Annotated in this window: 58 protein-coding genes and 1 pseudogene (1 of these 59 running past the window's edge); 44 read left to right on the top strand and 15 right to left on the bottom strand. The window is 41.6% G+C overall.

Annotation, left to right across the window (positions count from 1 at the left end; all coding sequences use genetic code 11):
• The 8 genes from ACTIE6_RS00005 to ACTIE6_RS00040 form a co-directional block, all read left to right on the top strand.
• Positions 1–511 (top strand): metallophosphoesterase family protein (locus ACTIE6_RS00005; RefSeq protein WP_439554685.1); only part of this gene is annotated, 511 nt, incomplete at its 5' end.
• Between the two features lie 41 nt (positions 512–552).
• On the top strand, positions 553–1,686 hold the full coding sequence (locus ACTIE6_RS00010; RefSeq protein ID WP_439554686.1) for an MFS transporter: 1,134 nt from the start codon (positions 553–555) through the stop codon (positions 1,684–1,686).
• A gap of 261 nt (positions 1,687–1,947) precedes the next feature.
• Positions 1,948–2,355, top strand: coding sequence for a hypothetical protein (locus ACTIE6_RS00015; protein WP_439554687.1), 408 nt, complete (start codon positions 1,948–1,950; stop codon positions 2,353–2,355).
• A 164-nt stretch (positions 2,356–2,519) separates the two neighbouring features.
• Complete coding sequence (locus ACTIE6_RS00020; protein WP_439554688.1) at positions 2,520–2,777, top strand: hypothetical protein; 258 nt, start codon at positions 2,520–2,522, stop codon at positions 2,775–2,777.
• Between the two features lie 16 nt (positions 2,778–2,793).
• A complete protein-coding gene (locus tag ACTIE6_RS00025; protein ID WP_439554689.1) occupies positions 2,794–4,308 on the top strand; it encodes an efflux RND transporter periplasmic adaptor subunit in 1,515 nt (504 codons plus the stop codon).
• Positions 4,309–4,320: 12 nt separating this feature from the next.
• Positions 4,321–7,422: an efflux RND transporter permease subunit gene (locus ACTIE6_RS00030; RefSeq protein ID WP_439554690.1), complete on the top strand. Its 3,102-nt coding sequence runs from the start codon at positions 4,321–4,323 to the stop codon at positions 7,420–7,422.
• Between the two features lie 5 nt (positions 7,423–7,427).
• Positions 7,428–8,618 carry a TolC family protein gene (locus ACTIE6_RS00035; RefSeq protein WP_439554691.1) on the top strand — a complete coding sequence of 397 codons (1,191 nt, stop codon included), beginning with the start codon at positions 7,428–7,430 and terminating at the stop codon, positions 8,616–8,618.
• A gap of 1 nt (position 8,619) precedes the next feature.
• Positions 8,620–9,843: an MFS transporter gene (locus ACTIE6_RS00040; protein WP_439554692.1), complete on the top strand. Its 1,224-nt coding sequence runs from the start codon at positions 8,620–8,622 to the stop codon at positions 9,841–9,843.
• A gap of 128 nt (positions 9,844–9,971) precedes the next feature.
• Here ACTIE6_RS00040 and ACTIE6_RS00045 read toward each other — a convergent pair whose 3' ends face one another.
• A complete protein-coding gene (locus ACTIE6_RS00045) occupies positions 9,972–10,163 on the bottom strand; it encodes a hypothetical protein (RefSeq protein WP_439554693.1) in 192 nt (63 codons plus the stop codon).
• Positions 10,164–10,608: 445 nt separating this feature from the next.
• On the opposite strand from ACTIE6_RS00045, the gene ACTIE6_RS00050 reads away from it, so the two are divergent.
• Together ACTIE6_RS00050 and ACTIE6_RS00055 are read left to right on the top strand one after the other, a co-directional pair.
• Positions 10,609–11,223 (top strand): recombinase family protein, encoded by a 615-nt coding sequence (locus ACTIE6_RS00050; protein ID WP_439554694.1) that lies wholly within the window; start codon positions 10,609–10,611, stop codon positions 11,221–11,223.
• Positions 11,224–11,404: 181 nt separating this feature from the next.
• Positions 11,405–12,796: a hypothetical protein gene (locus ACTIE6_RS00055; protein WP_439554695.1), complete on the top strand. Its 1,392-nt coding sequence runs from the start codon at positions 11,405–11,407 to the stop codon at positions 12,794–12,796.
• A gap of 24 nt (positions 12,797–12,820) precedes the next feature.
• On the opposite strand, the gene ACTIE6_RS00060 is transcribed toward ACTIE6_RS00055, so the two are convergent.
• On the bottom strand, positions 12,821–13,057 hold the full coding sequence (locus ACTIE6_RS00060; RefSeq protein ID WP_439554696.1) for a hypothetical protein: 237 nt from the start codon (positions 13,055–13,057) through the stop codon (positions 12,821–12,823).
• A 125-nt stretch (positions 13,058–13,182) separates the two neighbouring features.
• On the opposite strand from ACTIE6_RS00060, the gene ACTIE6_RS00065 reads away from it, so the two are divergent.
• From ACTIE6_RS00065 to ACTIE6_RS00100, 8 genes are all read left to right on the top strand, one after another.
• Positions 13,183–13,392, top strand: coding sequence for a helix-turn-helix transcriptional regulator (locus tag ACTIE6_RS00065; RefSeq protein ID WP_439554697.1), 210 nt, complete (start codon positions 13,183–13,185; stop codon positions 13,390–13,392).
• A gap of 31 nt (positions 13,393–13,423) precedes the next feature.
• A complete protein-coding gene (locus ACTIE6_RS00070) occupies positions 13,424–13,807 on the top strand; it encodes a very short patch repair endonuclease (protein ID WP_439554734.1) in 384 nt (127 codons plus the stop codon).
• A gap of 64 nt (positions 13,808–13,871) precedes the next feature.
• The gene (locus ACTIE6_RS00075; RefSeq protein WP_439554698.1) at positions 13,872–15,491 is read left to right on the top strand and encodes a DNA cytosine methyltransferase; all 1,620 of its coding nucleotides are present in this window, start codon (positions 13,872–13,874) and stop codon (positions 15,489–15,491) included.
• Positions 15,491–16,999, top strand: a complete 1,509-nt coding sequence (locus ACTIE6_RS00080; RefSeq protein ID WP_439554735.1) for an ATP-binding protein — start codon at positions 15,491–15,493, stop codon at positions 16,997–16,999. Before ACTIE6_RS00075 ends, ACTIE6_RS00080 begins: the two co-directional genes overlap by 1 nt.
• A 3-nt stretch (positions 17,000–17,002) precedes the next feature.
• Entirely contained in the window at positions 17,003–20,017 is a 3,015-nt protein-coding gene (locus ACTIE6_RS00085; RefSeq protein WP_439554699.1) for a Z1 domain-containing protein, read from the top strand.
• Between the two features lie 6 nt (positions 20,018–20,023).
• Positions 20,024–21,001, top strand: coding sequence for a PD-(D/E)XK motif protein (locus tag ACTIE6_RS00090; protein ID WP_439554700.1), 978 nt, complete (start codon positions 20,024–20,026; stop codon positions 20,999–21,001).
• A complete protein-coding gene (locus ACTIE6_RS00095) occupies positions 20,988–23,375 on the top strand; it encodes an AIPR family protein (protein ID WP_439554701.1) in 2,388 nt (795 codons plus the stop codon). The genes ACTIE6_RS00090 and ACTIE6_RS00095 overlap by 14 nt, the downstream gene beginning before the upstream one ends.
• Positions 23,376–23,488: 113 nt before the next feature.
• On the top strand, positions 23,489–24,499 hold the full coding sequence (locus ACTIE6_RS00100) for a PDDEXK nuclease domain-containing protein (protein ID WP_439554702.1): 1,011 nt from the start codon (positions 23,489–23,491) through the stop codon (positions 24,497–24,499).
• On the opposite strand, the gene ACTIE6_RS00105 is transcribed toward ACTIE6_RS00100, so the two are convergent.
• Genes ACTIE6_RS00105 through ACTIE6_RS00125 form a run of 5 tightly spaced genes read right to left on the bottom strand, consistent with a single transcriptional unit; the run spans position 24,496 to position 29,966 of the window.
• Positions 24,496–25,011, bottom strand: coding sequence for a gamma-glutamylcyclotransferase family protein (locus ACTIE6_RS00105; protein WP_439554703.1), 516 nt, complete (start codon positions 25,009–25,011; stop codon positions 24,496–24,498). The two genes, ACTIE6_RS00100 and ACTIE6_RS00105, sit on opposite strands and share 4 nt — an antisense overlap.
• A gap of 44 nt (positions 25,012–25,055) precedes the next feature.
• A complete protein-coding gene (locus ACTIE6_RS00110) occupies positions 25,056–25,499 on the bottom strand; it encodes a Mov34/MPN/PAD-1 family protein (protein WP_439554704.1) in 444 nt (147 codons plus the stop codon).
• 37 nt (positions 25,500–25,536) lie between these two features.
• Complete coding sequence (locus ACTIE6_RS00115) at positions 25,537–27,318, bottom strand: ThiF family adenylyltransferase (protein WP_439554705.1); 1,782 nt, start codon at positions 27,316–27,318, stop codon at positions 25,537–25,539.
• On the bottom strand, positions 27,319–28,437 hold the full coding sequence (locus ACTIE6_RS00120) for an SMODS domain-containing nucleotidyltransferase (RefSeq protein ID WP_439554706.1): 1,119 nt from the start codon (positions 28,435–28,437) through the stop codon (positions 27,319–27,321).
• A 5-nt stretch (positions 28,438–28,442) separates the two neighbouring features.
• Positions 28,443–29,966 (bottom strand): SAVED domain-containing protein, encoded by a 1,524-nt coding sequence (locus ACTIE6_RS00125; protein ID WP_439554707.1) that lies wholly within the window; start codon positions 29,964–29,966, stop codon positions 28,443–28,445.
• Positions 29,967–30,094: 128 nt separating this feature from the next.
• Between ACTIE6_RS00125 and ACTIE6_RS00130 the strand changes: the two genes are divergently transcribed.
• Entirely contained in the window at positions 30,095–31,429 is a 1,335-nt protein-coding gene (locus ACTIE6_RS00130) for an AAA family ATPase (RefSeq protein WP_439554708.1), read from the top strand.
• 33 nt (positions 31,430–31,462) lie between these two features.
• Here the strand turns inward: ACTIE6_RS00130 and ACTIE6_RS00135 are convergent, their stop codons facing one another.
• From ACTIE6_RS00135 to ACTIE6_RS00150, 4 genes are all read right to left on the bottom strand, one after another.
• Positions 31,463–31,906 carry a hypothetical protein gene (locus ACTIE6_RS00135; RefSeq protein WP_439554709.1) on the bottom strand — a complete coding sequence of 148 codons (444 nt, stop codon included), beginning with the start codon at positions 31,904–31,906 and terminating at the stop codon, positions 31,463–31,465.
• A gap of 523 nt (positions 31,907–32,429) precedes the next feature.
• Positions 32,430–33,239, bottom strand: coding sequence for an SOS response-associated peptidase (locus ACTIE6_RS00140; RefSeq protein ID WP_439554710.1), 810 nt, complete (start codon positions 33,237–33,239; stop codon positions 32,430–32,432).
• 26 nt (positions 33,240–33,265) lie between these two features.
• Entirely contained in the window at positions 33,266–33,517 is a 252-nt protein-coding gene (locus ACTIE6_RS00145) for a hypothetical protein (RefSeq protein ID WP_138484397.1), read from the bottom strand.
• 111 nt (positions 33,518–33,628) lie between these two features.
• Positions 33,629–33,805, bottom strand: coding sequence for a DUF3606 domain-containing protein (locus tag ACTIE6_RS00150; protein ID WP_138484399.1), 177 nt, complete (start codon positions 33,803–33,805; stop codon positions 33,629–33,631).
• A gap of 110 nt (positions 33,806–33,915) precedes the next feature.
• Between ACTIE6_RS00150 and ligD the strand changes: the two genes are divergently transcribed.
• The 4 genes from ligD (at position 33,916) to ACTIE6_RS00170 (ending at position 38,028) form a co-directional block, all read left to right on the top strand.
• Entirely contained in the window at positions 33,916–36,609 is a 2,694-nt protein-coding gene (gene ligD / locus ACTIE6_RS00155; RefSeq protein WP_439554711.1) for a DNA ligase D, read from the top strand.
• A gap of 1 nt (position 36,610) precedes the next feature.
• Positions 36,611–37,387 carry an exodeoxyribonuclease III gene (xth, locus tag ACTIE6_RS00160; RefSeq protein ID WP_439554712.1) on the top strand — a complete coding sequence of 259 codons (777 nt, stop codon included), beginning with the start codon at positions 36,611–36,613 and terminating at the stop codon, positions 37,385–37,387.
• 28 nt (positions 37,388–37,415) lie between these two features.
• On the top strand, positions 37,416–37,598 hold the full coding sequence (locus ACTIE6_RS00165; protein WP_439554713.1) for a DUF2188 domain-containing protein: 183 nt from the start codon (positions 37,416–37,418) through the stop codon (positions 37,596–37,598).
• Positions 37,599–37,737: 139 nt separating this feature from the next.
• A complete protein-coding gene (locus tag ACTIE6_RS00170) occupies positions 37,738–38,028 on the top strand; it encodes a hypothetical protein (protein WP_439554714.1) in 291 nt (96 codons plus the stop codon).
• 501 nt (positions 38,029–38,529) lie between these two features.
• Here ACTIE6_RS00170 and ACTIE6_RS00175 read toward each other — a convergent pair.
• Positions 38,530–38,817 carry a glyoxalase superfamily protein gene (locus ACTIE6_RS00175; protein ID WP_409012435.1) on the bottom strand — a complete coding sequence of 96 codons (288 nt, stop codon included), beginning with the start codon at positions 38,815–38,817 and terminating at the stop codon, positions 38,530–38,532.
• A 215-nt stretch (positions 38,818–39,032) separates the two neighbouring features.
• On the opposite strand from ACTIE6_RS00175, the gene ACTIE6_RS00180 reads away from it, so the two are divergent.
• From ACTIE6_RS00180 to ACTIE6_RS00230, 11 genes and pseudogenes are all read left to right on the top strand, one after another.
• Positions 39,033–39,413 (top strand): ArsR/SmtB family transcription factor, encoded by a 381-nt coding sequence (locus ACTIE6_RS00180; RefSeq protein WP_291036724.1) that lies wholly within the window; start codon positions 39,033–39,035, stop codon positions 39,411–39,413.
• On the top strand, positions 39,410–40,027 hold the full coding sequence (gene merTP, locus ACTIE6_RS00185; protein WP_291036726.1) for a mercuric transport protein MerTP: 618 nt from the start codon (positions 39,410–39,412) through the stop codon (positions 40,025–40,027). The genes ACTIE6_RS00180 and merTP (ACTIE6_RS00185) overlap by 4 nt, the downstream gene beginning before the upstream one ends.
• A gap of 18 nt (positions 40,028–40,045) precedes the next feature.
• Positions 40,046–40,345: a heavy-metal-associated domain-containing protein gene (locus ACTIE6_RS00190; protein WP_291036728.1), complete on the top strand. Its 300-nt coding sequence runs from the start codon at positions 40,046–40,048 to the stop codon at positions 40,343–40,345.
• 54 nt (positions 40,346–40,399) lie between these two features.
• Complete coding sequence (gene merA, locus ACTIE6_RS00195; RefSeq protein ID WP_291036729.1) at positions 40,400–42,058, top strand: mercury(II) reductase; 1,659 nt, start codon at positions 40,400–40,402, stop codon at positions 42,056–42,058.
• Positions 42,059–42,107: 49 nt separating this feature from the next.
• Positions 42,108–42,506 carry a metal-sensitive transcriptional regulator gene (locus tag ACTIE6_RS00200; RefSeq protein WP_439554715.1) on the top strand — a complete coding sequence of 133 codons (399 nt, stop codon included), beginning with the start codon at positions 42,108–42,110 and terminating at the stop codon, positions 42,504–42,506.
• 15 nt (positions 42,507–42,521) lie between these two features.
• Positions 42,522–42,791 (top strand): thioredoxin family protein, encoded by a 270-nt coding sequence (locus tag ACTIE6_RS00205; protein WP_291036733.1) that lies wholly within the window; start codon positions 42,522–42,524, stop codon positions 42,789–42,791.
• A 6-nt stretch (positions 42,792–42,797) separates the two neighbouring features.
• Positions 42,798–43,049: a hypothetical protein gene (locus ACTIE6_RS00210; RefSeq protein ID WP_291036734.1), complete on the top strand. Its 252-nt coding sequence runs from the start codon at positions 42,798–42,800 to the stop codon at positions 43,047–43,049.
• Between the two features lie 228 nt (positions 43,050–43,277).
• Positions 43,278–43,880: a recombinase family protein gene (locus ACTIE6_RS00215; RefSeq protein WP_291036736.1), complete on the top strand. Its 603-nt coding sequence runs from the start codon at positions 43,278–43,280 to the stop codon at positions 43,878–43,880.
• 15 nt (positions 43,881–43,895) lie between these two features.
• Positions 43,896–44,320, top strand: a pseudogene (locus ACTIE6_RS00220) (DUF4158 domain-containing protein); the annotation flags it as partial.
• Between the two features lie 48 nt (positions 44,321–44,368).
• Entirely contained in the window at positions 44,369–44,728 is a 360-nt protein-coding gene (locus ACTIE6_RS00225) for a hypothetical protein (protein WP_439554737.1), read from the top strand.
• A gap of 6 nt (positions 44,729–44,734) precedes the next feature.
• Positions 44,735–46,837: a Tn3 family transposase gene (locus tag ACTIE6_RS00230; RefSeq protein ID WP_439554736.1), complete on the top strand. Its 2,103-nt coding sequence runs from the start codon at positions 44,735–44,737 to the stop codon at positions 46,835–46,837.
• A gap of 79 nt (positions 46,838–46,916) precedes the next feature.
• On the opposite strand, the gene ACTIE6_RS00235 is transcribed toward ACTIE6_RS00230, so the two are convergent.
• Together ACTIE6_RS00235 and ACTIE6_RS00240 are read right to left on the bottom strand one after the other, a co-directional pair.
• Entirely contained in the window at positions 46,917–48,074 is a 1,158-nt protein-coding gene (locus tag ACTIE6_RS00235) for a hypothetical protein (RefSeq protein ID WP_439554716.1), read from the bottom strand.
• Between the two features lie 65 nt (positions 48,075–48,139).
• Entirely contained in the window at positions 48,140–48,616 is a 477-nt protein-coding gene (locus ACTIE6_RS00240; RefSeq protein ID WP_439554717.1) for a hypothetical protein, read from the bottom strand.
• A 613-nt stretch (positions 48,617–49,229) separates the two neighbouring features.
• Between ACTIE6_RS00240 and ACTIE6_RS00245 the strand changes: the two genes are divergently transcribed.
• From ACTIE6_RS00245 to ACTIE6_RS00285, 9 genes are all read left to right on the top strand, one after another.
• Positions 49,230–49,661 (top strand): beta-barrel fold lipoprotein, encoded by a 432-nt coding sequence (locus ACTIE6_RS00245; protein WP_439554718.1) that lies wholly within the window; start codon positions 49,230–49,232, stop codon positions 49,659–49,661.
• Positions 49,662–49,692: 31 nt separating this feature from the next.
• Positions 49,693–49,830 carry a hypothetical protein gene (locus tag ACTIE6_RS00250; protein ID WP_166444646.1) on the top strand — a complete coding sequence of 46 codons (138 nt, stop codon included), beginning with the start codon at positions 49,693–49,695 and terminating at the stop codon, positions 49,828–49,830.
• Positions 49,827–50,234 carry a hypothetical protein gene (locus ACTIE6_RS00255; protein WP_439554719.1) on the top strand — a complete coding sequence of 136 codons (408 nt, stop codon included), beginning with the start codon at positions 49,827–49,829 and terminating at the stop codon, positions 50,232–50,234. The genes ACTIE6_RS00250 and ACTIE6_RS00255 overlap by 4 nt, the downstream gene beginning before the upstream one ends.
• 59 nt (positions 50,235–50,293) lie before the next feature.
• Entirely contained in the window at positions 50,294–50,566 is a 273-nt protein-coding gene (locus ACTIE6_RS00260) for a hypothetical protein (RefSeq protein WP_138484419.1), read from the top strand.
• Complete coding sequence (locus tag ACTIE6_RS00265) at positions 50,563–51,702, top strand: hypothetical protein (RefSeq protein ID WP_439554720.1); 1,140 nt, start codon at positions 50,563–50,565, stop codon at positions 51,700–51,702. The genes ACTIE6_RS00260 and ACTIE6_RS00265 overlap by 4 nt, the downstream gene beginning before the upstream one ends.
• A gap of 1,409 nt (positions 51,703–53,111) precedes the next feature.
• Positions 53,112–53,498, top strand: a complete 387-nt coding sequence (locus ACTIE6_RS00270; protein WP_139012235.1) for an ArsR/SmtB family transcription factor — start codon at positions 53,112–53,114, stop codon at positions 53,496–53,498.
• Positions 53,495–54,082, top strand: a complete 588-nt coding sequence (merTP, locus tag ACTIE6_RS00275; protein ID WP_139012236.1) for a mercuric transport protein MerTP — start codon at positions 53,495–53,497, stop codon at positions 54,080–54,082. The genes ACTIE6_RS00270 and merTP (ACTIE6_RS00275) overlap by 4 nt, the downstream gene beginning before the upstream one ends.
• Before the next feature lie 6 nt (positions 54,083–54,088).
• Positions 54,089–54,298, top strand: coding sequence for a GDCCVxC domain-containing (seleno)protein (locus ACTIE6_RS00280; RefSeq protein WP_139012237.1), 210 nt, complete (start codon positions 54,089–54,091; stop codon positions 54,296–54,298).
• Positions 54,299–54,322: 24 nt separating this feature from the next.
• Positions 54,323–54,727 (top strand): bleomycin resistance protein, encoded by a 405-nt coding sequence (locus ACTIE6_RS00285; RefSeq protein ID WP_439554721.1) that lies wholly within the window; start codon positions 54,323–54,325, stop codon positions 54,725–54,727.
• A gap of 37 nt (positions 54,728–54,764) precedes the next feature.
• On the opposite strand, the gene ACTIE6_RS00290 is transcribed toward ACTIE6_RS00285, so the two are convergent.
• Positions 54,765–55,379: a recombinase family protein gene (locus tag ACTIE6_RS00290; RefSeq protein WP_139012239.1), complete on the bottom strand. Its 615-nt coding sequence runs from the start codon at positions 55,377–55,379 to the stop codon at positions 54,765–54,767.
• 119 nt (positions 55,380–55,498) lie between these two features.
• On the opposite strand from ACTIE6_RS00290, the gene ACTIE6_RS00295 reads away from it, so the two are divergent.
• Positions 55,499–57,671: the 5' portion of a Tn3 family transposase gene (locus ACTIE6_RS00295; RefSeq protein ID WP_439554722.1), read on the top strand. Its footprint extends 815 nt past the window's final position; only the first 2,173 of its 2,988 coding nucleotides appear in the window; it begins with the start codon at positions 55,499–55,501; its stop codon lies off the right edge, out of view.

Raw genomic sequence — 57,671 nt, forward strand, 5'->3', positions numbered from 1 at the left:
AGAAAATAGCGAGTACGCCTACAAGCTGGTCGGAGACAAGGAAAGGAATTACCTGTTAACACTGCCCAGGTATCTCAGAATAGAGTTTCAGCTTAATGATCAGCCATTGAACATGCTACTTGTCCATGGTAGCCCCAGAAGCATCAACGAATATCTGTTGCAGGAGCTGCCCGAGCAGTACATGCTGGAACTGGTAAGGGAATTTAACGCGGATATCCTTTGCTTCGGACACTCACATAAGCCATATCACCGCGTCATCAATTCTGGTGAGAACGGCAGTGAGCATTTTCATCACCTGATTAACACTGGTTCTGTCGGTAAACCCAAGGATGGGGACGCGCGCGCTTGTTATGTACTAATCACCATTAATCAGACAGCAAGTATAACGAATCAAGATGCTGTTCAGGTTGAATTTGTAAGAATCAAATATGATGTAGAAAAGGCAGCGCAGGCCGTAGAGCTGAGCCTTCTTCCTAGCGTTTTTGCAGATAATCTCAGAAAAGCATATTAACCTTTATCAAAGTAAGGGCTAAATAAACCGGCTGGGAAAGAATGAGAAAGCATATTGCCGAAATGAAATTGACCATGTTTGCGTCTTTCAGCTTGAGCTTCGCTCTGATGGGTGATGCATTCCTATACTCGTTTCTGCCAGTAAATGCTTCCAGCATCCACGTTCCCATCATTTGGATAGGAACTATCTTGTCAATCAATCGCTTTACACGGATCCTGCTTAACCCACTTATTCTGCGCATTTTCAGTCTTATGGGTTTTCGTATACCCGTAATCATTGCGGCAACTGTATCGGTCTTCGCCACAGCTGGCTATGGTGCAGGTTTCGGCATTGCAACTTTGGTGCTGCTCAGGATCTTGTGGGGCATATCGTATTCTGTCCTTCGCGTTGGGGCAATTACTTATGCGATGGATTATCCAAAGAAAGGCCTGGCACTGGGAATGAGCCAAAGCATCATCGAATCAGGCCCATTACTTGCATTATTGGTTGGACCGCTGCTTTTTGAAGTAATCAGTCCTAGCTCGATCTTTTTAGTAATTGCGCTCCTTTCGGCGCCAGGAGTTTACTTCGCCTTTAAACTCAGAGAAAGGGATCAGCGGCCTGCCAAGCAATTTAGCTTCAAACTATCATTTCCATCTGTCTTTAACCGGTTAGCGTTTCTAGGGGCTTTTGCAGTGGAAGGTATGCTCGTGGTTTTAATTGGGGCCCTGTTGATGGATGCGTATCCCTATTGGTCGGCGGTAGAAATTACGGCCGCTGCTGCCGGGTTTCTTATTTTCAGACGGATCTGCTCGCTTTTGATTTCGCCTTTTGCGGGTTGGTCCGCTGACCGGTATGGGCTTGCTAACATATACTCAGGGTCAATTCTCTTGATTTGCCTGGGTTTGCTGCTGGCAACAAGCGGCTGGGTAATGCCGGGATTAATCCTTGTATTTACGTTCTATAATGTCAATGCATCACTAGCAGCTGGGGCGGCATCTGCTGGGAAGGACGATGTGACGCGCGCTGTCTCAATTAATGCCACTTTCCGGGATGCGGGTTCTGCATTTGGCGCATTGGCGGGCGGCCTTTTATTGACCAATAACCATTTAAGCCTGATCTTCACAGCTCTCAGTTTTGTTCTTCTAATTCTTACCTGGATATATTACCAAAAGGCATTGGTACTCCATGCCTAAAATTAGTTTATAGATATTGTCAATATCGAATACCCCTCCAAATTGATTGGATATTTTCTGTGAAATCGCTGAAACCTTCCATTTCGATGCTTTTGCTTATTGAATTGGTTTTATACTAGGCTTTTAGTTCATATTAGGTCGAATGCCCCACCTTGAATTGCTTATTGTCCTAATTTTTGGATTTAGTAGTTATCTTGGCTAGCAAACACGAAGAACAGTTAGACGGAGTTCTTTCAAATTTGATTCCTATCTTTACGGTCTATGGCTGGAAAATTACTTGGTCGGGTGCTGTTTGCTATTGCCTACATTTTGTTGGCAGGTCACGACTTTGTACCCCACCGCCATATACAGGCCGCACATCAGGAACATACCCACGATCATGATGGGGATCATGACAAGCAAGCGATTGACTTTGATGTAATAGGCATGTTTGCCCATTCACACGGCGCAGGCCAGACCAGCAATATCTATTTTAATCAAGGTCAGGACCAGCATTTAAATGTTGATTCTTTCTCAGCTGCTGCTCTAATCAGCACTGATTACCAATTTGGTGCTTTAAGTTTGATTTTCCAGTCAAACTGGCCGGAGTATACCTGCGCAAAAGCACCACCGAACCCGTTTTTATTCCGGCGACTACGAGCTCCCCCAATTTCTTCTTTCACCTGCTGATCCCAGCAGTGTGCCTTTCTGCATGGCCAGTCCTAGCACATGCCCATTCAACTATTCTATCATTTCGCACAGATTAGGCGTAAAAAACAGGCGTTAAAGCTTGCAACCGTCCTAAACGCGTCAATTTAATTGACCGGAAAAGTGCCTTTCCCAAATTTTCCAAAATGAAAAAGCTCGCTTTTTTTCTAGCAGTATCTTCTTGCCTCATTTCTAGCTGTAACAAAAAAGAATCCGATCACAGCCATGAAGAAGGCTCGCACCAGCACGCTGATGGCTCGACGCATGCTGACCATGCTGATAGCACTGCCGCCCAGGAGGAGTTTACCGTAGCCAGTGACAGTGCTGCCAATGCCAGACCAGATAGTGCTTCCAAAGAAAAGCCGCATGCGCACCCGCATGGCGAAGATGATCACAAGCACTAATATTCCTTTAACAGCAATGGATAAATTCATTTTATTTCTGGCGGTTACAGCTGTCTTAATCAGCAGCTGTAACCGAAAAGAAGAGCCACAAGAGCACGGGCATCCCCATGAGGAGCCGGGTGGGTTAGAGCCGCTGGCCTACACTTTATACAGCCAGTACTGTGAGGTATTTGTTGAGTTCAAACCACTGGTAGCGGGTTCGGCCTCCAAATTCGCAACGCATGTAACTGTTTTAGGTGAGCAATTCTCGGCACTCTCAGAAGGCTCGGTGACCGTTAGCCTGATTATGGCTGGTAAAGGCATCAGGCAAAAGGCTGACAAACCCAGTACGCCCGGCATATACCGCCTGGCATTGACGCCTGCTACGGCGGGCATTGGGAAACTGGTGTTTGAGATCAAAACCAAATTCTATACCGATCAGCTCGTGATTGACAGTGTCCAGGTTTATCCCGATGAGAAGACGGCTATTTCAGCGCAGCCAGAAGAAGCGGCCACGGGCAGTGATATCAGTTACCTGAAAGAGCAGGCCTGGAAGGTGGACTTTGCCAATGAACCCGCACGTATCGAGCCATTTTCTGAGGTGATCTATACCACCGGGCAAGTTCAGCCCGCACCTGGCGATGAAGTCGTGGTTTCAGCAACGCTTGACGGTATTGTGCAGCTTGGCAGCAGGCCCCTGGCAAGTGGTCAAGCCGTTAAAAGCGGCCAAACACTGCTGAGCATCAACGGAAAACAGCTGACGGAAAATAACCTGGACGTGCAGCTTGCCAAAGCGCAGACGGACTTTGACCGGGCGAAGGCTGCTTATGAGCGCGATCAGCAATTGATAGCCAAACAGCTGATCACCGGCAGGGAAGTCGAAGCCAGCAAGGCCGAGTTTGAAAACACCGGCAAAGTGCTCAGCTCTTTGTCTGCCAATTACAAAGTTGGCGGTAAATCCATCCCAGCCCCAACGAGTGGGTTTATTAGAAACGTGTTGGTGCAATCAGGCCAGTATGTTTCACAAGGAGAGCCCCTGTTTACAATCACCAAAAACCAAAACCTGGTCATCCGGGCAGACGTCTCCCAAAAAGACGCGGGGCTTGTCAGTCAACTCCGCTCAGCATCCATCCGTATTCCATATAACGATAAGACTATTTCAGGCGAGCAGCTGGGTGCGAAGATTCTTTCTTATGGTCGAAGTGCAGACCCGCAGACAGGCTATCTGCCAGTGATGTTGCAGGTCAACAATACCAGCGAGCTTGTGCCCGGCACGTTTGTCAATGTCTGGCTGAAAACACAGCCTACGGCAAATGCATTGGTTGTTAAGGAATCGACACTTATTGAAGAGCAAGGCAATTTCTATGTCTACGTGCAAACAGCGGGTGAATCTTTCCAAAAGCGCGAGGTGAAGACCGGCAAACGGGACGGTGAAAAAGTCCAGCTCCTTTCTGGCGTAAAGCCAGGTGAGCGGGTTGTGACCAAAGGCGGCTACCAGATCCGGTTATCATCACTTTCAGGTGCCTTGCCAGCCCATGGGCATGAACATTAAGCCGGAAATATTATGCTGAACAAAATAATCCTTACAGCCCTGCAAAACCGGCTTGGTGTATTGGTTGGTGCTTTTTTGCTGCTGGTCGGCGGCTGGTATACGGCCACAACCACGGAAATCGATGTGTTTCCGGACCTAACAGCGCCAACTGTTGCCGTGCTCACAGAAGCGCATGGTATGGCACCCGAAGAAGTCGAGAGGCTGGTCACTTTTCCCATTGAAACTTCCGTGAACGGCGCTACCAGCGTCCGGCGCGTGCGGTCGTCTTCGTCTGCCGGAATCTCGATCGTATGGGTAGAATTTAACTGGGGGACTGATATCTTCCGGGCCCGGCAAATTGTCAACGAAAAGCTTCAAACTATTGCCAGCCAGCTGCCGCAAGGGACAGGAGCGCCAACACTAGCGCCCCAATCTTCGATTATGGGCGAGATTATGCTCATTGGCTTGACAGCCAAAAAGACGACAGCCATGGAGCTGCGCTCACTAGCCGACTGGACACTGCGCCCCAGGCTACTGGCGACAGGAGGTGTCTCTCAGGTGGTGATCATCGGCGGCGATTACAAGCAGTACCAGCTGCTGTTAGACCCGTTGAAAATGAAGGCCCGCCAGGTGAGTTTGAACCAGGTCATGGATGCAGCAACCAATGCAAGCCGAAATGCTGCCGGAGGTTTTCTTTCTCAATACAGTAATGAATACCTGGTGCGCGGAATGGGCAGGACAAACGATACTATGCAGCTAGCCAGCGGGGTTGTCAAGACAAACCAGGGGCTTCCCGTGCTTTTATCTGACGTTGGTGACCTTACCGTCGGGGCTGCCCCCAAGATCGGATCGGGATCTTTGAAAGGCGAGCCGGCCATTATCATGACCGTGATGAAGCAGCCCAATACCAACACTTTGGAGCTGACGGCACGCATCGATTCCGCAATCCAGGATTTGAAGAAGAACCTGCCTGCCGATGTAGAGATCAACACCCGGATTTTCCGGCAAGCTGATTTTATCACGGCGTCAATCGACAACATCCAGCGGACACTTTTGGAGGGCGCTATATTCGTGGTGATCATCCTTTTGCTATTTTTGATGAATGTGCGCATCACGGTGGTATCTTTGGTCGCGCTTCCTCTTTCCCTTCTGGTTTCCATTATCACGCTGCGCTGGCTAGGCTTTTCCATCAACACGATGACGCTTGGCGGCATGGCGATTGCGGTGGGTGATCTGGTAGATGATGCCATCATTGATGTAGAAAATGTCTATCGAAGGCTCCGTGAAAATGTCCGCCTGCCAATTTCAGAGCGTGCGCCGGTGATTGACGTAATCTACCACGCTTCGGTTGAAATCCGTGCATCGGTGATCTCAGCAACATTTATTATTATCGCCGCTTTCCTTCCCTTGTTTTTCCTGGGTGGCATGGAAGGTAAACTACTCATGCCGCTTGGCGTGTCTTTTGTTGTTTCGCTGCTTGCTTCACTTTTTATCGCCCTAACAGTCACCCCAGTTTTGTGCAGCTACTTACTGACCTCGGAGAAAATGCTCCAACGTCAATCGCACGATTCCTGGCTGGTGCAGCACCTGAACCGGTGGTACCAAAAAGCGCTTGACCACAGCTTGCCTTATGGGAAAGCCCTGTTAGGTTTTAGTGCCTTGCTGTTGATTGGCGCGTTGCTACTGCTTTCAACAATGGGTCGAAGCTTTTTGCCTGAATTCAATGAAGGATCTTTGGTTGTGAGCGCCGTGAGCTTGCCTGGAATCTCTCTGGAAGAATCTAACAAGATTGGATCATTGGTGGAAAAAACGCTGTTAACTGTCCCTGAGATCAGCATAACAACCCGGAGAACGGGCAGGGCTGAACTCGACGAACATGCGCAAGGTGTTAATGCTGCTGAAATTGATGCGCCTTTTCTGCTCAAAGACCGTAGCCGGGAAGCCTTTATGGCCGATGTCAGAGAAAAGCTGGCGACCATTTCGGGTGTTAATATTACGATTGGTCAGCCACTTGGACACCGCATTGATCACATGCTTTCAGGAACGAGGGCAAACCTGGCCATTAAAGTCTTTGGAACGGATCTGCCTCGCCTGTACAGCATCTCAAAAGAGATCAAAACGGCCATTGAAACCACGCCGGGGCTTGTCGATCTAAGCATTGAGCAGCAGGTCGATATCCCGCAGATCCAGATCAAACCTGACCGGCAAATGCTTGCCCGTTATGGGATCACGATGGGTGAATTCACCGAATTTGTTGATGTGGCATTTGCGGGTGAAAAGGTGGCTGATGTTTTTGAAGAAAACCGCAGCTATGACCTGGTCGTCCGCTTTGACGAAAAAAGCCGTTCAAAAATAGAAGCATTGCAGAATGTAACGATTGACGGGGCCAACGGGCAAAAGATCCCGTTAGGCATGGTGGCAAAAGTGGTATCAACGAGCGGCCCTAACACGATCAACCGTGAGAATGTGCAGCGCCGGGTTGTGGTTTCTGCCAATGTTGCCGGCCGCGACCTTCGCAGTGTGGTGCAGGATGTGCAGAAAACAATCAATTCCAATATCAAGCTACCCGAAGGCTACCGCCTGGAATATGGTGGACAGTTTGAAAGCGAAGCCGCTGCATCGACAACCATTGGCATTGCTTCCCTGCTTTCGCTTTTGATCATTTTTATGCTGCTGTTATCAGAGTTCCGCCAGGCGTCGCTTGCCGGGATTATTCTTTTGAACCTGCCGCTGGCATTGATCGGGGGCGTGATCAGTTTGGCGTTAAGTGGCAGTGTGATCAGTATACCTGCGTTGATTGGCTTTATTACGCTTTTCGGGATTGCAACGCGGAACGGGATCCTGTTGGTCTCGCATTACAGGACACTCGAATCCCAGGGCCACAACCTGCACGATACCGTTATTGCCGGGTCAGTGGACAGGCTAAGCCCCATCCTGATGACGGCTTTGACCGCCGGGCTTGCGCTGATCCCGCTGGCACTCGCTGGCGGCGAGCCAGGCAACGAAATCCAGAGCCCGATGGCCAAGGTGATTTTGGGCGGGCTTTTAAGCTCGACGCTTTTGAACCTGTTTATTGTGCCGGTGGTGTACCTGATGGTGCGCAAACGCCAAATCTTAAAGTCTTCAACGATATAGACGATATGAAACCATTAAGTTCTATTGTGCTGATCAGCATTTTCTTATCTGCGTCGCTGACGGCAGCCGCCCAGGGCAGTATTGAAACGGTACTACAATCTGTCGGCCAAAACAACAAAACCATCCTTGCCCAGCGTGACTATGAAGCTGCGCGCAAAATCGAAAGTAAAACAGGCCTTAACCCGGAAAATCCTTTTGTAGAATATGACCGGCTTCCGGGACGCCCCGAGGGCGCAGGGGTGCAGCAGGAATTCAGCGTCACCCAGCAGCTGGACTTTCCAACGGCTTACGCCCGTAAGCGCAGGGTTGCCCGGCAGATCACGTCTCAAAGTGAAACAGATTCCAGGGTTGTTCGCCAGGATATTTTAGCTGATGCAAAAAAGGTCTGCGTTCAAATTATTTATCATAACAAAAGGCAGGTCGAGTTGGCTAAAAGGGCCCAGAGGGCGCAGCGCTTGGTGGATGATATTGCCCAGAAACTAAAATTGAGCGCAGCCACTGCCCTGGATTTAAACAAGGCCGCCTTGCAAAAGCTTGATGCTGAAAACCAGTTACGGCTCAATGGCAGCCTGCTTCGCCAGCAGCTACAAAAGTTAGCCGAGTTAAATGGGGGGAACCCCGTGCAGCTGCCGGACACGGTATATCCTGAGCTTCCAGAACTAGCGAGCCTGCCCGTATTGGACAGCCTGATCGAAGCTGCCGATCCAGGCCTTCTTTCTTTGAAACAGCAGATCCAAATCGATCAGGCCCGACTAGCGCTGAGCCGCTCGCTGACACTTCCCAAATTCCAGGTGGGTTATCATTACCAGAGCATTTTAGGCCAGCGCTACCAGGGTTTCCACTTCGGGCTGTCTCTTCCTTTATGGGGGCAGGCCAATACCGTAAAGCTTGGGCAGGCGAACCAGCTTTCGAGCGCTTCCCGTTTGTCGGCAGAGCGCGGCCAGCATTACTCCTGGATTGTACAGCTTTATGAGCTCTACCAGGTTCAAAAGCAAGGTCTTGACCAATACCGCATCTCGCTTGAAGGGCTTGAAACGATTCCACTGCTGGATACGGCTTTAAAGTTATCACAGATCACGGCCATTGAATATGTGCTGGAAACAACATACCTGTATGCTGCCAGTGATACTTTGGCCGAGCTTGAACGGGATTTACAACTGACGGCAACAGACTTGTACAAGTACCAACTAAACTAATATGTCCCTGCTTTCAAGTGTTACGGCACCTTTTGGCTCGCTAAAAAACCAGGTATTTGCCAAGATATACTTTGCCCAGACGATCAGCCTGTTGGGGGATGCCTTTACCTGGGTGGGCATCGCGCTGATATCCTATCAGTTTGGACAGGAGCATTCTGCAAAGGTCCTTTCGCTCGCGCTGACCATGCGGGTCACTGCCTTCATTTTGTTTTCTCCATTTGCAGGCGTGTTGGCAGATTTTGTGGACCGGAAAAAGGTGCTTTACGTGACCCACTTCGCACGGATGTGTATTGTTGGCTGCATGCCCTTCGTGCAAACCGAGTGGCAAATTTACCTGCTCGTTTTTCTTTTAAACGTCTTCAATGCTTTTTTCACACCTACCTATCGCTCAGTCATTGCCCAGGTTTTAAAAGCGGGCTATTACCGGGAAGGTATTGCTTTGTCCAGTGCAACTGATCAGCTTCTAAGTGTATTGGGGCCAGGCATAGCAGGGATACTGGCCGTGTGGCTTGGGGCCAGGGACATCTTTTTTGTGGATGCAGCAACCTTTATTGTGGCCGGTATTTTAATCATCCTTTTACCGGCTACTGCCATAGCCCACGTTCCCTCAGAAGCAAATGGGCAGAAAACAAGTGCCGCCCGGATCTGGAAGGATGTTATCAAAGGGACGACATTACTTTTCAAACCGGTCACTATCCGCTTTTCACTGCTGATCGAATTTGTCTCAGCCATAGCCGGGGCTATGATCCTGGTCAATACGGTCGGGCACATTAAGGATGGGCTGGGGCTGGCCGACAACTATTATGGCTGGGTGATGTCCGCCTTTGGGATCGGGGCGACCATAGCCGCATTTCTCTCGGCCAGTATTGACAAGACGCCAAGCAAACGTAAGTCATTGACCATTGGTGTTTTCATTCTGGCTGCGGCAGTAGCCTTCGCCAGCCTGGCATCGTTCCCGGTTTTACTTGTGCTCTGGCTACTAGCTGGCCTGGGGCAAAGCCTGGCCGAGATACCCTCTGAGATCCTGATCGGGGAACAGATCCAATCAGAGCAGCAAGGAAAAGTATATGGGGCGCACTTTGCCTGGTCACATTTGTGGTGGGCGGTCGCTTACCCGGTAGCAGGCTTTTTAGGTACAAAGTCCCCCGACCATGATTTTATGATCGGGGGACTTATCGCGCTGCTTTTAGCAGCCATCGTTACATTGTTTTTTCGTCCGAAATGAAAAATTCACTGCTTTCGGGCCTGATGTCCAGGTTGTGAAACATAAAACCCCTTAACACATTATTGCTGTTGAAATGGTTATATACCCCACGTGTAAATTGAGCCGTTTGTAAACTGGTAACCAACACCCTATCCATAATCTAGGTCGGCGACCGGATAGATAACTACTGCGCCTGCTTTTACAGCGAGTGCAAATAACTGGTCAGGATCTTCCACATGCAATCCGGTGCGCACAGGTGTGCCATGTAATTTTTTAGGGCTGAAATGACTATGTTCTTCTGACTCATCGGAAACCACAAACCCAGCGCCCATCATCTCCATTTCGACAACTACTGATCCATCCGGATCTATGTTGGATTTAAGGACAGTGGCACCGAATGCCTGCTGATAGAATACAATGGCATCCCGACCATTTCTGACTGTCAGTGTGGGGGCAATAACTGACAGATGGGAATCATGTTAATCTGAATTCATGATCTCTTGTTGCTTAAATAGTATGCTAGAAAGTTTGAAAAGAATAAACGTCATATATAAATCAGACAAGTGTATTCCGGGTCAATGCCGGACGACAAATTATTTTCATCTTGTAACCGCTTGGAGCTGTTTAAAAATTCGGTGGTTTTTATGTACTCTCAAGGCCATATGATTTTCTTCCCATTTGGTTCCTAAAAGAGCTGTTTTCTACACTTTCAAATTACAGATTAGTGGTACACCAAAACAAATTACTGTATATTGCCAACTGGCACGTTAAACTGTACTATTTGGAATGGTGATTGGATACATACGGGTTTCGAAGACTGAGCAGAACCAGGATCTGCAATTCGATTCTCTCAAGAAAGCAGGTTGCGAGAAGATTTATCATGAAAAGATATCTGGGGCATCTATGCAAAGGCCGGAATATATAAGGATGATTTCGGAGCTTCGAAAAGGGGATGTTATAGTTGTCTGGAGAATCGACCGGCTGGGTAGGACAACTTATGAGTTGATCAAGCTTATGGTTGAGTGGAAAGAAATGGGAGTGGACTTCCGGAGTATTTCCGAGGGGATTGACACTTCTACCAAAATGGGCCGTCTTTGGTATATGCTCAGTTCGGTGTTTGCGGAAAACGAAAGAGAGATATTGATGGAGCGGACTCTTGCTGGCATGGAGGCTGCTAGGGCACGCGGCAGAGTAGGAGGACGGCCAAAAGGATTGACCAAAAAGTCGAAGGAATTGGCGGGTTTAGCAGCAACTTTATATAATAGTAAAAAATACACGACAAACCAGATCTGCGAGCAGCTGAAAATTGGAAGTAAAGCAACGCTTTACAATTATCTGAGGCATGAAGGTATTGAGATCGAAGGTTGGTCTAGAATAAAATCAGAAGTCACTAATAGTTAAAATTCTATCGGTTGGCTTTTCCAGAAAGAGAAAATAAGGTTTAAGAAGCGGATTTCTTTTACAGCAGACCGATGAGTGTAGATGTGACGGCACCTTTAAATATCTAACTGTAAAATCAGCTTAAATTGTAAAAACTAAGTTTTTTTACAGCTTACCGGCTTATAATTGCTAATAAATTTAAATGGCTAAGTATCAACCTGAAAGAATATATCATGGTATTGTGAAGACCTATTTTTCCCAGCCCGGGAAGGAATTTGGATATTTAATCAATTCTGAGCTTGGAGCAATTCGATTTTATAGTAATGGATTTAAGCCGTTAAGGAATGAGATAAACATAGGTGAGGTTTTGCAGTTTAATTTAATAGGATCAAAGAACTACCCCGGCAAAGTAATAGCTACAAACATTACCATTTTAAAGCCGTCACTACGAAGAGATATTCTGAAAATTAATAGGGTCGACAGTGAAGAAAGATTCACAGCTTTGTGTCTAATACTGGATAAGGGGAAGAATAGCAGTGAGTACATTGAAAATGCTTCCTTAGCTTATCAAATCTCAACTCCCCTCTATAAACTTCGGTTATGGATACGAAAGTATACACCAGAATTTGATTTTGATCTTTTCAAAAAGTATCATTTTCGACTGCAAAGGCAGGAAGCGGAGGCGTTTAAGCAATACGTGAAGGAGACTATCAAGTCCACGAAACGAGGAGATTTTAGACGTCTGGCAAAAAGCAACCTGATACAGTCCGATGGAGAAATAAGGGTATTTGAAACATCATGGCGTGACATTGGTTTCGAAAACGGAAAAATATTCATCGACGTTGGCACTACTGAAAGCCAATTGCTAAGTTTTCCATGGTATTTTTCAAAAGACGATTTCAATTTAATTGTGACCGGCTACATTACCAAACGTGATCTAAAAAGTATTAAATCCAGAGTAAATGGAAATAGTATTTTGAAAATTGAAGGTCTGGAGCAGTTACAGGATGCTATTAAAACTATTGGAAGAGCTCGTGCAAAAAAAACTATTGATGAGCTAATAAAAGAAGGCTGGGAGCCCAGGAAAATTAGGGAACATCCGGACTTCATTACACTGGGAAATGAAGATCTTTTAAGATTATTTGGGAACCATGCCTGTATTGATTACCTACAAAAAATTCAATCAACCAGTCTGGATATGCCTTTAATTTATGTAGTTGAAAAAAAGCCGACTGAGCTTGGCGGGATTACTCATGAAAGCTCTTACCTTTTCTCCATCTTACTTCAAAATAATCGAGTTGCAATAATTTGGGAAAGTGTCAAACTTGACAGAGCCACTCAGATTTTTGAATGTGAGCGAGAAGCCTATTTTAGGGTACTTAACGCAATTGACGATTTCCTATCTTCTTTTGAAACAAAAAAACGTTCGCTGCTTAGAGCAAATACAATAGAAGGTCGAACATTAAGAGAGAGCTTGTGTTATAAAGCATCTGTTGAGCATACGCAATATGTCTTTGAGAAATGGCTGCGCAATTTGCAAAATGTGGTTGGAGGGCTACCAGAGCCAAATCCAGTTCATTCATTAAAAGAATGAAAATTGCTAGTTTACCGAATGATTTTAACCTTCCAGAATCTGCCTTTTAATAATTTCAATTCCTTCTTCCTTCGATACAATTGCGCCAAATTCTGATATGGAGACTGAATCCATATAAATTCCATTTGGATCATTCCATTGGAGCCAATTAATTATTTCTTCCCGACTCGATAGTTCTAAAAAATTATGAAGGTCGCCGGGTGGAAGGTCCATAATCTCGTGGTAGTCGAGGCCTAGTGAGAAGTAAGGATTCATTTTCATTAGTTCAAGCTCTAATAATAATATGTAAATATAATAAATTATAATATATTAAATTACAAAAATTTCATATATTATGTTGATTTATGGTATCTTCATGATTACAATCTTCCAGGTTTATATAATATATGAACAGAATTAAAGAAATTTTAGAAATTCAAGGAAGGAAACAGACCTGGCTCGCAGGAAAAATTGGCAAAAGCTACGTAGTGGTAACAAACTATTGCAATAACAAAGCCCAACCGAGCGTGGAAGTGCTGAGAGATATTGCTGAGGTGTTGGACGTAGATATTCGTGAACTTTTGGTTTCAACAAAAATATATAGTAATCGTGGCTGATGTTCATTCGAAAGAGGTTAGAAGCTACAATATGTCTAGGATTCGGAGCAAGAATACAAAGCCTGAAGTGCTTGTTAGAAAGCGTTTATTTTCAAGGGGCTTCCGCTATCGACTTCATGATAAGAAATTTCCCGGTAAGCCTGATATCATTCTCACCCGATACAAGACTGTCATTTTCGTAAACGGTTGTTTTTGGCATGGCCATCAGGGTTGCAAATATTTTATCATCCCTAAGACCAGAACAGAATGGTGGACGTCTAAGATCTTGTCAACCAGCTTGAATGACTTAAAGGTCATGGAGCTGATAAGGCTTAAAGGGTGGCAGGTTCTTACAATTTGGGAATGTCAGCTTAAGAAAAACCTAATAGAAGAAACTATGGAAGAATTAGTTTCATCTATTAGGGAGAATATTTAGAAATATGTTATTAGCGAAGGATTTATATAAAATATATATATTGTAATAAAATTTATTTTGATTAATGCCTATTCCTATTATTGATTTATTTGCAGGGCCAGGGGGATTGGCAGAAGGGTTTAGTTCCCTGACCAATAATGTGGGAGACCGCGTTTTTAAAGTCAAGCTTTCTATTGAAAAGGACGCCGCAGCTCACAAAACGCTGACTTTACGCTCATTTGTCCGGCAATTTCCATTTAGAAAATTACCTGATGAGTATTATCGGTTTGTAGAAGGTGAGATTTCATTATCTGAATTATATCAGTTATTCCCTGATCAATATCACCAGGCTGCTGATGAAGCGTGGCAGGCAACTCTAGGTGAAACATCTCCGCAGGAAGTCGACCAAAGAATAGCAACAGCACTTAGCAATGAAACGGACTGGGTACTGATTGGAGGTCCTCCATGTCAGGCCTACTCAAACGCCGGACGCTCCAGGGTAGGAGGGATATCTGAGGAAGACCATCGGGTCTATCTTTATAAGGAATATCTAAGAATAATTGCCAGACACCACCCAGCAGTTTTTGTAATGGAAAATGTAGAGGGGCTTTTGTCGGCAAAATTAAATGATGAGAAGATTTTTGGATGGATACTCAGAGATCTTAGTGATCCGTCTTCCGTTTTTGGAGAACACAATTCTCCAGGATACCGCATTTACTCTCTTGTCAAGAACAAGGTTTCGAAAGATTCTGACTATCTGATAAGAGCGGAGGATTTTGGAATTCCTCAAAAGAGGCACCGTGTAATCCTTATAGGTGTCCGAGAAGATATATTAAAGCGCCCGGGTATTTTATCCAGATCCGAAAAGGTGGATCTGAAATCAGTTATAGGATTGTTGCCTAAAATCAGGAGTGGCATCAGCAGATCATTTTCTCACAGTGAAATTGTAAGAAAGGACAACGGCCTACAAAGTAAAAAGCGATTCTATTCCCGGTTTGAAAACTCCTTCGAAGCCTGGCGGGAACAAATTGAGGATTTTAGTAAGGAATTACTTACAAAACTGGATTTAGCGGGTTTTTCGAACCAACATCCGGAAACAATGGGCTCCGAATTCTTACGAACGAACGATGCTCACATTGCTGGCAGTCACATTCTGTCTGAATGGTATACCGATAAAAACCTTACTGGTATAACTCATCATATTTCCAGAAGCCACCTTCTCCAGGACTTGAAGCGGTATCTTTTTGCAGCCTTATACACTACAAAGAATAACCGGTTTCCTAAACTCAACGATTATAAGCTATTTGATGAGGAGTTACTCCCTGATCACGGCAATGTGGAATCCGGAAAATTTACAGACAGGTTTCGCGTTCAACTCCCTGATTTTCCGGCAACAACTGTAACAAGCCATATCAGTAAAGATGGACACTACTTCATACATTATGATCCTATTCAATGTAGAAGTTTGACGGTTAGGGAGGCAGCGAGAATCCAAACTTTTCCGGATAACTATATTTTTTGTGGAAACAGAACGGATCAGTACCATCAGGTTGGTAATGCAGTTCCTCCATTTCTTGCATTTCAGATTGCTGATATCGTTAGTAAAGTTTTTTATGAAGAAGACGAAGGAAAGAAGATAAGTATTTTACCAAAAACTAAGTATTTGACTGTTAAAGGGAAACAAATAGAAATATTTTTATTTTGATGGACGAGAAATACGAAGATGCAATTCCCACGCCTGAATTTTTAATTAAATCGATTGCAGAACAAGGGTATTCACTTGAGACATCAATCAGTGACTTGATAGACAATTCCGTTTCTGCGAATGCAGACAAAATTGAAATTCTGATAGATCCGGACAGTTATCCTTTTACTCTGTTTCTTGTCGACAATGGAGATGGCATGAGTGAAAGTGTCTTGAAACAATGTATGCAATTTCCAAGCACATCTCCAGAGAATAGCAGGGAAAAGAGCGATTTGGGCAGATTTGGCCTGGGGATGAAAACGGCCTCCTTTGCTCAGACCCGCAGATTTACAGTAATATCTAAGAAAAAGGGGGCAGAGAAGTATTGTGCACGTACATGGGATGTAGATTATCTTAAAAAAAAAGGCAGCTGGCGGATTTTGATTAATACCCAGGAGGAGATATTAGAATACCTTAATAAATACCGTAGCTTGAGCAACGGATATTTTAATAAATTCGAAGATTTTGAAGCGAACACAATTATTGTCTGGCAGAAGCTGTACAAGTTTGAAGACCATCTTGATGGTAATGACAGGACAAATGCACTAAAAACCCAAATAACAGAAATTACAACTGAGTATCTCGCTCTGGTTTTCCACAGATTCATGGAAAGGAAAATCTGTCCATTAAAAATTCGTGTAAACAATAAATTAATTGAACCATTTAACCCGTTCCCTACCAATCAAACTGATTTGAGGCTTATCGAGTCAAGGCAGAAAGTTTTTAAATCTGATATAATAAGTCTCGAGGGCTATGTGCTTCCGGTAAGAAGTATTGAAGAGAGCAAAGAAGTTCATAATATCTGGACAACAAAAAGCAGGGGATTAATGGATATGGAAGGTCTGTACATTTACAGATCGGACCGGATCATTTTATTTGGGGGCTGGAACGGAATAATCCGGAAGTCTCCAAGACTACAGTTGGCACGTTTAAAGGTAGAAGTGGGAAATAAAATTGATGACTTACTCCATCTAAATGTGGCAAAGTCTCAGGTATCAATTCCATTCGATTTGAAAATGGGGTTTCTTAAATATATAGCAGAACTAAGGGAACAAGCAGAAAAGGAATACTATAACCGGGGAATCAGGAGAATTTCTTCTTCTAAATCGGATAGTGTGCCTCAATTATTTGAACGTCATGCAACAAACAGAGGAACACAGATTGAAATAAATAACAAGTTCCCTCTGGTTCAGTTAATCAGTAATTCAATGGATTATGAACAGCAAAAAGAGTTTAGACTACTTTTAAAGATGGTCAATAATCTGGTAAATAAACTTGGAAGAGCTAATGAAGATGACAATAAAATAAATGTCAGCACTGATTCTGATGATGAATCGGACTTGTATAATACTATTCAGAAACTACTTATAAGTGGAACTAGCAGGGAAGTTATCAGACTGGCAATTCTTCCTGCACTTGGATACAGAATTGACAATATACCACCTCATATAAATCAGTTATTAAATTGAAAAATGACTAACTCTGAATGTATTGAATTTATTAAATCATTTATCAAACAGAAGGCAATTGAAAGCGGGCGCGTCAATGAGCTATTTTTTGATAAGACAAAGCTTGAATTAATATCGGTTAAAGATATTTTTCCAGGATTATCATCCTTTGATGAAACTACGTTTTCACATCTCTATGACGTTTCTGTCAAAGAATATCAGTCCGTGTTTCCGATTGAAATTGATCCATCTATTTCGCTGGTTAAAAAGGGTTTTGTAACCTGGTTAACTGAAAAAAGGAAGGAGGAGCTTGCAACTGATTACATTGACAGATACCTGAGATTTCTTTCCTTAAAAAAGGGGCGGTCAGAGAGAGTTGTAAACGAACTTGCATCATCAAGTGAAAAAATTCTGTCCAAGTTGGGCGATCCAAAGTCTAACACTCCGTTTTATACCAAAGGATTAGTTGTAGGCAGCGTTCAATCTGGTAAAACAGGGAACTTCAATGCAGTAATAAACCGATCGATTGATGCAGGTTATAGTCTGATCGTTATATTATCAGGTATAATGGAAGATTTGCGAAGTCAGACCCAGTTGAGGATTAGTGAAGAAGTTATAGGTGAGGGAACTGATATTTCCAAAGGCAATATCGGTGATATCGGTGTTGCCCAAATACGGAAGTTCGGCGAGCGTGGAGATCAGAGTGTTGCGCAGGTATTTTCAATCACTTCATATAAATCGGATTTCAAAAGAACCGTTAAGGATATTGATTTCTCATTAAATAAAAAGAATATTCTTGTATGTAAGAAAAACACCGGAGTACTCAAGAATTTACTTATATGGCTTAGTGATAGTTTAAATGAGAGAGAAAAACATGACATACCATTACTGATAGTTGATGATGAGGCAGACAATGCTTCATTAAATAATTTAGGCAAAAAAGGAGCCGAATACGCCAGTGCAATCAATGGGCAAATCAGAGCTTTGCTGGAAATGTTCACAAAGAAGTCTTATCTGGGCTATACGGCTACTCCCTTTGCAAATGTTTTGCAGGACAGGCATAAGGCTAGTGATACTAAACTGGCAATAGCCTATAAAGTAAATGGCGTCAGCACTAAAAGGGACTTTGATATGGTCCCCACTATCTTTCCCGAAAATTTCATTGAGCTACTTAACCCGCCAAGTAACTACATAGGTGCTAAACAGATTTTTGAAACCGTTTTAGATGAATCGGTTAAAATTCCAATGGTTGAAGTGGTGAGAGATACCAATTTTTCCTTCCCATCCCGGGTTCCAAAAGAAGACGGTACAGAAAGAGCAGCAAATAGAAATGACAGTTATCCAGAGAGTCTTCCGTCTTCGCTTGAGGAAGCTACACACTGTTTTTTGTTGGGAATTGCCTTGCGGCTTAGCAGAACTGCTGACATGGCCGACTCAGGGCTTTTAAACCCACATCATACAATGCTTGTTCATATTTCTCGATTTATACCGTGGCAGAATAAAACCAAGGTGTTAATTGAAGAGCTTGTAAAGAAATTGGAAGAGGATATCAACAATGATCTTCCAAATAATCGAAGACGAATTTATGGAACGCTGGAAAAAACCTGGAATAAGTATTTCGCAGCCATCGTGCATAATATCAGAACATATCTTCCGGAAGGTTATTCAGATGAATTTCTGGTGCCAAAGAGGTTTGATGATATAAAAAGCTATCTTATTGAAGCTGCAAAAGGTATTGAAGTAAAGGCGATTAACAGTGAAACCGGTGATAAACTGCAGTATATCAAGGATAGTTCAGGAAATGGGAAAAAGTACATTGCTGTTGGAGGTAACCGGTTGTCCCGGGGCTTCACCCTTGAGGGTTTAACAATTAACTATTTTATACGAAATACAAATTACTCTGACACCTTGCTTCAAATGGGACGGTGGTTTGGTTACAGACCAGGATATTTGGATTGCTGCAAGGTCTTTACTACGCCGGATGCTGTTCAAAAATTTGACTCAACAACCAGGGCGATTGAAGAATTAGAGGCAGAATTTGGGAAAATGAACAGGAATCATCTGACGCCGACAGAGTTTGTACTTAGAGTAAGGAAGCATCCGGGCACTTTAAAAATTACCCGTCCTGCGATTCTAAAAGACACCAAGGTAGTTAACTGGTCATATCAGGACCAGCTTGTACAAACAACACGTTTTAAGATCAATGATGCGAAACGCCTGGATAAATCATGGGAAGATTTTAAAGATTTCATTATAAGTCATAATCCTTCTCTGACAGAGGATCAAAACTTCATTCGGGTTGATTTAGACGTTGATCAGGTAATTGAATTTCTGCGTTTGCCCAATACGTTTGAAGACTTTGAAATGCAATCAATTATCCGGTTTATTGAGTTATGTAGAGCGAAGGGTAAATTAAAGAAGTGGACGGTTGCTATCAAGGTGAAAGGTAGGGGAGAGTCATTGAAAAAGAGTGATACCGGCTTTCCTGCCGATATTGATATGTCTCAGAGGTCTGGTCCGGGAAAGGTAAAAAAGGAGACTGAATATTCATCCTACCTAAAAGGCCTTTTCTTGACTGACGGTATTTTTTCTTCTTCCGGCAAATCAGCAAATATTGTTGCGGCTGGCTCAGACTTTAATATTTTGTTATCCAAGGAACAAAGTAAGACGGCTGAAGCAAAGTTCCGCGCTGAGACAAAAGAGAAATTTAAAGAAAAAAAATCCGATAAAGATCCTGATAAAGTTACCGTTCCGGAAAGAGTATACCGCGAAGAAATGTCAGATGAAACAGCTTTGATCGTAGTCTATCTGATAGATTTAAAAAGCGTATTTCTGCAAGGTGAGCCAGAGCCAGACGTAGATTTTGGGAAGATGATCACAGATTACGGTATTAATACTGCTGTTCCATTAATCGGGTACGCAATTGGTTTTCCTAAAATCAGTCCAGATCCGGGCGGTGAATATGTACATGGAGATTATGAAATGGATGAAGAAGGCAGCGATGAGTGGGATGAATCTTTGGAAAGCACTGACGAATAGCATCCCATGGAAATACAGGATATAAGCCGAAAATGGCTTTTAATGAACCCTCCGAGCGGAAATGCATATGCATCTGTACGTATCGACAGTACATCCTTACCGGGAATGTTCCTTGGCTTGAATAGTGAGAGTAAAAGATGTCTTATTTTAAAGTTGCCCAAGGGGTATAATCCTGATTTTCAGTCGTCTGTCAAGCAGAACTTATCATTAAGTCTTTACGCTGAAAGTGGATGGGTTGTATTAACGCTGCTCGACGATAACTTTTATGACTTGTTTGACGATTTGATTTTCTCGATATATATTAAAATCCATTCAATGTCATCGGCTAGGATATATGTCACAGAATTGCTCAAAACGTATTACAAATGGAGTGAGTTTTTTAAGGATATGCATAACCAAAGCTTAGCAGACGAGACAGTCAGGGGGCTATTTGGTGAGTTGACGGTTCTCAATGAAATGGTACTGGAATCTACATCTGCCGATATTAATGATGTTCTTAAATCCTGGAAAGGGCCATATGATACTAACCATGACTTTGTTAATGAAATCTGTGACAAAGAGGTTAAAACAAGACTTGAATCTGTTTTAAATATCAGAATAGCAAGTGAGCATCAACTTCAGGCGGATATCGGCAAGAATCTTGAATTGGTTATTGTAACTCTGGTGTCAGATACGGTTAATGGACTGTCTTTACTCGACCTTGTCATAACAATCAGAGACATTGTAATGTCGAAACTTGGTGACTACACGATTGTTTTAAATGGCCTTTCACAAAAGGGCTTGAATGTCAGTTCTTTACAGGCCTATAAAGATTTGAGGTTTGTTCTTGTCAAAATCTCCAGCTATGACTGTTGTCAAGTTGAATTTCCCAAAATAGTCAGAAGTAATATCGCCGCGGCGGTAAGTTCTGTGTCATATAAATTAAATGTAGAAGAGCTTACACCCTTTATCTTATCAGAAACGCTTTTTAATGGAAATAAATGAATACCTGAAATACAGAGAGGATTTACTTGTTGATACAAAGGATGAAGATGGCTTTATCAGCGAATCCAGGTTCTTAGACCTGGTATTACCCTCTCTCAGTGATGCAAAACTTATTGATTCAGAAGATTATACAGATTGTTATCTGTATTTGAAACAGGATAATATAAAAATTAATGGATATCAGATTAATGAGTCAGAAGAACGACTTCAGATCTTCATAGTAAATGAAGAATCAATAGATCTGGGTAATACAGATGAAAATATACTCATATCTCAAAAGAGTTATTATGATTTTATTTTCGCAAAGGTGTTAAAATTTGTCCGGAAGGCCATTAAACGGCAATTAGATAACGAAATTCAGGATGCCCATCCGATTAAGCCACTGATCAATTTCATTGCGTCACCAACTTTGGGATTGGCACAAATTGATGTTATTGAGCTGTTTCTTGTTTCAGCTACCGCCACTGTTGAAAAAAGAGGTGAAGCGCCCACACCTAAAATGTTAGATTTTGAAGATGAGGAAATACCTGTGGTTTTCTATGACCGGGAAAAAAATAGTTGCAAGAAAGATATTCACGTTTTCAAAAGGTTAATTGATTTAAATTTTCTTTACAACGTACTTATATCCCAGGGAAACAGGGAAGTTCTTGAGGTCGATTTCGAAAGACTTTTTCAGAAGGGTATCAATGCAATCAAGGCAGCTGATGAGGAGAACTTTGAATCTTACCTCTGTGTGTTACCAGCTAGTGTCCTTGCGGAGCTCTATAAGCGATATAGCACCCGGATGCTAGAAAAAAATGTCAGGTCTTTCCTTCAGTTTAAAGGTGTAAACCAGGGAATCAGGGATACTATTCGTAAAAATCCCGAACATTTCATTGCATATAATAATGGTTTAACCATTACTGCAATTGGTGCAGAGATAGAGGAACTGGATGAGCGGACTGTTATCAAATCTCTTAAAGATTTTCAGATTGTTAATGGCGGGCAGACAACGGCCACTATATACTTTTCCCAGAAGGATGGCCTGGACATTAGTAAGGTGAAGGTCATGGCTAAAATCAACATTGCCAAAAACGCAAATGAGGAGGATCTGAATGAGCTCATAGGTAATATCAGCAGATACTCAAATGCACAATCAAAAGTTAGCAATGCTGATTTAAGGTCCCGCAATCAGCAGTTGATCAGACTAAAATCTATTTCTGAATCGACCCTAACGCCCTCGGGCAAGAAGTGGTTTTTTGAACGATTTAAAGGTGAGTTCAATACATTACTCAGAAAGGACCCGAAGGGAAAAACGAAGATCAATAATTTGTATCCTAAGGAGCGCCGGTTTACAAAGGAAGAACTAGCGAAATATTATATGTCCTGGGGACAAAGCCCTTACCTTGTAAAAAAAGGAGGGGACAAGATTTTCAGAACTTTTATCGAGGAGCTTTCACCGGAAAAAGCAAAGGAGCCAAATGTTAACAGAGATTTTTATGAACATGTCATAGCACGCCTCATTCTGTTTAAGGAGCTTGAAAAAATCTATGGTGCCGGGAAGAATTCAATGGGCCAATTAAGATCAGCCGTTGTTCCCTACGCAATTTCCGTTCTGTATATAGCGACAACCGGTTCTAAATCAGTGAACGATTTCGACTTGTTTAAAATTTGGCAGGCGGAGAAGCTCGACGACAAATTGAAAATGTTAATGACCGAGCTGATGCAGCTTGTAAATGAGCTTATTAAAAAATATTCTCTTAGTGAAGATTATGGCGAATATTCGAAACGAAAGGAGTTGTGGGACAGCATTGCTTTGTCTCGGGAGATCAAGCAATTTATAACTTCGTCACAGTTCCTTGAGGTAACAAGGACCTATTCGATCTCACAGGAAGAACTGAAGAAACGCCTTTTAAAGAACCTGAAGGTCAAAGAGATAGATTTTGGCAATTTGTACGATAATGCTAAAATCTTTTCCAGGGGAGCGGATTACTATAAAAAGCTTCTTATGCTATTGTTTGACAGGTTATCAGCGTCGCAAAAAAATAAGGTTGATCGATTGATCTATTGTATTAACCAGAAGGCTGATATTGACGAGGAACATTGTGAATTCGAAAGAGAGCTTATTCATAAAATCCGGGTTGAAAATCCTGATCTTTTTGACAGCATCCAATTTATGGAGAACGAGGTTTACGTGAAAGGGGTGGACAGCGTTGTGAAATTATACAATTCATGCATTGAGAATGGGTTAAACTTAACATCTGAATTTGAGAAACGCAGAGAAATCTCAAAGGCGAGAGGTCTAACAAAGTACTCTGTCTTCGACGATATTGCAAAGGGGCTATTACAAGGAAAATCTCCTTCAATAAAACAGATTTATTATACTAGTATTTGAAATCTTTTGTAGGCAACGTTGATAATAAATGGCATTGTGTAGTATGGCAGACATCCAACATCATTTTGGTGCGGCGATTCTACGATAATTAGTATTTTGATAAGTTATTGGTTATGAAAGACTATCTTGCTCTCTTAGAGCAGCTTAAAAAAGAGATTCGAGAAGCCCGGTTACGAGCGACGATTTCGGCTAACGTCGAAATGCTATCTCTCTATTGGAGAATTGGTAACATTATCTTACAGCAAGAAAAGCAAGAAGGGTGGGGACAGAAAGTTGTGTTACGATTGGTAACAGACCTGAAGGCGGAATTTCCAAATATGAAAAGCTTGTCGCCGCGTAACTTACGGTATATGAAGTCGTTCGCTGCGGCGTATCCTGATGAGTCAATTTTGCAAGTCACACTTGCAAAATTGACCTGGTACCATCATATTACCTTACTTAGTAAAGTAAAAGACCCAGACAAGCGCCTATTTTACATCACAGAAACAGCTCAGCAGGGCTGGTCTCGTGATGTTATGATCATGCAAATAGAATCCAATTATTCAGAACGTCATGGGAATACAGTATCAAACTTTGGGAGGGCACTTCCAGATCCTTTATCTGATCTAGCCCAACAGTCGATTAAGGATCCGTATTTGTTTGACTTTTTAACTTTGGCTGACGGTTATAAAGAACGTGATTTAGAAAACGGCCTGGTTGAACATATCACAAAATTTCTATTAGAGTTAGGCAAAGGGTTTGCTTTTGTCGGTCGGCAATATCCCATAGAGGTGTCTGATAGAGAATTTTTAATAGATCTGTTGTTTTACCATCTGAAACTCAGAGCTTATCTTGTCATCGAATTGAAAGCAGTTGAGTTTGAACCCGAATTTGTCGGAAAACTTAATTTTTACTTATCTGCTGTTGACGATCAGCTACGAACTGAACATGACAATCCAACAATTGGGCTTTTAATTTGTCGAAAGCGGGACAAACTGATGGCAGAGTACGCCTTACGCGATGTCAACAAGCCAATAGGAATCTCCGAATACAGAATATCTGAGGCGCTGCCTGATGACCTTAAAAGCACACTCCCAACAATTGAAGAAATTGAAGAAAGATTGAAACAAGAAGGGAGTAGTTAATACTCCGTATTTTTGATTCGGTAAATACTCAATTCGGTACTTTCACGAATACTATCGGGATCGTGTTCAAAAGGTATTTCTTGTAATAGTTTTATATAGTCAGCTGGCAAATTGTGTTCATTTGCACCAGCTAAGATATGTGCTAGGTACCAATTATATGGCATAAGGTTTGGGTTAATTGATTCATAATCAGCATAGTATACTAACGCTGCGATCTCTGCTTTGTCTACAAGTACTTTTACTGATTTTTGGTTATATCCATTTCCCAAACCTTCAGCTTTGTCCAGCTCTTTTTTTTCAGAATCATCTATTTCAAATATCACACCCCAAACTTCATCTGTTGTAATTCCTGTTTCAAAACAATCAGCCTTTGCTGATCCATCTTTTTTACTAATCTTTTGAAGTCGAAGTTGATGCCCCATAACTTTTCCAATAGCAGAGAACTGAGCTGATGGGACACGATCTTTCAACCTATTCGTTGACATATTTGAGCCGTAAGAGAAAATTAACATGGATATGTATTTCGATAAAATGGATTCTTCTGAATTACTAAATCTTAAGAAACTTGGAACATTTCAACACAATCACCCATTGGGAACACAAAAACTTTAATGCTGGGAGTGATTAGAGATGGATTTCCGCCCAAAATGAGCAGTATAGGCTCCGGACAATTGTATTTTTTGTCTCTTGCAATACTTTTCATTTGTCTTCTATCCTGATAACTTGGAGTCGGTGTTGCAAACGGGTGAAAGTGCCATTCACCTAAATAATAAGTTTTCGATTCTTTAAATCTTCGATCTAAAATTGTTCGTAAACCGATGACTCCTCTTTCAAACCAGGTTTTGCCTGCTTTTGAATCTGGCGGTGGTCCCGTTATTGAAGATACCACTGCGCCTTTCAGACTTTCTGAATATCGACCTATCATTATTCCGCCAGTTTCTTTATTTCCGGCCTTAGTACATTGATATTGAAGATCGGTAATGATTGTTTGGGTCAGCATAACACCGAACCTTCGATCCGACGACAAAAATTCCATGCTAATTCCGGATAACATCTATTCCCTGAAACATATCACCATCTGGAGTATTAAGTACAATAAATGTGCTTGATGAGTCGCTGCCTACATAATATGCTTCAATTAATTTTATCGCCGCGGTGCTCATCATCCAGACATCATCCACCCTTGCTGGGAAAAGCGGATGCCAGCAGCCAATGCCCTCTCGTGGCAAGCTACTGTCGCCTACAATTTCAATCTCCTGCTCTAACCACGGAGAAAATTCCTTTTTAAATTCAAATTCGAGATTCTCAGCCCCTTGATATTGATAATGAAATAATCTTTTTGCGTTTAAACCCAGTGATATTGATACAAATTTTTTATCCGATCCACTTATGTGATTCGACAAATAATGGAGTGCTTGATCATTACCCGTTGCATCTATGATCAGATCAAACTGTTGTAAATAACTTTTGTCGGAGTCAAGTATCTGCTCGATATTACTTCTATTGAAACTTACTCTCGTTTCTGGGAATATGTCATTCAATCTTTTTGATAGTTCCTGAGCCTTGCATTGGTCGAGTGATTTCAATGTCAATGTGTGCCGACTCATATTACCAAGTTCCAATTTATCCTTATCCATGATTGTTAAGTTTCGGCAAGTGCCTCTAATAAGACATTCCCCTATCACTGACCCTACTGCTCCCGCTCCAATAAGCAGCACCTTGGCTTGGGACAATTTGTCAGAATATTTCCCTCTTGCACTGATCGAGCCTATATTGCCATTTTGGGAATCCATCCACTCAATTTTTTTGTTTTTGTGAAACGCTCTGTTTGCTAATTCTTGAGCTTCTTGACCTGGTCGAAAACCTTTTAATGTACCTTTTACTGGGAGTGAGATTGGCTGCCAATGAATTTGAAAGGGTTCTTCTCCAATCTTCTCTGGAACAGGAAATCCTAAAATCAAACAGTCTGCGGATTGTCTATACCCTTTGATAAATATATCAGTTATTATTTTTTGAAAATCAACATTGTGTTCATTTCCAATGTGATAAAGCCTTTCCCAAGTTGCAGGGGCTTCCCACGGACATGATACTGGGATAAAGTCAATTAGTAACCAAACTATGTTTTTAGACTTAGCTTTATGATTATTAATTGAGTCGTTCCAAGTGTTGGAGTATAAGACCTTTCCGCAAAAATCTTTAAAGACGGTAATAAAGAAGCTGCTTTTTCCAGGATGGATAATAGCTTCCGCTTGGCCTGACTTTTTGTTCGTTGATATTAACTTCGAATAAGTCGCTTCATCTTCAGAGTAATAATATTTATCAGTAAACGAAAGCGGAAAGGAAGGAAGTTCAAAAAGTTGGCCATTCAAAGATAGCTGATCATTTATTGCTGCTTCCAACCACATCTTACAGCGATAGACATGCCAAAAAAGACGTTCACTTGCCTCTGTTGGTTCTGAATTAAACCCTCTAAGTGAAAAAGATCCGAATGTAGTATTCAAGCATAAATCTCCGCTTCTCCACTTATTTTGAGTTTGAATATTATTATGATTCTGATGTTGAAATGTTAAGGCAATACCTTTTTCTTTAGCGGGGTAAGTGTGAATCTTGCCCCACGGATAGTTTTCAGGTATGGTTGCATACCATTCTGTTGAATCAGGTATACTGTATGTGTTTGCTCCAGCTGAAATGTTCAACCGGAATTTTAAGATCCAACCTGCGCCAATTTCATCCCACACTAAATCTTCTAACAATTCGTATCCGGTAATTTCCTCCAGGTTTCTTCTGGCAAGCAGCAAGTCTTTGGTTGGGGCTATCATTTATGCAAATCTCCCTCCGGATGGCTCAGTAGGTCCGCTTCTTTCAGAATATCCCCCCTTAACCGAAGGTTCTGGCGCATCTGGAAAGGCTTTCCCAAAAAGAATTTTCCAATATTTCACCTTATCATAGGTGGTAGTTGCATCCAACGCTAATCTTGCCGTTTGCGCTGCATCTTTCACATAATCATAAAAAGCGTTGAAATCTTCTACAGATACTCGCTTCCAAACATTGTGATCGGGCACGCCTCTATCTGAAAGAACTGGGACAATTTCCAATGAACGATAGGCAGCATACTTAGAAATAATTTTTTCAAAAGTTTCTGTAATGCCTTGCGCTACGGATGTGATATGATCAGGACAACAATCTCCAATCATGTGTTCGATGGGATACCCTTTCGGGTACTTTAAGTCTGTTAGTTTCAATACCCGCCACCATTTGATCGCCTTTACGACATTAATGTAGTGCAGGTTTGTTGATTTGTTTTTTTCTCTGGTCCATCGGATCTGTTCCAAAGGATCAGTTTCTACCCATTCATTTGCCTCACGATCTGGTATCCAAAGAGGTTCTAACTTCCAATCAGCCTGTTTACGAATGGACTCTAACAAGAAAAGACTTCGTTGTTGTCCCTCTTTTGGTTCAATGTAATTTTCGACAAGTTTCCACTCCATATCATCTTCGAGCATCAAATTGGTTATAACACTGGCTGATCGTAACCTTGACTGTTCAGCCTCAGAAGGAGCTGAGGTAACAACGATATCCAAGTCAACATAAGACAGCTCAATCCCAATTGAACGCCCCTGTATTTCGTATTTTCCTTTGTAATGTTTTTCAACAAATGGTATAAATTTCTTTATCGCTTCCTTGGGGTTCGTATTGTGGCGATCAATCTTTGTTACAACAATTACGTCTACGTCAGCGCGCTTACCGTTATTTGGCCGAGTTGCAGTAGAGCGCCGGTAACTTCCTTGCAAAAATGTACTTACAATAATTTTAGATAATTCCGGATCAGCGGCAAGTCTCTCACGGAGCGTCTTATGGCCTGTTTTTAGATCATCAATCTGAGAAGATGTGAGCCTAATATTCTTCAGGAAGTCATTGAAATAGGATGGAATTGGCATAATATTTAGTTAGGGAATGTTAAAACTGGTTGATAATCACCCGCTTTTGTAGCGGGAAAGTTAAATTCATACAAAACAATGTTGCCCAATACGGCTGCGTATTGACCGAAGTAGAATGCGAAAGCGTTGGGGGCAGCCATAAATACGTGAATCTTACCACTGCGCTCATGGATTGTTCTCATATTCTGAATTTGCCTTGCAATGGTCTGGGCTACATTCAGGACATGAGTCCCGTCTTTAAGTGCTAAATGTGAAGGTCCTGGGTTTATTTTTGCGTCGATTATTCGTCCCACTGTCGGCAATTGTTCGGATACAAAAGATTCTACATCTATCAGGACGTCATGAGTTATACTGATAGCGAGTGCGATTTCATTTGCACTTGCATTCATTTGTTTTTGATCAAAGAGCACAGTATCCGTAGCAAACTGTTCTTCAAAATGAGGCTCCCAGAGTATTTTTGAATTTTTTGTTTTTTGAATTATAGATGCTTCCACACCCAATTTTGGGTTTAGAGAGTAGCCAACCGCAAAAGCAAGTGAAAGGTGTGTGTCCAGAGAAAAAGTAATTTTCTTTTCTTTTCCTGTTACGGTTTGTATGAACGTTCTAAGATCGGGCAAAACATGACTTTGCCAAAGAAGAGAATCTTTTATTTTCCGGTCATTATAATGATGAGCTAAGCATAAGCAATCGATATTTTCCTTTTCAAAGTTTTCCGTTCCAGCTAAAAAAGTTCTAATCCCAACTCGGTGAAAGTATTCCGGCGATTGTGGCGCGAATAGCCCTTCCTCTTTACACAGTTGCCGAAAACGGTTTAGTGTAAATTCATTGCGATTTTGACCATGAAGTCTGGTAATAAGACCATCGTATTTATTTGAAACCTGAGTTTCAGGTATAGGGTACAAACCAGCAAGTTGCAAGCTGGGATTTATTATATCTAAAATATTATGGATATCGGAAAAATTTGATTTTATCCGGAGGGAAGACAAACAGTTGTAGAGCTCTTCATCCTTGTCAAATCCGAGATGTTCTCGCCAAAGTTTTCGCACCTTTCCCATTTCACTGTCATCAGTCTTTCCCTGCATAAGAACATCTAAACGTATTTTGTCACCCACACCTAAGAGTTTTCCGATTACGTTATTAGAATCAATGCCCCATGTATTTACCAAAATATATCTGGCTTTTTGCGACGGTAGGGTCTTCAATTGCTGATTTTTTAGCTTTTGAAGTAGAGAAATGGACGTCGCACCGATAAATGCAGGATCTATCAGGGCTTCAACACTAAAGAAGTTACTCTTATCTACATGATGCTTGACCTGATAAAAATCGACGTCGACAAGGTCGCCCGTACTTTTATCTAAGATTGGTGGATCATAATTCACAACAACATCGTCGAAGCCTGTAACATTATTTGCTTCCCATACGATAGAAGCAATATTATTATCAGGTACTAACATCCTTGCCGCCTGCCACCAAAAGATGCTCTCTTGATAAAATATCCCTTGGGTAATTGCAATTATAGAATTCGCCATAATTAGTAAACTTTCAACAAACTGTATAGATACAACAAAAATTTCGTTATATATTCGTCATGAATGGAACATATTGCTATAATAATAGGTTCATTATGACGATTATTTCGTATTAAAAAGTACATTTTATGTTGATTCGTTTCATTGCCGAAAACTTTCTGTCCTTCAACGAACGTACCGAGTTCAACATGCTGACCGGAGACCTTAGGCGTTTACCTGATCATGTCTACCGTTCCAATAAAATAGATATACTAAGAAGTGCAGTTATCTATGGAGCGAATGGAGCGGGAAAATCAAATTTGATTAACGCTATTAAGATTCTAAGTGAGATTGTCTCAGATGGGGTATTGTCGATTTCTTCTGACGATACGTGTTTTAGGTTATCCGATCAAGGCGACCGCCCTTCAATGCTGGAAATTCATTTCATAACGGAAGGAGTGGCGTACAGTTATAGCTTAGCGTTTATTAAAGACTTGATAATTAGGGAATCGCTAAATTTATTGAATTTTGGCAAAAAGGAAGATAGTCTCATATTTGACAGGACTATTAACAAGCAGGGAAAAGTTAATATCAAACTTGCACCTAAATACCTTAAAACACGTAAGGATAAGCTTCTGATACAAATTTATGAAGAAGACGTACTTGATCCGGAGATGACGTTCATTACTCTTGTAAAGGAAAAGAAATATCAAGAGATAACATCGGCTTATAATTGGTTGGAAAGCGGATTATTAATCATCTTTCCGGGAATGCAGTACGGCGGTCTGGTAAGTAATTTTATAAATGACGAGGAATTTAAGGTCTTTACCAATGAGATTATCTCAGGATTTGATACAGGCGTTGACCAAATTGATATTCAAACAATAGATTTTGAAGCTTTTTTTGGTGAGGACAATGCACTAGAAAAGGAAAAGGTATTGAGATCGATCAAAACAGGTGAAACTGAACGGGTTGGAGATAATAGAAATGCCTTAGCGATGATGGAAAATGGTAAACCGGTGGTTAAAAAGGCGGTTTCTTATCATTCAAGTTCAGCAGGAACAAAGGTTAAATTTGAACTGTTTGAGGAGTCAGATGGCACTCTGCGGCTTCTAGATTTTATCCCATTCCTTTATATGTTGGAGAAATACCCTGTTACTGTAATCGTTGATGAGATTGATCAAAGTATTCATCCCGTTATGCTCAAAGAATTAGTAACGAAGATTCAGAATAATCCGAAAAAGGTAGGACAGTTGATTTTTACCACGCATGAAGCAAATCTTCTTGATACTGATTTATTTCGCCAGGATGAAATTTGGTTTGTCGAAAAAAATAAAACTGGAGCAAGCCATTTCTATCAATTGCTTGAATTTGACACTCGTTCCGATCTGGATATTCGAAAGGGGTATTTATCTGGTAAATTTGGTGCAATCCCTTTTCTTGGCAACATTAAAGACTTGCATTGGGCATCCGGGAATAATTAACAACTGGGTAATCTTTGGCACCACTAAGTGCCTCTATGTAAAATAATTATATATATAAATATCTTTTTTATCGTTGTACGATGCTAATTGAGAGGCAACTAGCTCATCCCAAAATCTAGTTGCTTCCGTGCTTCGAAACTCAGGATCATCAACCATCTCTCCCGGCTTATTGGAGCTCGAAGTGACTGCTTTATTAAACATTTCCTGTACATACGTAATCATTCTGGCTCCAATGCGCTTGCCTTTAAGGTGTATATGATCGTTATGGGCTAATTCAATGATACGAATACTTTCATTTAGCTCAATAACAGTGAATTGATACGAGCCTGCTTTAAGATTTGAATCAAAAATCTCAAAACAATGTTTCGGCCATACCCCTTCATCTGTTCCAAGCAGTGGTTTTTCCTTTAAGGAATATTCTACGTTAAACTTGTATTCTTCTCCATCACGCCCGATCGTGTATATCTGAGATTCCATAAGCGGTTCCTTTAGGTAGTTGCGGATTATTATTCATTTTCTTAAAATTCCAAAAGCCCTCCCCCTCACTGACGAGATATCAATGAGGGAGAGGGCTAACACTATTTGTGCGGAGGAAGAGGGATTCGAACCCTCAGACCTTTAACAGTCTACGGTATTTCAAGCCGCTGCCTTACCATTCGAGCCATTCCCAATAGAATCTTGATGTTCAGTTGGCAACAGATATCCAAAGTTAAGGTTTTACTAAATATTTTAATAATTCTCTACTTGAATGATGTTAGAATATAGTCGAATTTTAAACTGACTCACCAAATAATATTTTGTTGTATAACAGAGATTATGTTCATGGCAGAGGTCATTTCCGACCTGCGGTGCAAGGTGATCGGGTAAGAACCCAGGACATATAATAATCTACTTTACCAATAATGTGATTTTACTACCTGGCGAATATTGACCAGGTCAAGCTGCTCCAATTTGGGAGCAGCTTTTCATAATTCCACAACGTTTCAACTGTTTAGATTTACTAAAAAAGTGATGGCTGCGCTGGTGGAGTGGGATTGTCCAATGCAACCAGCTCATCGTAAATAAATGGAACAGTGGGATCTTCGGCTTTTAAAAAGTCTTTTTGAACGCTACATGCTTCCATTAAGTCCTGGGGGAGCTGGAAAGTTGCAAGCTCGGTAATCCGGTCTTCCGGCAAGTCGTCCATCATCCATTCCCACGATAAATTGTCGGGCAGTATGGTTGGCATTCTCTTCTTGGAATTGTGGATTTTTGCCATTAGTGGATTTGCCTCGGTAGTTACCAGACTTACCGTTTCAACTGTTTCACCAGTATCCTGATCTGTCCATGGTTGCCAGATACCTGCAACGTAAAAGTAAGGTTGGTCCTTCACACCAATATAATGAGGATATTTATCGGCTGTTTTTTTCTTCTCGCCGGTGCGTTTATTGACTCCGTACTCATGTCTCCATTCATAGAAACCTGAGGATAAGATAAGGCATCTGCGCTCAAGGGCGGCTTCACGGTAAATTTTATCAGGGAACAAAAGCTCTTCCCCCTTGGCATTCTGGGTATCGTAACCCTTCTGCCAGGTTCCATCTTTTTTCTTATAGCCTTTCCTGAACTTTTCAACCTGAGAGCGGTTCTTTACGTATTTAGGTAAAAAACCCCATTCCATCTGGACAATATCAAAGTTGTCGCGTGTGTATCGCGGTTTTAAGACAGCGATGTTTCCAAATTCGAATGCATGCGTAACATTGCGGTTTAGAAATTCGTAATCTTTAACAGCTTTTTCGAGTTGCATTAACTGTATGAATTCGGCTTTTGTCACTTTTTGACCATTGTAATAGCACATGCTTACTGGGTTTTAGTGTTTTTAAAATGCTCAACAATTTTCGCGCCAATTGGGATTGCTTCCGGTTGTCTTCCTTCGGGGATTGACATCCAAACCTTACTGCCGTCAAAAACTCTTGATCTGCTGATCATCAATGATTTTCTTCCATCAGGAAAGTCCAGCTTGAAAACAGTTCTACCTGCCATATCCATCACTTTGATGGCAACCATCATTCCTTCGAATTCTACCTCAAAGTCATCGGCCTGAAACAACATATTTCAATTTTTTAAACTTAACATATAATTATATAGAGGATTATCTAATCAGTCAATGAGGCCAGTCGAGTTCCATGTGCATGATACCGGCAGTGCTAACCAGGTATACTATTACTTTCCTAAATAATCCCTCACTGCCTTTGCCGAACTCCCCACTTCTTTGACGGCTTCGGTTAATTTTTCTTTGGTGATACCCAGAGCCTGAGTCCAATAAGCAACTTCATAATCTTCGCTTAAATTAATACGGCTGCTGTCAGCAGGTCCTTGTTTGGTTTTGTCGTCTGCCATGTCTGTAATGGTTTGGTTGATACCATTTTACATAAAAATCCATACCCGACAAGGCTGGCACGTGCTTTGATGTGTTTTGCTCACCTTTAAATGCTATTACATACAGAAAGATGAGCCTTGTCAAATACAAAGAAAAACGGTCTACCCATAAAACCCCTGAACCGTTTGGCGGTAAGCCGGATAAAAATGTGCTTCGGTTTGTGATCCAAAAACACGCAGCATCACATCTGCACTACGACTTCCGGCTGGAAATGGAAGGTGTTCTTAAAAGCTGGGCTGTCCCCAAGGGGCCGTCGATGGATCCGGAAGTAAAACGTTTGGCCATGATGGTGGAAGACCACCCGTACGACTACCGGACTTTCGAAGGTTTCATACCCCAAGGGGAGTATGGGGGCGGCACCGTGATGGTTTGGGACGAAGGCATCTACATGCCGGCAGAAGATCCAGGTAAAGACAAGAAGGCCAATGAGAAAAGCCTTTTGCACCAGCTTTACAGCGGCAAGATCAAGTTTGTGATGAGTGGGCAGAAGCTTCAAGGCCAGTTTGCATTGGTAAAAGCGCATGGGAGAGGGGAGAACGCCTGGCTACTGATGAAACTGGAAGACGAGTATGCGACAAAAGAAGACATTACACTGGAAGACAAATCTGTGATTTCAGGGCAGGATTTGGAGCAGATCGCCCAGACCGGCGAGAATATTTATGGGCAGCAGCCAAAAGAGAAAAGTAAACCTGCTTCAAAAAAGGTAGTTAAGAGAGCCCTTGAGAAACAAGTGGATCCGGATGATACCGATGTTCCTAAGGTCGAGCTGGATGTAAACGCTATTTTAAAGAAAGCCCCAAAAGGTAAGTTTGATACTAGTATCACGCCTATGCTGGCCACATTGGTGGACGCACCTTTCGATGATGCCGGTTGGCAATACGAGGTGAAGTGGGATGGCTACCGGGCACTTGCATTTATGAACAAGGGTGAGGCTGAGCTGAAATCACGCAATAACAAATCCTTTAACGATAAGTTTTACCCGGTCCTGGCGGCGATCAAAGCGTGGAACCTGAATGCGATCATAGATGGGGAGGTTGTGGTGGTCAATGATAAAGGGATTTCCAATTTCAACTCATTGCAAAACTGGCGAAGCGAAGCCGATGGAGAGCTGCTGTTTTATGTCTTTGATATCCTTTGGCTGGATGGTAAAAACCTGATGGGGCTTACGCAGAAGGAGCGGAGCGCGGTCCTTCTGACCCTGGTCCCGGAAAATGGCATCATCCGCAGCGGTTTCAGTGTAGAAGCAAGGGGTACCGAGTTTTTCGAAGTAGCAAAGGATATGGGGCTTGAAGGAATTATCGCCAAAAGATCCAGTAGCACTTATCTGACTGGTGACCGCTCGAAAGATTGGCTGAAAATCAAGGTGCAGAAACGCCAGGAAGTGATCATTGCCGGTTATACCAAAAACGATGATTCACCCAAGTCCTTTAGTGCATTGCTCTTAGGGGCTTACAAAGATGGCCGCTTGCAATATGTCGGAAAGGTTGGAACCGGCTTTAACGACAAACAGCAAAAAGAAATGATCGCTCAGTTTAAACCCCTTATTATTGACAAAGCACCGTTTGAAGAAACGCCCGACTATAATAAACCGTCCCGCTTTCGGCGAAACCCGCCACACGCGATAGCGACCTGGCTGAAACCACAGTTGGTCTGTGAGATCAATTTTACCGAGATCACTGACGAAGGCGTGTTCCGGCATCCGTCCTTTCTGGCCATGCGGGAAGATAAAAATGCTAAAGACGTAACTATTGAAACGGCTTCCGATACAGAAGAAGTTGTTGAAAAACCCAAAGACATAAATCTTAAAGATGTCGTCAAACCACCAGAAAAGCTGGACGGAAAAACGCTTCTTAACCCCAAGGAAAAAACACAGTGCAAAAAGCTTCAGGGGCACGAGCTCAAATTCACCAATCTGGATAAGATCTATTGGCCGGATGAGAAAATTACCAAGCGGGATATGCTAAATTACTATTATCAGGTTGCGCCGTTCATACTACCGTACCTGAAAGACAGGCCTGAATCGATGAACAGGCATCCGGGCGGGATCAAAGGGCCAAGTTTCTACCAGAAAGATGTTACTGGAAAAGTGCCTGAATGGATGAGCACGTACCGGTATCATAGCAATGATGAGCCCGAAGACAAGAATTATTTGGTAGCCAATGAGGAAGCAACATTGCTGTATATGGCCAATCTGGGCGCAATCGAAATTAACCCTTGGAGCTCGACAACTGAAAACCCGGACAATCCGACCTGGTGCATCATCGATCTGGATCCAGCTGATAAGACAACCTTTGATCAGGTGATCCAGGCCGCGCAGGTCACAAAGAGTGTTTTAGATGAACTGGGCGTTCCCTCATACCCAAAGACGAGCGGTTCCACGGGCATCCATATCTATATTCCGTTTGGCGGCAAGTATACCTATGAGCAGTCCAAGGAATTTGCAAGAATCGTTGTGACCCTCGTGCATGACCAGATCCCGGAATTCACCAGTCTGGAAAGGGCGATCAAATCCAGGAACGGGAAAATGTATCTGGACTTTCTTCAAAACCGTCCAGGGGCGACACTGGCTGCACCTTACTCGGTCCGGCCAAAGCCAGGCGCGACGGTATCAATGCCCCTTCACTGGGAAGAGGTAAAACCAGGGCTTAAAATGTCGGATTTTACGATCTTTAATGCGATGGAGCGGCTGAAAAAGCAAGGCGATCTTTTCAAGCCGGTATTGGGGGAAGGGATTGATTTGCACCAGATCGTGGGAGCGGACTAATATGAAAATCGCGACCTATAACATCAACGGGATCAATGGCCGGTTAGCCGTGCTGCTCAGATGGCTGGAAGAAGCGCGGCCTGACATTGTTTGTCTTCAGGAGTTGAAAGCGCCACAGGACAAATTTCCAAAGAAAGCACTGCTGGATGCAGGTTACAATGCCATTTGGCACGGGCAGAAGATGTGGAACGGCGTGGCTATCCTAGCAAAAGGCAAAGAATTGATAGAGGTCCGAAACGTTCTTCCGGGTGATGATCTTGATGATCACAGCCGCTATATAGAGGCGATTGTGGATCAAATGCTAATCTGCTGTCTTTACCTGCCGAACGGAAACCCGGCACCCGGACCGAAATTTGATTACAAGCTTGCCTGGTTTAAAAGGTTGAAAAAACATGCTAAATATTTGCTGTCAGAACAGGTACCGGTCGTGCTGGCCGGGGATTATAATGTGATCCCAACCGAGCTGGACGTTTACAAGCCGGAACGCTGGGTGGATAACGCGCTTTATTTTCCGGAATCCCGCAAAGCATATAAGGAGCTTGTAAAACAGGGGTGGATTGATGCTATCCGGCACCTGCATCCAAACGAGCGGATCTATACTTTTTGGGATTACCTGCGAAATGCATATGGTCGAAATGCCGGTCTGCGGCTGGATCATTTTCTACTGAGCCCCCAGATCTCTGGCAGACTTACAGCGGGTGGTGTTGACGCGCATGTCAGGGGATGGGAGAAATCCAGTGACCATGCACCGACCTGGATCGAAATCAAAGATTTATAAATTAAGTGTTTATCAAAATTTGAAAATTATGCCCTGGTATCACGGCGATTTTCCGCCATCCTATAAAAACCAGCCAGTCAAATTAAGGGAAAAGGCGGTCGAAATTGCAAATGCTTTGCTGGAAGACGGGGCTGATGAAGGAGTCGCCATAGCTACTGGCCTGAAGCAAGCAAGATTATTTTTCAAGGCTAAGGAAAAAGAGAGACTCTGATAAAGAACCCTTATAATGACCTTATCTTTGGAGAAGAAATCATTAAAATGGTCAAATGATTAAATTTCGACCATCAAGCAGGTTGTTTTCTGTAATTCAGCCGTAATATATATGCAGATGATTTTTGATGTAAATAATTATGAATAATCAAGATCAATATTTTAGGAAATTGCAACGGGATGGCATTTACCATTATGCCCATTTAATGGCTAATGGAACTCCACCGGTTTGCGAAGTCATAAATTCCCTAAACGCGGATCCAGTTATAGAACATCGTGAATACGATCTTTCGAAACCTGGCGACAGGATTGATTTAAAGGCATTTAGTGAAGATTGGGATCCAATTTCGGTAGTGGAGTATAAAAAGGCATTTGGAGAAGCTACCTCGGGTGATTTTAAGGTATATATTGACGGCAAGTCGCAAGTCTAAGGTGTCGGTGATATGCTCAACCAAGAATAAAGTCAGAACTGGCAGAATTTCTCCCTGGATGTGGGTAGTGCAGGTTGCTATTGAATTTTTGCAAATTACTTAACAAAAAGCACTTGTTCCCCAGAAAAATTTGCTGTTTTGTAACTACATATTTTGATGATTTTATCAAATCGAAGACGGATATTAAGCCTGTCCTCCAATTTTCGTCCAGTCAGTAAAATGGAAATTTTAAGGCCGTCTTCGGTAATCTCGATCATTTCAACAGTATCCTGAGATAAGTAGATCGGGGCGTAATGAACCATTTGACCGTAATAAAGAAAATTATATTCCCCATAGATCATACAATGAACATCCCCTGTTGAAAGCTGGTCAATAAGCCCATAAAGGGGTTCCAATAGTTTTTGGACGAAATGTATCGGTAAGAGATTTCCAAGTGATGAGCTACTCTTTGGCTAACCTGGATGTGTTTTCCTATTAATGGTATTTTTTCCTATCAGTGAATCAACTATTAAAGGATAATCTATTTCCAAAAGGGTCAATTACATCCATACATAAAGTTTTTGAACTCCAAGGTGTTTTGCCCAAGCCTGGTCTATTGAATTTGTATGGTTTAGCTAATAGTTGTTTGTGGTAATCTCTAAGATTTTCAAACTTATCAATGTAAGCTCTTGCGCCCGGTGAACAGTCGCCATGATGTTCTGTCAAATGAAGAATAATGCTGTCAAGTGAGATTTGCATATAAATAGGGGCATTGTCCGGCTTATCTTCCCAGTCAATTTTAAAGCCCAGTCATCCTATATAAAATTCAACTGCCTTGTTATAATCGAAAATTCTAAAAATAGGTGTTATTGTGGCCATGATTGATCTTTAAAAATGATTGCGCCTGGTATAAGGATTTGTTAAAATTAATTAATGAGGTTCGCTATATCGAGTTGAAATGGAAATAAAGCGAAAAACATATTTAAGTATTTGCTTAAATAAGAAATAACTATTACACTTGTGCTATGGAAAGTAATGATACATGTATACGGGTACTGGCAGACCCTAATCAGATAAAAGAGTGTAAACAACTATTGCAAGCGAACCAGGTCATTTTTACCGGATTAAGCAATATCCTGGCGCTTGCTGGAAATGAAGTAAGATTAAAAATACTTTTCCTTTTAGAGGAAGAAGGAGAGCTGTGCCCTTGTGACCTGGCTGATATTCTAAGCATGAGCATTCCGGCCATTTCACAACATTTGCGAAAAATGAAAGACGGTAGAATTATTAAAGCCCGTAAGGTAGCTCAAACGATATTCTACTCTATTGAGCCTAAGCATTTGGAATTATTAAAGCCTTTATTTTCACATATAACAGAGTCAAGCAAAAAAGCAGAACAGATATGAAAACAGAGAAATCAGGATTAATGGGAGCGGGATTGTTATCGGCTGTAGCAGCATCGCTTTGTTGTATAACCCCTATTTTAGCCCTTGTTACAGGAGCTTCCGGGGTAGCTTCTACCTTCTCCTGGATGGAGCCTTTCAGACCTGTATTAATTGCCCTAACCCTGGCCGTGCTTGCTTTTGCATGGTACCGGAAATTGAAGCCTAAACCAATAAACGCCGTAGATTGTGCCTGTGAGGATGAAAAAAAACCTCCCTTCTTACAGTCTAAAAAGTTTCTTGGTATTGTTACGCTCTTTGCGGTGGCCATGCTTGCTTTTCCTTATTATGGCCATGTTTTCTATCCTTCCAAGGAGGTTCCGCAGGTGAGCACTTCGACTAATATAGTCCCCAAGAATTTTCAGCAAGTAAGTTTCAAAGTAAGGGGTATGACCTGCCAAAGTTGTGGAGAGCATATCGAGCATAGTGTTAATCAGCTGCCTGGGATAAATCACGTAAACGCTGATTTTAAAGAAGGTACCACCGCTGTCCAATTTGACCCTGCTAAGACCAATAAAGAGCAGCTGGTACAGGCAATTAATTCGACAGGGTATAAGGTACAAACTGAAATTAAATAACTCTAAAAACGAAAAGTGATGATAAGTAAAGCAGTTTTAATAACGGTTGTTTCCGGATTATTCTTTGCCACCTCTCAAATGTGCGGTTGTGGATCATGTGAAGCAAAGGCATCAGAGACCCATGCCGATGTTCGTAAAACAGAAGTATTAGGGTTAAAGCTAACAGGTATAACTTGCGCAGGCTGCACAAGTCACGTATCCAAAGCTTTAAAAAGTCAACTGGGCGTACTGGAACAAACGGTGGAGTATCCGGGAGATATAGCTGTAGTAAAGTATGACCCGGAAAAAACGAGCCCGGAGCAAATTATAAGTCGATAGAAAAGGCAGGCTATAAAGCTGTAACAGTTAAATAAATCATCTTGAACTCCGATTATGGAAAATAGAAAGATAGAAGTCGATATCACAGGTATGACCTGCAGGCATTGTGCTGTAAGTATCGAGAGCCTTTTGAAAAATAAGGAAGGAATAACGATTGCCTCGGTAAACCACGAGTCCGGAAAAGGAGAAATTACCTTTGATGGGCAAATGACAACCGATGAAGACATTATCAGTACGATTAACAGTACGAAAAAGTATCAGGCTCGTGGTACAAGCTCGGTTCTTAATGCTCCTGCAGAACCTACCTTTTATGACCTGATCATTATAGGAGGTGGTTCATCAGCTTTTTCGGCTGCAATTACAGCCCATGAGCTTGGTTTATCAATTTTAATGGTAAACGCAGGATTGGCATTTGGTGGAACCTGTGTAAATGTGGGTTGCGTACCGTCTAAATTTCTTATTCGGGCGGGAGAAACGGCTTATCATGCTTCTCATTCCAACTTTGAGGGAATCAGTCCTTACGGAGCAAGCATTGATTTTGCTAAAGTTATTCAAGAGAAAACGGAAATGGTATCCAGGATGCAGCAAAAGAAATACATGGATATCGTCAAAGACTTTGATAATTTCCGGATGGTCGAAGGATGGGCAGAATTCCTGGACACCAAAACCATTATCGTAAATGGAGAGACGAAATATTCAGCACTGAAATTTATCATTGCCACCGGCGCCACTACCAATATACCGAATATTGAAGGATTGCGGGAAGTAGGCTATTTGACGAATGTCACCTTGTTTGACCTGGAAGAAAAGCCTGAAAGCTTAACTATCATGGGTGCGGGTTATATCGGTCTTGAAATTGCGATGGCTTATTCCCGGCTGGGAGTAAAGGTTCGAATCATCGAATTTACAGATAGAGTCCTACGCTCCCAAGCTCCTGATATTAGCCAGGAACTTCAAAAGCAGATGCATCTTGAGGGTATTGCGGTTCTACCAAACGTTAGAGCGCAAAAATTCGAAAAACAGGGATCTTCAACCTTAATTCATTGTAAAGACCCGGATGGAAAAGAAATTACCCTGGTTGAACCTGGCCATATTGTAGTTTCAACCGGTATCCGACCAAATATAAGCAAGTTAGGCTTAGATAGAATTGGCTTAGAAACCACTAAGAACGGACATATTGCAGTTAATGAGTTGATGGAAACCAATGTCGCTAATATTTATGCTGTGGGGGATGTAATTAATACTCCCGCATATGTTTATACAGCAGCAGCAGAGGGCAAGATGGCTGTAGAAAATGCTTTTAAAGGTGCAGGAAGCAAGACCGACTATTCTTCCTTACCCTGGGTAGTATTTACCGACCCCCAAGTTGCAGGTGTTGGCCTTGATGAAGTGGAAGCAGCGGCACTGGGGCTCCCTTTTGAAGTAAGTAAGATGCCACTAACGGAGGTTCCAAGAAGTCAGGCCGCCAAAGATACACGGGGTTTTATAAAACTTATCAGGAACAAAGAAACAGATACACTGATCGGGGCACGGGTGGTAGCTCCCGAAGGCGGTGAGCTGATCATGGAGCTTACTTTAGCGGTCAAATACGGTATCACGGTCAACGATCTGGCGAAAACCTTTCACCCTTATTTAACCCTTAGCGAGGGAATCAAACTTGCAGCTATCGCTTTTGGAAAAGATATTGCAACCCTTAGTTGCTGTGCTAGCTAAATATTATTTGCAGACCACCCCCTATAGCTGTTAAACTTGCCTTATGGACATGCTACCTAAAGACTTAACACGAGACGTTAAAAATAGACTGAACACAATTAAAGGACAGGTGGAAGGCATTGTCAAAATGCTGGACGAGGGTAAAGACCCCCAGCAAATCTTAAATCAATTTAAAGCAGTTACGAAAGCCCTTGAAACAGCCCAAACTCTTCTTGTAGATGAAACCTTTCGAAAATCATTAGCTTCTAAGATTTCTGAAGTGATACAGGCCTGCCCCGGTAATTGTGGTCAGGAGCAAACGATAGAATCTTTGAGAGTTCAGTTTCCGACACTAGCTGAAGAGGAACTAACCCAAAAGATGAGGGAAATTCAATCTGCTTACGAGCTGATGAATAAATTCAAAAAAGATTTGGAGACCTCCCCGGGTACCAACCGACCTTTGATGTAGATATTTAAATGCATTATGAAAAGAAAGATAGAAGTATTTACAGCAGGTTGCCCGGTTTGCAAGCCGGTAGTAGAATTGGTTCAGTCGATGGCTTGCAGTAATTGCGAGGTAGAAGTATATGATTTATCCAGGCAGACAGACCCGGAATTTTATACAGACAAGTTAAAGCAATATAAGGTAACTGTGCTTCCAACCGTTATTGTGAATGGTGAGAAGCTAGATATAGCTGAAGGCGGAATTACCAGGGAGCAATTAAGCCAGGCAGGAGTAGGACAATCAATATAAATACATATGAAAAGAAAAGTTTTAGGATTAGTAACCGCTGTAATGTTTTTTACAGCAGGTTCAATGTATGCTTTTAGCCCCTTACAGGATAAATGCCCGGACAAAGGAACAGCTAAGTGTAAGCTGGTAAAGAACTGCCCGGATAAGGGTACTTCGAAGTGTAAGCTTGTAGATCAGAAGAAAGTAACTCTTCCTTCTTGCTGTCAAAAATCCCAAGAGACAGCTTCCGTTAAAAAAGCTTCTTCAAAGCTTAAATAAGGGAGGCAAAACCCTTTTGAGATATAGCCCGGAAAAAACTTTTTTCGGGCTATTTTCATCATCAGTTGATGAGAGTAAAACGGTCGTTAAAGTATACCTATAGAAGGGAACCGGAAATTTTCAATAAAACCCTTTGAAAGGCAAAATTTAAAAGAATCGGCTCTTCTTCGTAAGTATAAAATATTAGTATATTTAATTAATATACCGTTAAGACGTTTTATTAAACTTATGATGATCGGCTATGCCCGGGTTTCGACCCAAGACCAGAACCTAGACCTCCAGCTCGATGCCCTCAAAAAAGCAGGTTGCGAAAAGATTTATCAGGAGCAGTTGAGTGCATCAATTGAAGAACGCCCCAAATTATCAGAAATGGTTTCCAACTTAAGAAAGGGGGATACTGTTGTCGTATGGAAACTTGACCGTTTGGCCAGATCCCTAAAACACTTGCTTACGTTGGTATCGGATTTCAAAATAGCAGGCATAGGATTTCTTAGCCTTCAAGACCAGATCAATACCACTACAGCCCAAGGCCGTTTGATTTTTAATATGTTCGCTTCGCTTTCTGAATTTGAAAGAGAAATAATCAAAGAACGGACGCTTGCCGGACTAGCGGCAGCACGGAACCGTGGAAGGGTCGGTGGCAGAAAGAAAGGCCTGACCAAAGAGGCAAAGGTAAAAGCAGCTGCCGTAAAGCATTTGTACCTCGATGAAAAAAAATCCATAAATGAAATTTGTGAGGCAGTAAGCATCAGCAGGGCCACGGTTTACCACTACCTTGATTATTTAAACGTAGACCGGGCCGTCAGAAAGCCCAAGGCAAAACAAGAATAATTAATCAATGATCCTATGGCCGGCCAGTTCCTTACACATACAGAAAGAGAACGCTATGAGTACGTGCCTTCTTCCATTTCTCCGGAAGATCTGAACCGGTACTTTTATTTATCAGATAGCGATATTGCCTTAATCAAAGAACAGCGGGGAAATGAACAAAGGCTGGGCTTCGCTTGTCAGCTCTGTCTGATCCGCTTTATGGGCTTCCTTATTGATGAGTGGGAAAAGAGTATACCTAAACTTGTTTTGGAATGTTTGTCCGGACAACTTCAGGCCCTGCCATCAGACCTGAAAAACTATAGTGCCAGGCGTAACACCCGTGCAGATCACCTCCAATCTATATTAAAACACCTCCATTTTTCAAGATTTGCGCCTGGCTTCTGGAACGTTCGCTGGAACATGATAAGCCGACCCTGCTTTTGGATCTGGCCTGCGAGAAGCTTATCCAAAACCGGATATTGAGGCCTGCGATCGGAACCCTTGAAAGAATGGTGGTCTCGGTACGTGCCCAGGCATATACCGAAACTTACAGGAGGCTATCCTTAATTTTAAACAATGAACTTAAAATACGGCTAGATGCCTTGCTCATTGTTGAAGAGGGAAATACTTTTACCCGTTTTGGCTGGCTAAAAGAATCTCCTAGTTCCAATACACCGTCTACCTTAAACAATGCGTTGACGAAATATCAGTACCTTATTGATATCGGTATAACAGAATGGGATTTAACGGTACTAAACCCCAATCGTAAAAAGTTTCTTTCCCAAAAAGCCCGCAGGTCTACCAATCAGGAAATCCAGCGGATGAACCCTGAAAAAAGGTATCCGATACTTATTGCATTTCTTGCCTAGAACCTCATCGACGTTACAGATTCGGTTTTAGATATGTTTGAAGCCTATCTCAATGACGTTTTTCATAAATGCAGAAGGTCACTTGAAATCTATCAACAAGAGACCGTGAACGCCAAAGACAATGCGATGGCTACCCTAAGCTTCGTAGCGACAATGGTTGCCGACGAAAAAATCCCTCCGGAACAAATCAGGACAAAAGTATTTAGCAATATCTCAAAAACCGAGCTGAACGAAGCAATCTCGGTTACCAAAGAAATTTTAAAACCTGCCAGGAACAATTTCCTGTCCTTTCTAGACAACCACTTCAATCGGCTCCGGCAGTTCAGCGGCAATTTCCTTAAAACGCTGACTTTCTTTTCTGGAATCCAGGACGATAACTTCTTGTATGCTATTGAGATTGTATTAGGGCTTCAGAACGGTTCCCGTAAGAAAATCCCTGATGACGCCCCCTTAGATTTCATAACCCCCACGTGGTCAAAATATGTTTTTAACGAGGAAGGAGAAGGAATCAAACAATCATACGAATGGTGCGTGCTTTTTAAGCTAAAAGACAAACTCAACTCGGGCGACATCTTTGTTGCCAATTCCCGCAGGTATGCTGATCTTGATGGGTACCTGATCCCAAAAGAACAATGGAAAATCAAGAAAGAGGAGATCTGCAGCCAGCTTTATATTTCACCAGATGCGTTGACGCATATAAACGGTAAAATCAAAGAACTCGAAGATTTGCTGCCTTTGGTAAATGACCTGTTGGTCGGAACCGATGAAGTACGCCTGGAAGATGGGATATTGGTAGTCCCCCGGTTGCAGGCACAGGAACTTCCGGATTCCGTATATGAACTTGAAAACGCTATTTCTTCCCGTTTGCCACTTGTAGACCTTCCAGAGATTTTGATGGAAGTCAATTCATGGACAAATTTTACAAATCACCTTACTTCGATACATGATGGAAAGTGTCCGGAAACTGGTCAGATCCACCGTGTTTATGCCTCGCTTTTAAGCAATGCCTGTAACATACCTTGGGTGGATATGGCCCGGAGTGCCAACATCGAATACTATGATCTGTTATGGTCGATCCGAAGTTATCATAGAGAAGACACGTTAAAGCTTGCCAATAACCATTTAGTGAACTATCACCACAAACAATGGCTTTCTAATCTTTGGGGAGGCGGTACCCTTTCTTCTTCAGATGGACAGCGTTTCCCGGTAAGCGGTAAAATAAGAAATGCAAAAGCCCAACTGAAATATTTTGGGTATGGCAAGGGGGTCACGTTTTATACGCACACCGCTGACCAATACTCCCAGTTCGGAAGTAAAGTTATCGCCTCGACTGAAAGAGATGCTATGTATGTACTGGATGAAATCCTAAATAATGAAACTGAACTAAATATTTTGGAGCATACTACAGATACATCCGGCTATACAGACTTGGTATTTGGGTTGTTCGATTTATTGGGAATGCAGTTTTCACCCAGGCTAAGGGATATCAAAGATCAAAAACTTTCTAAGATCAAAGGCAAGGATTTCGAATATCCCTCCTTGAAATTTACCGGTGTCATAAATCCAGATTATATCGCAGGCAGATGGGACGACTTATTGAGATTGGCCGGTTCGATGAAATCGGGATATGTTACCTCTTCATTGTTTATTGGCAAGCTGCAGTCTTATCCAAGGCAAAACAATTTAACGTATGTCCTGCAGGAATACGGCAGGCTTATTAAAACTATTTTCATTCTGAAATATCTGTTAAGCCAGACGTTGAGGCGAAAAATCAACACGCAACTGAATAAAGGCGAAGCACTTCATTCTCTCCGGAATTTCCTCTGGTTTGGAGGGGACGGCAAAATTAGGAAGAAACAAGAAGAACAACAGCAAGAACAGGCGTTATGCTTGAATGTAGCAACCAATAGTGTTATACTTTGGAATACAATTTACATGCAGGAGGTCTTGAATGAATTACGGAAAGAAGGGTATATTGTAAACCAAGATGATATCGTTCATTTGTCCCCAGCAAGGTTCTCTCATATCAACAGGCTAGGAAAATACTTCTTTGATTTTGATGAAAATGGGTTGAATGGGAACTTAAGGCAATTAAGGGTAAATGCTTAGCGATACATTTCGTCCAAATACTATTGGAACCCCATAAATGATCGTTTGAAGATTTAAGTCAACCATTATTTATTGTTTTCTAATCAACCACCTTCCGGATCAGGGCGTATTCATCAGCCGCTAAAATATCCAACTTTCCGTCTGTGGACATTACGATCTGGTCTCGAAATTTTTTAACCCGCGAAAGCATGGGCTCGATGATCGTGTTGCTGTGACTGACAAAATCATAAAGGTCCTGATGGCTTGCTGGTAGCTTATAACCACGTGAACTGCTGGCAACGAGCACGCCGGCATCGCGCAAAGGCGCTATCACTTTTGTCTGAAAGTAATGCAAGGAAACATTTTTTCCCCTTCTGGCCCCCACATGTTCCATCAGCTCGAAACTGGTAATATACCTGGTGGGGTTGATGTGCCGGAAATGAAACAGCAAATAGCCCAGACAACTTACCTGGTCGATGCTTTGCAGTGCACGGTCAGAAGACTTCCGCTGTAGAAAACTGTTTGCCAGTTTTACACTCAGTTCCGCGAGCAGTGGATCATAGGCGGGGCCGGGCACTGGCGGGTTTGCCAGGTTGTGCTCAAAAGCATCTGGCCAGAACTTAATGGTTAACAGTTTTCTTTTAAGAACTTCTATGAACTCTGTTCGCTGATCAGTGATAACCGTTTCATCATAACACCTGGCAAGGCTACCTGCGATAAACCCTGCCGTTTGTACCAGTAAGCTATCCTGCAGCTGGGTAAAACCAAAAGCGGATTCATTAAAAAGGTTTGGGATGTGGCTCTGCTGAACATAACCAATGAACCCTTTCAAAAAGCTTTCGTCAGCGGGCTGACTCGTGATCATTTCCAGGTCCGGGTAGATATTGAAAAGTTCGCGGTCGACCAGGCCATACATGAATTTAAAAAGCGAACCTTTAAACCTGAGACCCTGGCCGCTTAACTGGCGCTTATCCAGGATCAAAGCAAATATCCTGAAATCAATTTCGTCAAGATCTTCCAATATCGCTTTCCGTCTGTTGTGATCGTTTCCGACCGCGTCAGAATCTATGCGGCCACCATTGAAATGGCGTTGGCTGACTGCATCCAGAATTGTTTGTAACTCTGGTGCACCCGGGTTTGCCGGGATAATTGCCGATACAATAAAATGAGTAGTAGCAGGTAATCCAGAAGGTGTCTTTTTAGAAAAATCCAGTGTGTTGTTTCCCCACTCGCTCAGATATGCGGTCTGTTGTTGCATGATACTCTATTGCAGTGACTTGGTCACCTTCTTGAATTCGCTTACCACCAAATACATTTTCCTGATCAATTACCAGTTTCTAACTCCGTTCTTGGCTTGCGGCCCCGTGGCTTACCGGTATATGGTGCTTTTGCAACGATCGTCTCAGGTGATATCGCCAAAGCGTAACCTGCTTTACCTTCATGGTCGAAGATCGAGGCAGTAAACGTATATTTGGTAGCGTTGTAATCAATGCCTCCTTTGGAAAGTATGAGCTCTAATGGAAGGGAATACCCGCGCCCGGTCCGGACAATAGAGAAAGCATTTTCCTGATCTGTGGGGATCAAATAAAGATTTTTGATCTTACGTTTCCCCTGATCAGTCCCAACCTGAAATTTTGTACTATCGGGCTCAATCCCGAGTTCTTCAATCGAAGCTGCTGGGAATATGATTTTGCCTGCGTTGGAAATGTAGCCAGTCGGCAGCGCCTTTGCTTTGACTTTCTCTTTTGTTTTTGGCTGGTTTTCTTCTGGTAAGAAAAACCGGATGTCTTTTGATGCCATCTTGATTTGTATTTGTGAAATTTGACTTGCAATATATACCAATGTAAAATGTTTTCTTGCATATGCGTGAATGACACCATTTACTGAGGTGCCAACCTGCAACCAGTCTTACCTACGCATAAGCTAAATTTTTATTGGAATAAGTGACACGATGTCACTTATTCGGTTGCCGTAAATCATACATGTAAATGGGAGTTAGAACTATAAGCTTTTTGAGTGTCACCTTCACTATCTCTGTCTGATCACACTGATCAACTAAGTAAGACTTCATCTGGTGGGAAGGTCTCGAACGAAATCCGTAGTGATTTGTTCGTAGCGGCTAACTTACAACTCAGATAACGTAACGTATACTATACGTCTACTTGTTAATCCACGGCACATTTATAACCAAGTACTACAATATATTGTAATGTTTGATTATTTTCATATTTTTAGCACTGTCCTGGTTGACAATCCGGCGTTGATAAACTCTTAAATTAATTTATCATAGATGTATTAGAAGATCGTAATTCTATTGCTGGGTAGTAAGATGTTTAAGATTTATGAAGCCAGAGTAGGCAATATCTTTATTTAAAAAATATAAATTTGCATTTATAACATCTATAACTATCCTATGAGAAAATACTTTTTAATGTTGTCGGCTTCCATTTTATTTCTTTCATGTTCTGATGATTCTGAAACTGTTACGCCTGAACTTGGCTCTATATTTAAAGTTGAATACATTCAGTCTGGAAGTTATGAAGACTATAAAAAAGAGATTGGGTTTAGCCAGCCCTTGTTTTATGAAGGTACAGCAGTTGAAACCGGTCCTATTTTAAGTGAAGCTGCGTTAATCAACGGAAAGTATGTGTTTGTGTCATCTAAAAAATTAGAACTGTTAAAAGTTACATTTAATACTGAACCCAAAGAAGACTCAGGTGAAATGGCAGAGTTTGTTATTAATGTTTATAAAGACGGTAAACGAATTGATAACAAATCTTTTAAAGTAGCAGGGAGCGGAGTTATGAATCATTCATGGGAGTACAAAGGAGGTTTGATGCTATAGTAAAATTCATCATAATTAATTAGGTTTTGATATGAGAGACTGGAATGAAATAATACAAAATGCAATCTTAATAGCGATGGGATCTGCTGTTTTAGGTTTTATTGCTATGCTCATGAGAGATATTGTTCTTTCTTTTTTTAAGCGTTCTGCTAAAAAGGATCTAAAATGAGTAACATAGACGAACTGGACTTAAATAAGCTTATTGCGAGTCTTCCTGAGGAAGAACAGAAAAAGATTAAAATTAAGCTTTTAAGGTCGCTTAGGGAATTCTACGCAAGTTTAGAAACTGAAAGTCCTACTGTCGAGAATAACGAATTACAAATTGAGGATATAGCTGTAAAAGCTCAAAAGGATCTTTCAGAGGTGCTTAAAGGTATTCGAGAGGATTTTGGTTGGACGGTATATGCGGCTTCTAAAAAGGCAAAAATTCGCCCTGAACAGGTTAGCTCGATAGAAGGTGATCCGAAGGTAAATAATAATTATACGTCCAAATTTCTGTTCAGATACTTAGCTGCTTTGGGTGTTCAGCTGACGGTAACAGATGTGTCTACAAAAAATGTCGATAGTATATAAAAATATATATACATATATAGAAAAATGTATATCTTTAAGGGTTTTTTAGAATTATACTCATGAAGGATATCACAAAAGTTTCACATTTGATAAGTCACGGGAAGATCAATAATCTCAATGATCTTTACGAGCAGGTATCAAAAGCTGATATCGCGCGGGCTTTAAATCAAAATCCCACAAGCTTTACTAATTACAAGTCTAATAATCCTGAGTCTTTTAAACTTAGCGAGTTTATAGCCTTGTCTAAATTCTTAAATGTTAGCCTTGAATCTATTACCACGATTTTTGCAAACTCGATTGATACCTATTCACAACTATCTGATAAGCAATGAACGAACAATCTTTAGCTTTGACGCTGCCTCTTACTGATACTCGTGTCATAAGTAGAATCGACAGAGCAATAGCGGATAACCTTGATGCGCTTAAAAAGACCTACGGAAGGGATCATGAAATCGCCAGGGACTTTATCATATTTATTAGTACTAGTCTGAAAACTGATATATTTGGATTCACAAGATTCACGATGTCAGACTTCATTAAAGTTGTCGGTCGAGATAGACGTGAGCTATCTTCAAAGCATTCTTATCTTACTGATAAGAGTGCGGAAATTATTGAATACAAAGGCCACCAGTTCATTTCTGTATTTGATTACGTATTGCACCTCTTACAGAGTCGAAATCTCATCTTTTCCAAAGCATATTCCTACCTTAACCAAGGTAGGACAGTTGAAATGGAAGGTATCCAAATTATTAAACAATTAAAGATCACAACGGATACTAAAAATGGTAATAGCAAGGTCTATGATATCAGATTAAGTGAAGACTTTTTAAATGGATTTATAAGTAGATACTACACCTTCGAGGTAACGGGATATCCAAAAGTTGGAAAAGGGAAGGGGGGAGATGGCCGGAAGACATTGTACCTCATGCTATCCAAGGCAATGCATCAAAATATCAGTGATAGGGTAAAATATTCATGGTATTCTGTGGATTTTCTTTGTAAGATCTGCGATGTTCATTTTTCGGAACCTGCTGAACGTAAGCGCCTAATCACAAAGTATCTCAATAATTTGATTGAAAAGGGAGGATTGAAGATTGCCTATGAATTTGTGATAAAACACGGAAGTGATGATAAGCATATACGTGGGTTTTGGATTAAAGTGGACTTTATGCCAGAAGGTGTAGTCCAATTAAGAGAAACCAAGGCCGATCATCATTTTCATAGCATACTGTCCGCTGACTTAAAAACAGAATTCTCAAACCTTTATGGGAAAAGAGTCTTGAATTTCAACGAGGACGAATCAGATCCTTTCCAAAGATGGGTAACAAATCCTCGTGCTGATTGGGCCATAAAAAGAAGTGTATTCATGAATTGTTATTTATTAGCTTATAAAAAGCATATTTCCATTTGGGATGCTGACTTAAAAATGTCAAATACTTCAATTAAGGCTCATAGCATCTTAAATTAAGTGCATCGTCATTCTTAGTAGGGAGATGTAACTAGTTTACACCTCCCTTTTTGTTTAAAATGCCTTTACTCCTGGACTGAGGTCTGCATTCGCCTGAAATCGCGCTTTCGCCTTGGTTGTCGGGTATACTACATGTAAGTGCTTATTTTTCGAAGTTATCCACAAAAAAGTGAAAATCGGTTGTCAGAAATACTACATGTAGAGTAAGTAGGTTGTCGGGAATGCTACGTGTAATCAATTTTGGCTGTCGAGAATACTACATGTAAATTTTGCCGGCTGTCGAGAATGCTACATGTAAGGTAAAATCGAAGATCCGTTGTCGAGAATACTACATGTAAGAAACCTCAATTTATTGCGTTTCCAGCGAACTGAGAGGGGGGGGTGTCCAGAATACTACACCAATATTATATACCATTATAAAAATTATAAAAAGAAAGAAGAAAAGCGGTATTCGCTTTCGCTCATGATTTAATTATTTGAACAAATGGGAAAAAGAAATGTGAAACTTTTTGAACTAATAACATAGTTAGTTGATTTTTTTTCAGCAGCAAGACTTACCAAAGGAATATATTTTTTAAAAAGACTAAAATACACTAATACAATATATTGTATATTACATTTTATTGTATTATATTTAATTGAATTTTAAAACTTGTATCATGGAAAGGAAAATAGACGCCGGAGGCCGATGCATTTTTGTTTTAAGTTGGATATCAGCCGGATTTTTAAGTTGCATGTGGATCAGTTTGCTAATACTGGATCTGTCTTACAATCCTATGTTGTTTTTAAAGGCTCATATTGTCGCTCTGGTGACATTTGCAATCAAATATGATATAGATTTCAACCTTAAACACGTAAAGCCCGGTGCAGCCGATAAAATAGGCTGTAAATATTAAGATGATAATTGAGATCTCTGACTTTTAGAAATTTTTAATGCTAAGCAGATTTCAATAAAATATTTTTCTAAAGCATGATCCTTCTGTACGCAAATCTTAGCGTCATGTTTGGAGGGGTTTTAGACGGAAATGCAGTGTATAGGTTGTCCGAAATACTACATGTAAGCTTTTAAGAAGATGATGTCCATTGCTCCTAAGCGAGCACCGGCTCCTGATGTGATCCATATTAACCACAATGTCAGAAGAAGAATGGGTTGTCCGAAATACTACATGTAACCCGTTTTATAAGATGCTAACCTTTGATCCTGAGGTTTTCGTTACAAATGGGCGAAAACATACGCTAAGAAACTAAGTTACTAGTTTATACCGCTGCCATTTAACATCTGAGCTTTACAGTCAATCCGTTATTATCTACAATTGTCAGCCGATTTTTGGGATCTTCAATATTTCAGAAAAATCATATTTAAGCAAATACTTAAATATGATTATATTTGTCTAAAATCATAGGCAAATATGGAAAAAGAGTTAGATCAAGCCAATAGCTGTATCCGTTTGTTCGCTGATCAGGTGCAGATCCAGGTATGTAAGGAAATATTATTTGAAAATGAAGACGCTTTTACCCGATTATCTCAGGTCTATGCACTTGCTGGAAATGATGCCCGCCTAAAAATACTTTATCTTCTCCAGCAGCAGAATGAGCTTTGTCCTTGCGATTTAAGCGATATTTTGCATATGACGGTTCCGGCTGTTTCTCAGCATCTTCGTAAATTAAAAGATGCCAGCTTAGTACGTACCCGAAAATCCGGACAAACCATCTTTTATTCGATCATACCTGATCAGGCAGATGTCATTAACCAATTATTTATGCATATTCCCAATCAAGAAAGTATAGCAGTATGAAAGCACCCAAAGTTACCGCTAATGCCGGTATTCTTACTGCATTGGCAAGTTCTGTTTGTTGTATCACACCGTTACTGGCCATGGTGGCCGGGACAAGCAGCCTGGCAACAACTTTTGATTGGATTGTGCCTGCTCGTCCTTATTTTATTGTTGGTACTGTATTGATTTTAGGTTTTGCCTGGTATCAGCAGTTAAAACCAGTTTCCGAAGCCTCATGTAATTGCGAACCTGAAAACAAACCATTTATGCAAACCAAAAAGTTTTTAAGCATGGTAACCCTTGCAGCAGTATTACTCATTACTTTCCCGAGTTATTCTGGACTAGTCTATCATCAGAAACAGGAAGTAAAACAACCCATTTCCAAGAAAGGGCAAACAGCCATTATAAAAATTAAAGGGATGACCTGTGAAGGGTGTGAACATCATGTCACACAGGAAGTCAATAAGTTAAAAGGCATACAGCAGGTTCAGGTGTCGTACAAAAAAGGCAATGCAACCGTTAAGTATGACAGTACAAAAACATCACTGGCAGCAATTAAAAAAGCAGTCGATGCTACCGGATATAAAGTCGTTGAAACAAACTAGGCAGTTATGAATGTAATATTAGAATCTGTAATTTCCTGCCCGCACTGCAATACCAAATACGCTGAAACGATGCCGGTTAATGCATGTATGTACTTTTACGAGTGCACAAATTGCAAGACATTGCTAAGGCCAGCTGCGGGTGATTGCTGTGTATTTTGCACCTATGGAACGGTGAAGTGCCCACCGATACAAATGAACAAGTCATGCTGTGCCTAACAATATAATATCAATGCCATGAAAATGATGAAAACAATTCCGGCCCTTCCTGTTCAAAATATTGAAGAGTCCGTAAAATTTTATTCTGAAAAATTGGGTTTCACGGCACCATATTATGACGACGGCTTTGCCAAGGTAGTCCGCGATGAAATTGAGATCCATTTATGGGCATCTTCGGATGAGAGCTGGAAGAACAAGGGCTTAGCCTTGGTTGCAGATCCAATCTGCAGTGGGGCCGAGAGCTTTCTGGCAGGCACGGCCAGTTGCCGGATTGAAGTCCAAGGTATTGATGAGTTGTACGACGAATATAAAAAGCAAGGCGTTATATATGACGCCGAAACTGTTGTGGAAGAGCAACCATGGGGAGACCGGGAATTTCCAGCACTTGACCTCCATCGTAATCTGTTAACTTTTTATGAGGAGATTTAGAAAAACCCACGCCAACATTGAGCTTAAAGTAACGGGATCAAACTGTATCTTTTGATCTTGATAGGTAGTTGTAAACAGTTCCATAGGCTATCCCTAGCTGTTTAGAAATCTTGTTCATTGATAACCCTGACTTTTGTAATTCAAAAATTTCATTTTGCCGATCTATTGATATAGTCGGCCGCGAAATACGTTTTCCTTGTGCTTTTGCCCTAGCCATACCCGCTTTTACCCTTTGACTGATCAGCGAACTTTCGAATTGAGCCAGGGAAGCCATCACATGAAATATCAGCTCACCGGTTGGTGTGGTGGTGTCAATATTTTCCTGATAGGATATAAAGTCGATACCCATGCTTTGAAATTCTTTCATTGCATTAACCAGTGCCTGGGTAGAACGTGCAAACCGATCATACCGCCAAACCAAAACTACATCCAGTTTTCTCTTTTTGGCCGCGGCCATCATTAATTTATACTGGATCCTGTCCTGGGTTGTTCCGGATGCATAGTCTATAAATTCCCCAATGACATCAAAGTTACGCTTGGATGCGTATTCTCTTAACTGGGTTAACTGAGTTTCCGGATCCTGTCCTTTATCCTGGGTGGATACCCTTGCATATAGTGCTACCCGTTTGGTTTGAATTACCTGGTTTTTCATTTAATTGCCTATCAAAAAGGAGTTCCTTTACAAAGATAGTTTTTGATATCAAAAAACAAGCTTTAAACCTATTTCAAGCGTGGTAGATTTTGATACCCTTTTTGATAACTGTTTTTCATATGGCATCACTATTTTTAAACCAGGCGCAGCGTGAACGCTACGAGCGGGTACCCATGGAAATATCTGAATATGATTTGATGCAATTTTTTCAGATTTCGCATCATGATAAAATTTTTCTTAAATCATTCAGAGGGGAACATAACCGGCTAGCGATTGCCCTTCAAACAGGTATTGTCCGCTTCATGGGTTTTCTTCCCGACAAATGGCAAGTACAGATTCCGGCAAATGTAGCTGCAATGGTATGTGATCATCTAAATATCAATATTGAACGATTAGCACTATACGGAAACAGGGATGCAACCAGAACAGAACACTTGAATCTGGTACTAAGATATTTAAAGTTCCGCAGATGGCAACCCATGGATGAACTCTGGCTAGCGCCATGGCTTTTAAACAAAGGTATGGAGCATGATAATGAAGCCATATTGCTCGAACAAGTTTGTTTAAAGCTTGGACAGGAAAGAATTTTGAGACCATCGATTGGAACATTGGAACGAATTGTAGGGAGTCTGGATGAACAGCTGCACCAGGAAACATACCGCAGGTTCAGTTTGCTTTTGACCGAAGATATGAAATCCAGGCTGACTCAAATTTTAGAATTGGATATTCTCCGTGGTATTACTTTGCATCGATGGCTTTGCCAGGTACCTACCAGTAATACCCCAAGATCAATCAATCAAACGCTGGAGAAGATAAACTTTTTGAAATCATTTAACGTCCATGAATGGGACTTGTCGGTCATAAGCCTAAACCGGAGAAAAAGATTAACACAAATAGCCAGGAATGTTTCAAACAAGTATTTACAAAGATTGAACGCTACCAGAAGGTACCCGATTTTAATCTGTTTTCTGTATGAAAGCCTGATGGATACAAATGATAAAGTGCTGGAAATGTTTGATGATTATTGGGAGCACATTGTTAATGGCTCAAAAAAGGAACTGGATATCTACCAGCAGTCCTTGTTCAAATCGCAGAACGAAGCAATGAAAACTTTGTCCCAGGCAGTCAGCATCATTGTTAACGATACTGTTACAGACGACCAGTTACGGAGTTTAATTTTTGAGATATATCCAAAGGAAGTTCTCATGGAGGCATTACTTGTTACAAGGTCCGCACTACGTCCCATCAGGCAGACCCATTTATACTACCTCAATAATTATTATGGCAATTTGAAACAGTTTACACCGAACCTTCTCAAAACCTTTGATTTTCAAATTGCACATTCGAAAGATGGTTTTCAGAAAGTTATCGAGATACTAACTGATTTACAATCTGGAAAGAAAAGGAAATTACCTGATGACACACCGGTCGATTTTATAACGCCTTCCTGGAATAAACTGGTTTTTGAAAACGATCAGCAGCAGCCCGAAATTTTCCCACAACGCCAGCCTTACGAATTATGTGCCTTGGCTAACTTACGTGACCGGCTCCGTTCCGGGGATGTATTTATAAATATTTCCCGAAAATATGCTGACTTCAATTCGCTGCTTCTTTCAAAAACTCAATGGGAATTGCTACGGAAGGATTTTTGTAGTCAAATGTCAATGCCTTCTCTACCCACCGAGCGTATTGATCAGCGTTTACATGAACTGGAATCACTGTTAAAACCACTTGATGAACTGCTTAATGCCGGCGGAGAAATACGGCTTGAAGAAGGTGTATTGGTAGTGCCAGCACTTCCGGCAGAAAATATTCCCCTTTCAGCAAAAGCCCTTAGAGAGCAGATTAATCAGCGGCTCCCGAAAGTCAATATTACTGATATCATAAAAGAAGTAGATGCATGGATAAACTTTTCAGAACATCTTCACGGCCTGGAAAACGAACCGCGCAACCCGGAGCACCAGTCCCTTTTATACGCTGCTGTGTTTGCTGCGGGTTGTAATTTACCCTTATCGGATCTAGCCAGGTCTTGTGAACTTGACTATCAATCACTTTGGTGGACAAGCAATAACTATCTGTCAGAAGAAAATCTTAAAAAGGCAAATGATACTCTTGTTAATTTTCATTACCAGCAATGGCTAAGCGGTTATTGGGGAGGGGGTACACTTTCATCTTCAGACGGACAGCGCTTCCCGACCAGTGGAAAAATCCGTAATGCGAAAGCACTACCCAATTACTTTGGATACGGTAAAGGCATTACCTTTTATACGCATACTTCTGATCAGTATAGCC

The sequence above is a fragment of the Dyadobacter sp. genome, from assembly GCF_051859145.1.
Taxonomy (GTDB): Bacteria; Bacteroidota; Bacteroidia; order Cytophagales; family Spirosomataceae; genus Dyadobacter.

What these genes read in the sequence shown, in the direction of transcription:
- ACTIE6_RS00055 (WP_439554695.1), top strand. Translation starts at nt 11,405, where the DNA reads ATGGCTAAGTATCAACCTGAAAGAATATATCATGGTATTGTGAAGACC.
- ACTIE6_RS00130 (WP_439554708.1), top strand. Translation starts at nt 30,095, where the DNA reads ATGTTGATTCGTTTCATTGCCGAAAACTTTCTGTCCTTCAACGAACGT.
- ACTIE6_RS00290 (WP_139012239.1), bottom strand. Translation starts at nt 55,379, where the DNA reads ATGAAAAACCAGGTAATTCAAACCAAACGGGTAGCACTATATGCAAGG.
- xth (WP_439554712.1), top strand. Translation starts at nt 36,611, where the DNA reads ATGAAAATCGCGACCTATAACATCAACGGGATCAATGGCCGGTTAGCC.
- ACTIE6_RS00190 (WP_291036728.1), top strand. Translation starts at nt 40,046, where the DNA reads ATGATAAGTAAAGCAGTTTTAATAACGGTTGTTTCCGGATTATTCTTT.
- ACTIE6_RS00010 (WP_439554686.1), top strand. Translation starts at nt 553, where the DNA reads ATGAGAAAGCATATTGCCGAAATGAAATTGACCATGTTTGCGTCTTTC.
- ACTIE6_RS00120 (WP_439554706.1), bottom strand. Translation starts at nt 28,437, where the DNA reads ATGCCAATTCCATCCTATTTCAATGACTTCCTGAAGAATATTAGGCTC.
- ACTIE6_RS00205 (WP_291036733.1), top strand. Translation starts at nt 42,522, where the DNA reads ATGAAAAGAAAGATAGAAGTATTTACAGCAGGTTGCCCGGTTTGCAAG.
- ACTIE6_RS00090 (WP_439554700.1), top strand. Translation starts at nt 20,024, where the DNA reads ATGGAAATACAGGATATAAGCCGAAAATGGCTTTTAATGAACCCTCCG.
- ACTIE6_RS00150 (WP_138484399.1), bottom strand. Translation starts at nt 33,805, where the DNA reads ATGGCAGACGACAAAACCAAACAAGGACCTGCTGACAGCAGCCGTATT.
- ACTIE6_RS00265 (WP_439554720.1), top strand. Translation starts at nt 50,563, where the DNA reads ATGAACGAACAATCTTTAGCTTTGACGCTGCCTCTTACTGATACTCGT.
- ACTIE6_RS00250 (WP_166444646.1), top strand. Translation starts at nt 49,693, where the DNA reads ATGAGAGACTGGAATGAAATAATACAAAATGCAATCTTAATAGCGATG.
- ACTIE6_RS00280 (WP_139012237.1), top strand. Translation starts at nt 54,089, where the DNA reads ATGAATGTAATATTAGAATCTGTAATTTCCTGCCCGCACTGCAATACC.
- ACTIE6_RS00145 (WP_138484397.1), bottom strand. Translation starts at nt 33,517, where the DNA reads ATGTTGTTTCAGGCCGATGACTTTGAGGTAGAATTCGAAGGAATGATG.
- ACTIE6_RS00255 (WP_439554719.1), top strand. Translation starts at nt 49,827, where the DNA reads ATGAGTAACATAGACGAACTGGACTTAAATAAGCTTATTGCGAGTCTT.
- ACTIE6_RS00030 (WP_439554690.1), top strand. Translation starts at nt 4,321, where the DNA reads ATGCTGAACAAAATAATCCTTACAGCCCTGCAAAACCGGCTTGGTGTA.
- ACTIE6_RS00100 (WP_439554702.1), top strand. Translation starts at nt 23,489, where the DNA reads ATGAAAGACTATCTTGCTCTCTTAGAGCAGCTTAAAAAAGAGATTCGA.
- ACTIE6_RS00085 (WP_439554699.1), top strand. Translation starts at nt 17,003, where the DNA reads ATGACTAACTCTGAATGTATTGAATTTATTAAATCATTTATCAAACAG.
- ACTIE6_RS00050 (WP_439554694.1), top strand. Translation starts at nt 10,609, where the DNA reads ATGGTGATTGGATACATACGGGTTTCGAAGACTGAGCAGAACCAGGAT.
- ACTIE6_RS00070 (WP_439554734.1), top strand. Translation starts at nt 13,424, where the DNA reads ATGTCTAGGATTCGGAGCAAGAATACAAAGCCTGAAGTGCTTGTTAGA.
- ACTIE6_RS00115 (WP_439554705.1), bottom strand. Translation starts at nt 27,318, where the DNA reads ATGATAGCCCCAACCAAAGACTTGCTGCTTGCCAGAAGAAACCTGGAG.
- ligD (WP_439554711.1), top strand. Translation starts at nt 33,916, where the DNA reads ATGAGCCTTGTCAAATACAAAGAAAAACGGTCTACCCATAAAACCCCT.
- merA (WP_291036729.1), top strand. Translation starts at nt 40,400, where the DNA reads ATGGAAAATAGAAAGATAGAAGTCGATATCACAGGTATGACCTGCAGG.
- ACTIE6_RS00095 (WP_439554701.1), top strand. Translation starts at nt 20,988, where the DNA reads ATGGAAATAAATGAATACCTGAAATACAGAGAGGATTTACTTGTTGAT.
- ACTIE6_RS00110 (WP_439554704.1), bottom strand. Translation starts at nt 25,499, where the DNA reads ATGCTGACCCAAACAATCATTACCGATCTTCAATATCAATGTACTAAG.
- ACTIE6_RS00285 (WP_439554721.1), top strand. Translation starts at nt 54,323, where the DNA reads ATGATGAAAACAATTCCGGCCCTTCCTGTTCAAAATATTGAAGAGTCC.
- ACTIE6_RS00035 (WP_439554691.1), top strand. Translation starts at nt 7,428, where the DNA reads ATGAAACCATTAAGTTCTATTGTGCTGATCAGCATTTTCTTATCTGCG.
- ACTIE6_RS00180 (WP_291036724.1), top strand. Translation starts at nt 39,033, where the DNA reads ATGGAAAGTAATGATACATGTATACGGGTACTGGCAGACCCTAATCAG.
- ACTIE6_RS00270 (WP_139012235.1), top strand. Translation starts at nt 53,112, where the DNA reads ATGGAAAAAGAGTTAGATCAAGCCAATAGCTGTATCCGTTTGTTCGCT.
- ACTIE6_RS00225 (WP_439554737.1), top strand. Translation starts at nt 44,369, where the DNA reads ATGGTGGTCTCGGTACGTGCCCAGGCATATACCGAAACTTACAGGAGG.
- ACTIE6_RS00170 (WP_439554714.1), top strand. Translation starts at nt 37,738, where the DNA reads ATGAATAATCAAGATCAATATTTTAGGAAATTGCAACGGGATGGCATT.
- ACTIE6_RS00015 (WP_439554687.1), top strand. Translation starts at nt 1,948, where the DNA reads ATGGCTGGAAAATTACTTGGTCGGGTGCTGTTTGCTATTGCCTACATT.
- ACTIE6_RS00235 (WP_439554716.1), bottom strand. Translation starts at nt 48,074, where the DNA reads ATGCAACAACAGACCGCATATCTGAGCGAGTGGGGAAACAACACACTG.
- ACTIE6_RS00075 (WP_439554698.1), top strand. Translation starts at nt 13,872, where the DNA reads ATGCCTATTCCTATTATTGATTTATTTGCAGGGCCAGGGGGATTGGCA.
- ACTIE6_RS00105 (WP_439554703.1), bottom strand. Translation starts at nt 25,011, where the DNA reads ATGTTAATTTTCTCTTACGGCTCAAATATGTCAACGAATAGGTTGAAA.
- ACTIE6_RS00080 (WP_439554735.1), top strand. Translation starts at nt 15,491, where the DNA reads ATGGACGAGAAATACGAAGATGCAATTCCCACGCCTGAATTTTTAATT.
- ACTIE6_RS00210 (WP_291036734.1), top strand. Translation starts at nt 42,798, where the DNA reads ATGAAAAGAAAAGTTTTAGGATTAGTAACCGCTGTAATGTTTTTTACA.
- ACTIE6_RS00045 (WP_439554693.1), bottom strand. Translation starts at nt 10,163, where the DNA reads ATGGAGATGATGGGCGCTGGGTTTGTGGTTTCCGATGAGTCAGAAGAA.
- merTP (WP_291036726.1), top strand. Translation starts at nt 39,410, where the DNA reads ATGAAAACAGAGAAATCAGGATTAATGGGAGCGGGATTGTTATCGGCT.
- ACTIE6_RS00245 (WP_439554718.1), top strand. Translation starts at nt 49,230, where the DNA reads ATGAGAAAATACTTTTTAATGTTGTCGGCTTCCATTTTATTTCTTTCA.
- ACTIE6_RS00200 (WP_439554715.1), top strand. Translation starts at nt 42,108, where the DNA reads ATGCTACCTAAAGACTTAACACGAGACGTTAAAAATAGACTGAACACA.
- ACTIE6_RS00125 (WP_439554707.1), bottom strand. Translation starts at nt 29,966, where the DNA reads ATGGCGAATTCTATAATTGCAATTACCCAAGGGATATTTTATCAAGAG.
- ACTIE6_RS00135 (WP_439554709.1), bottom strand. Translation starts at nt 31,906, where the DNA reads ATGGAATCTCAGATATACACGATCGGGCGTGATGGAGAAGAATACAAG.
- ACTIE6_RS00020 (WP_439554688.1), top strand. Translation starts at nt 2,520, where the DNA reads ATGAAAAAGCTCGCTTTTTTTCTAGCAGTATCTTCTTGCCTCATTTCT.
- ACTIE6_RS00165 (WP_439554713.1), top strand. Translation starts at nt 37,416, where the DNA reads ATGCCCTGGTATCACGGCGATTTTCCGCCATCCTATAAAAACCAGCCA.
- ACTIE6_RS00260 (WP_138484419.1), top strand. Translation starts at nt 50,294, where the DNA reads ATGAAGGATATCACAAAAGTTTCACATTTGATAAGTCACGGGAAGATC.
- merTP (WP_139012236.1), top strand. Translation starts at nt 53,495, where the DNA reads ATGAAAGCACCCAAAGTTACCGCTAATGCCGGTATTCTTACTGCATTG.
- ACTIE6_RS00215 (WP_291036736.1), top strand. Translation starts at nt 43,278, where the DNA reads ATGATGATCGGCTATGCCCGGGTTTCGACCCAAGACCAGAACCTAGAC.
- ACTIE6_RS00065 (WP_439554697.1), top strand. Translation starts at nt 13,183, where the DNA reads ATGAACAGAATTAAAGAAATTTTAGAAATTCAAGGAAGGAAACAGACC.
- ACTIE6_RS00040 (WP_439554692.1), top strand. Translation starts at nt 8,620, where the DNA reads ATGTCCCTGCTTTCAAGTGTTACGGCACCTTTTGGCTCGCTAAAAAAC.
- ACTIE6_RS00025 (WP_439554689.1), top strand. Translation starts at nt 2,794, where the DNA reads ATGGATAAATTCATTTTATTTCTGGCGGTTACAGCTGTCTTAATCAGC.
- ACTIE6_RS00240 (WP_439554717.1), bottom strand. Translation starts at nt 48,616, where the DNA reads ATGGCATCAAAAGACATCCGGTTTTTCTTACCAGAAGAAAACCAGCCA.
- ACTIE6_RS00060 (WP_439554696.1), bottom strand. Translation starts at nt 13,057, where the DNA reads ATGAAAATGAATCCTTACTTCTCACTAGGCCTCGACTACCACGAGATT.